Source organism: Sphingobium chungbukense, from assembly GCF_001005725.1.
GTDB lineage: Bacteria > Pseudomonadota > Alphaproteobacteria > Sphingomonadales > Sphingomonadaceae > Sphingobium > Sphingobium chungbukense.
This window is the reverse complement of the sequence record NZ_LBIC01000020.1, coordinates 1-57,671: the sequence shown is the minus strand read 5'-3', so window position 1 is coordinate 57,671 and position 57,671 is coordinate 1. Positions and strand designations below refer to the sequence as shown.

Genomic DNA, 57,671 nt, shown 5'->3' with positions numbered 1-57,671 from the left:
ACCTTGGCGTGCGCTATGTGACGCTGATGGGCGGCAGCCCGCTCACCCTGCGTGCTGGTGTCGATAATGTCGCCAACAAGCGTTACTGGGCGTCGGCCTTCGACAGCTTTCGCCCGGACCTGCTGCAGGGCGCGCCGCGCACCTTCAAGGCATCTGCCTCGATCGACTTTTGATGCTTGAAAGCGCCGGGCGCCAGCAGGCGTGCAGGCAGCTGGACCAAGGGTCGGACCAAAAGCCATGCCGTTGGCTGACAGGCCCTCGCAGCTGGGCGAATGACCGCGTACGTGCCCCTGCCAAGAATTACCCCTTGGCCGGGGCGGCGGGCTGCTCGAAGTCCCTGGCACCCCGGCAATCGCGGTTGAGCCAGGCGACTGCCGGTTCACAATCTGTCTGCATGGCGAGATTTCAAACCCCTTCGCAGGCGTCCGATCGCTTGATGACCGCGATTTGTCCCTTGCCCAGAGGCCGCAGTGCATCCTTGTTCCTGGCCTGCACAGTCCGCTTGAACAAACTCAGGATGGAGGCCGGCAGGGCTTGCCCTCATATTCGAAATGATGACGCGTGTACGTTCGGCCGTTCCACCGCAGCACAGGGAAGCAAAAGCCGGGTCCGCCGACGAGCACGTCCGGATAACCGTTGGCGCCTCGAGCGGGCAGGAACTCGGGCATGCCTAGAGACTCGACCAGGATTTTCCATGTGCCGTTCGACTGTTTGGAGAGCAGCCAGAAATTCTGGCCTGTGTTGCCATAGCATAGGCCGCCTCCTTCGGTAATCACCGCTTCTGGTCGGCCATCGCCATTCAGGTCCCGAAATATGGTGATCGATCCGGGCTCATAGGATAGCTCCGGCGGCTCGCAGTTGCCCGACCTCCATTGTTGGCCATGCTGGGTGAATCCCGCTGACCTGAACACAGATGCCTGCTCTGCAGCCGGAGGGGCGCCAAGTGCTGGCATGCTGATGAGGAAGGCGGTGGCAATCCCGGGAAAGCGAACGCGCATCAATCCGATCCTCATGATGGGAACAGCTAGATTAGCACCTATATGCGCGAACACCTAGCTGAGGCGGACGCACCGGCGCGCAGCAGCCATTGAAGGCCATCTGGACATCCATCATCTGCAAGGCGCCGGGAACCGACGTGCCACCAAGAATCTGCCGGATACGAAGCAGACATCATCCCGGGTTGAATGTGGAGGAACCTCTGATCTTTGACAGATCGCACGAAAGTTGTAGCCAGCCGATCCATCGAGAACGAGGCTGCAGGCGACAGTCACCTACGGCAACGGTGAGGCACGTGCTGCTTTCACTCCATTCATGAGCGCGCGTGACCGTTGCATCAAAGCCGCCGCTGGCGACATGCCCGGGCAGTCCGGTAAAGACGACGATCAGCATTGTTAGAAAGAGGCGCCAGATCTGAATCGATGCCCTCGACGTCGACCTTTTTTTCAAAAGATCGCCACCAGCGCCGCGAAGAGGGCAGAAAGTCCGGTCCAAAAATTCCATGAGTGGGCGGTATCGGACATGGTAGCCTTCCTTCTCCAGAACAGCAGGGTCGCTGAGCCACTGCGACAGCGCGATCCCTTTCTTCGCCTTGAGCTATTGCGCTTCCGCAGCGCGTTGCGCAGCGCTGGCATCCTCATGTTCGAGGCTGCCCGGCCCCACATGCCAATGCTCCAGATGCTTGTAGACGATCACCTTGTCGGCGAGCAGCGCGCCGTGCGTCCTGCAGAACAGTTCAAGCTGATCCTTCGCTCCGATCAGTTCCACGCACATGGTGAGGTGGGGATTGGAGAGGTCTGCGCCGCTTTCGCGCACCGGACCATGATTGCTGAAGCCATAATGGGTGTGATGGGCGACAGCATTAATGATGCCGTCGGCCTTCGCCTGCGTGACCAGCGCGCGATAGAGTGGCTTGGCGCCCCAACGAGATTTGGACAGCGCAGGCGGTGCCTTGTCGGCGGGTTTCAGATAGATGCGGATCATGCCGATCTCGCGCGACGTCAGTTGATGGGTTTGGGTCAGGAGCGTGCCTTCCGAAGATTGAGGGAGGAAGATGGCCGAGAGGTCCGGCGATGGGCGCATCGCGCGTGCTTCCCGGAGCGTCAGGTCCGGGGGCAGCATCGTCCGCGACCGCTTCGGCACGGCGACACGCTGCGAAAGATAGATGCCGTTATGGCCCGAACAGACATAAGCGACGAAGCAGGCGACAGCGATCGGCAAGGCCGCGCCCGCGCCGAACAATTCGATGCCCATGATCGTGCAGGCGAGCGGGGTATTGGCGGCGCCTGCAAACACGGCGACGAAACCCAGCGCCGCAAACAGATCAACAGGAACACCCAAGGGCGCAGCCAGCGCATGACCGAGTGCCGCGCCGATGAAGAAGAGCGGCGTTACCTCGCCGCCCTTGAATCCGGCGCTGAGCGTGACCACGGTGAACAGCATCTTGAGCGCCCAGCTCCAGCTATCTCGCCCAGGCTGGAAGAAGCCCGCGATAGTCGGATTCCCCGGTGTCAGGCTCCATACGCCAAGCCCGAGATAGGCGCGCGTGCCCAGCAGATAAACGAGCGCGATGACGAGAAGCCCGCCGATCGCAGGGCGCACGGGACCATAGGGAATGATCCTCTTGAGCCAGCCGCCCAAGGCATGATTGGCCTCGGCGAACAGCAGGCTGGCAAGGCCGAAAGCGCCCCCCGCCATCGCCGCCTTGAGCAGAAGCAGGGGCTCGAACAGCAGGCTGGGCTCCGTAGGGCCCAAAGCAGCGAACGCATAAGCCGGATGGTGCATGCCCCAGGCATGACAGGTCCAGTCACCCACCAGCGCCGCCACGAGGCACGGCACGAGCGCGGAATATTCGACCCGCCCGAGCGCAAGCACCTCCAGCGCGAACACAGCCCCAGCGAGCGGCGTACCGAATACGGCGCCAAAGCCGGCGGCAACGCCCGCCATGAGGATGACCCGGATGCTCGAAGGATCGAGGCGAAACCATCCCGCCACCGCGCTGGCAAGGCTGCCGCCCAGTTGTACTGCGGTTCCCTCGCGGCCGGCCGAGCCACCGAGCAGATGCGTGACGATCGTGCCGAGGAAGACCAGTGGCGCCATGCGGAGCGGGACCCCGCCGCCAGGCTCGTGGATCTGCTCGACGATCAGATTGTTGCCGCCTTCCACGGAACGGCCGAGCCGATGATAGAGCCAGCCGATCCCTGCGCCGCCGACCGGCAGGAGGAAAAGCAGCCAGGGATGCTCGAAGCGCGCGCGGGTTGCAGCATCGAGGCTCCAGAGGAAAGCGGCGCACAGCGTTCCCACCGCGACCGCCATGGGGATGAGCAGCAGTGTCCAGCGCCCTACTGATGCAGCGTGATCCCACCGCGCCAGCGCATGCCCTTCAAGGTTCAGTGACGTGAAAAGATTGGCAAATGTAGCGCGCACGATTCCTCCTTGTTGCGAAACGCAGCAGGTAGGAATCATCAGCCCGGAGGCGGTTCGGCCGAAGCCAGGCGGAAATCCATCGCCGTCCATGCCAGATGGAGGAGGCGGTGCATCCTGTCAACAGGCGTTGCTTGGCAATGTCACCTTCCGTTAGCTCGGTGAATTGCCTTTTGCGTATTCAATGCCGATGCTCTCTCCTCCTCTGTTGCCGGAAGGGGGCGGTCGGACCCGCCATCCCGACAGGACGGAAGATCGGGCGCATTTGGGGCGTCGGATTTGCCTCCAGTCAAGTCGGCGATGATTACAGATCCAGGCCCTGCGTATCAGCCTTTTCTTCTGCGCGCCTGACCGCATCCGCCTGGTGGTCCATCGTGGCGGTGATCATCTCATTGGTCATCGCGAAACTGGTCATGGCGACGTTGAAGCGTGACGCAAGGGCCGGATTTTGCTGGTTCGGCACCACCTCGTACGAAATCGCATGCAGACACGGCAGAACCTTGTCTGTACGAAGGTTGTGGCTGCGGCATTCCCCATAATTTGTATTGCTGTTCGTCATCCGCTCACCGTTACGGGCACGGACGATCCACCCCGATCGCTGGCTGCCATATCCGGTGTCATCGAAACTGCCGTATTTGCCGGCTACTTCCTTGGTGATGTTGGCGACAGGAAGCTCCTTGCCGCCTGAATATTCGATGGTGCGGTCTACATGCACCACGCGCTCAGCGCCGGCCGGGCCCAGCAGCCAGACATTCACCTTGTCCATGCCGGTATCCGCATTGAGATTGATCTGGGAGATCTGGCCCCCCGCGGGAAGCGAGGCATTATTCTTGTTGGCATTGATCGCATAGCTTGCGTTCTTGCACAGCAGCACACCTCGAACCTGCTCCTCCGTCATACCGTGCCGTAGCCCGGCTACATCATCTGCAGGCTGCCCACCAGTTGCGGATTGAGGTTTGAACTTGTCACAATCCAGATCCACTTTCTGAACGGCCGGCGCTGCAGAACTCCGTTCTGGCTCGGGGGCGATCGACGCCTCTCCCGACGCATTCATGGTCGCGCTCGAATTGTCACCCCCACATGCCTCGAGAAGCATCAATCCGACGGCCAAGAGGACCTTGCTGCGCATATGTTCGCCTTTCGCAATGGCAGTTCAGCGCGCTCCCGGCGTTTTTGAGCAGGACAATTCAGGAATGTCGCCCCCCCAGCCCTCATGCCCTTTGGCGCTTGGCGGCCTTGCCGCCGGGTTCCAATCTGACACGCTCCTTACATGCGCGCAACGGGTTAGGATGTGGGGCAAAAGGATAGGTGGATGCATTCCAGAACCGTCCGCGAATGCCCCCACCAGGCAATGCTCGCAACGGACCAGCTGGCCTTCAAGCTGCAGTGTCGGCGTCGCGAGCGGAACTGCTCACCTCATCTCGGACATGCTGGTGCGCTCTGGCGGCCCGATCCAAAAGGCATCCGTTCTGGCTTGACCAGCTGCCCCTCACTTTCCGCGATTTTCGCAGTCGTGATGGCTTCCGATCGGTTGGAAATCACCCGAACTTCCCGCCTCGAGCGGCTCGGTGATCTGCCTTTCCCCCTCCCCCGATCACGACAATCTGCACGATCCTTCAACCTTGCGATCATCCAGCCTGCCCAAGCTGGCGCGAAGGGCATCGATTTTCTCTCGATCAAGATCGGTGATCCGGGCGCCTGCCAGGGGGGCCGGGTAGCCATGCCCGGGCAATGTCGCCAGGATCGTCATTCCCGGCCATGCCGCAGTTCACAGGCGCGCTCAAACGGCCATGGGCTTCCTAGCCAATCGACGCAAAAGCCGCTACCCGCGATTCCCTGCGCAACGGTACCTTCAGGCTGGTCATGTCGTTAGTTTCTCTGCTTTCTTCCTGGACCGTTTCTTGATGCAAAGGCCGGATTCATTGTGGCGCAGTGGCTGCCGCGCGCTCGCAGAGGCACAGGCAGCCCTCGACCTCTCCAATCCCGAAACCGTTCGCGATTGCCTCGCGCAGCTCGACGCAGCGATGCGCGATGCACCATGGAATATCCGGACGATCTACGCCGAATTTCCCGAAGCGGAGCTCGAGGAAGCAACCAGGACGCAGGCAGCAGCCATCCTTGGAGGTGGGAAGGCCTGGGCCTGTGGCCTCGTCCAGACCCGGCAATGCCTCCTTGCCCTTGCAATCCAGATACGAAGCCTCGACCATATCCTGCACGGCATGGACACGCGATATGCGCGCGTCCCTTCCGATCCCATGCGCGAATGGTTATGCAAATCCGGAAATGCCTTCGTGATCCCTGCCAGGCGCCGGCGGGACCTTGGCAGTACGGCTGGCGACAAGCTCAGCTATGGCCGGCGAGGGACCAGATATTATCGCATCATCCCGACCGCCCTGCAAAAGGTGCCGGTCCGCATCGTGGCGCTGGCTGCCGCTGATCTCTCGAGCGTCAAGGATAACGTCACGTTAGGCGGCGCCATCTTCCCGGGTCTCCAGGTAAAGACCAGGAAAACCCCGAACGGCTTCCGCGTGCAGCGCGTTGAACATCCGGACATCAATGGCTGCATCAAGAGCCAGGCGGAAAGCATGTCGCGCGCCCATGCGATCGTGTGGCCCGAGCTCACCATCGACGACAAGGCGCTTGCAACCTTGACCGATCATCTGGCGGTCCTGTCTCTTGCCCAGGACGCCGTCCCCAATGTCATCATTGCAGGCTCATGGCACCGAAAGGTGAATGGCAGGATCAGGAACAGCGCTCCCATATTGACAGGTCAGGGCGAGGAGAAAGGCCAGCACTCCAAGATCGTCCGGTTCGCAGATGACGCCAATCGCTTTGAAGACATTGAGTGCGGCGACGAGATTATCGTTCTGGTGTGCGACCGCTTCCTCGCCTCGGTGGCGATCTGCAAGGATTATTGCAACCTGGGTGAAGCGCCGCCATGGCTGGACCTGGACGTCGATTTCCTCCTCGTGCCCTCGATGGGCAAGACAACCACCATGGACGGCCATATCAATCGAGCGAAGACCGACCGCATCACGCACGGGCTGCGCGCCTTTGTCGTGCAGCAGGGGCTTGCGGGCAAGGCGGGCGACGCTGAGGGATTCATCCTCCTCGCCCCCCAGGAGTCAACGAAGGATACCTGTGTCGACAAGGAATGGAACCTCTTTGAGGCGTAGGGCATTTTCAGGAAGGTTGCGCAATAGCTGAAACGTTGTAAAACGAATCCATCATTGGAGACCAAGATGGCTACCAGGCTCACCTCGCTCGCGGACATTCTGCCCGCCTTAGAAAGTCTCGAAACCGGCGAGCTCGACGCGAGGGAGGCTCGTGCGCTATTGCGCCGGGTGCTCGAGATCGGCCGCGATGATGCAATTGCCAGCGACATATTCTCAGCGCTCCGCTCCTGGACAGGCCGCATGCTGCGCACCAATATCGCGGGCGATGATCTTCGGGAGTGGTATAATCTGTTCCGCGCCGTCGGGGCCCAGTTTCGCGGTCCTCTGAGTGACTGGGCTATCCGGATCGAGGTGCTCGGTCAGCTGGTGTACGAGCGTATCGGCCTGGCCGAGACGCGCGATGTGTCCGAGGTGCTGAGCCGCAAGCATGCAACAGCGCTGCTCGGCGAACTGGCAACCAGTGCAGATGGTCGCCTCGGCCGGGCAGAGCTGCTCGAACGCCTTGGGCTTGAGCAGGCCAATCTCACGAGGGTGAGCACGCTCCTGCTCGATGCCGGGCTCATCACGCGCGTCGAGGAAGGACGTAACGTCTCCTTCGAGCTTAGCTCTGCGGGCCGGTCGCATGCGCGCGCCGAGCACGCCCCTTCGGTCATCAAGGCGCAAGAGCAGTCCCTGGACACGGGAAGCTGGATCATGACGGAGGCGACCGCCCGGAACCCCGATGCCGGCATCGCATCATGGGTCGAGTTCGACAGCGATCTCGCGGTGAACGAGCCCTGTTTTGATGAAGATCTCGCAGCATGACCGAAAAAAAGTCTTTGAAGGTCAGGACGTCGAAGAAAAGCGAGAAGATCGACCCAGAGAATTTCAACAAGCTGGTCGCGCATGCTCGCCTGTCTCGCCTGCGGCTGATGAGTTCGAGCTTCGACCTCAAACCTGATGCCATGGGCGAGAGCCGCCGCAACTGGGCGTACAGGATTTCGGCCTCGCTCGAGGACTGGAGCCTCGATTGCGATGCGCTCGAGCTACGTGGAATTTTTGCCTTCAAGGTTGCCTGTGTCGAGGGGCGCCGGCATCCTGTGTCGCTTGGCGCCCGCTATTTCGCGACCTATCGCCTGTCGGCGGAATGCGACGAGAAGGCCGCGCTGAGCTATCTCGATCGGGTGGCCCGCTTCTCCTGCTATCCCTATTTTCGCGCGCTTTTCTCGATCCTCACAGAACAGAGCGGCCTACAGCTACCGCCGCTGCCCGTCATGAAGGAGCCTCCAAGGCTTGTGAGATAGGCAGACTGGCACAGATGGGCCAAAGACTTGCCGATCATGAACCGCGAAAGCTAACCAACGGCCTCCCATGCATTACGCCAGGCCTCGATCGGCTCGGGCCCATCCCAAGGACGAGGAACCGCAGGCAGTCCCATCAAAGTGGCCCAACGCGTACATTGCGCAACGGAGCGCGCGACATGCGGGCGGGCGCTTTCACGCTCGCAATCGGCAAGGATCGCCCAGAGCCGATGCGCTACGATCACGCGGTTTGCAGGCGCGAACCGTTCCCAGGGGATCGCCGCGCACGATACCCAGGCGCAGTCGTCGACGGAGTGATCGTCAGCCTGCAGCGAAGCGCGCTCCTCCAGCGGGCAAGCATAGGGCGCGATCAGCGTGAAGCGGGCCTGCCCCTTGACCGAGTAGCTCGAAACGACCGGACCCAATCCGCAGAAGGATATGGCAGGTATCGCCGCCGAGGTGAGCGACGCTTCCTTGAGCACACGCGCTCGCAGTGACGCCTCGACCAGCGCCGGCGCCGCCGCCTCTTCCTCTCCGGGCCAGTCGCCGGTCCGAACCATTCCACCTGGCAGGGCATGGAGACCGCCAAATTCATAGGTCCCGCCATCGGCTGGCGATTTGCGGATCGTTACAAAATTCCCCGCATGCTGCGCCATGAGGACGGCGCCCAATCGCCATCGCGCCAATGGCGAGGTCGCAACAAACCCATCGGCCTGGCCCTGGCAGCGATCGACAAAATGGACAAAGGCGGTGTTCATCGCTGACCATATCGCCTGGCGATGTTCCTGGCGGCGAGGTATCCGGCCACTGGCTGATGCACCCGACTGATCGCCGAACATTCCGACATGCGCCCTGTCACTCCTGACTTGGGAAATTCTGCCCAATGACCAGGATAGCCATAACTGATGCCCTGTCCAAGGCGGCCGCAAGCCAGTAGGAACTGCCGGGTCCCTATGTTGCATTCATCGAGCCTCGCCAGCAGAGCGCCGAGACCGCAAAATCTTTTCGCCATTGAGCGATCATCATTTCGCCAGGCGCAAAGCCGTGCCCGATGACCGTAACGCCGCCGAGGCGCGCGTGGGCAGCAGACACCAGAGCATGTCCCGGGACTTCGCAAAAGCCGTACCCAGCATGGCACCAAATCCCGTTGAGCAGCACGACGGTCATGCTGCGTTCAGCCTTACTCAATAGTATCGCGCGCTCCTATAAACATGGGGGTCACTGGACGCAGTTTCTTCATGGTCTTTTTTGTCCTCGCAGGATTTGGCATAGTCGCGCAGCGGTACGAACTTTCAAGCGCGATGTTGCGATGGAACCAGTAGCGGTACACCTCTGCTCCTGGGATATGCGAAATGCCCACGAACAACGATAGCCCATCCCCATTAACTGGCGCTTGACGAAGAGCTTCCCCCGCTCATCGCGCCGACATTGGCTGCCAGGTACGCATATGCGTCGATTGCCTGGTGGTTTTCTGGCCATCGCCCCCTGCGCACGGGTTGGAAACGGCCATTGAAGAAAGGAAGGTGGAAAGCGTGCGATATACCTATACTCTGGCAGCTTCTGCACTGATCGGAACAAGCGCCATTTTTCTCGCGGCGGGATCTGCGTCGCAAGCCGAGGTCGCTCAGAACGAGGCGGTTCCCCTGGCGCCGAGCGCCCAACGCCCGCAAGCGGCTGCCGGCTTTGCAAATCTGACCGAACGGCTCGCGCCCGCGGTGGTCAACATCTCGACCCGCCAGCGCGTCCGGACGCCGGTCGTCAACCCCTTTGCCGGAACGCCGTTCGAAGACTTGTTCGGTGGCCGCAGCCTTCGGCCACGAACGCGCGAAGCGCAATCGCTCGGCTCGGGCTTCGTCATTTCGGCCGATGGCTATGTCGTGACCAACAATCATGTGATCACGCCCAGCGGGCAAGAAGCCGAAGTGAAGTCGATCACCGTCACGATGCCGGACGGCGCGGAGTATCCCGCCGAGCTGGTAGGCCGCGATGCCGCTTCAGACCTCGCCGTTCTCAAGATCAATACCGGCAAGCCTCTGCCGTTCGTCAGGTTCGGCGATTCCCGCAGCGCGCGTGTGGGCGACAGGGTCATCGCGATCGGCAACCCTTTTGGCCTTGGCGGAACGGTGACGTCGGGCATTATATCGGCGGTCTATCGCCACACAGGCATGGGCACCGCCTACGACCGCTATATCCAGACCGACGCTGCCATCAACCGCGGCAATTCAGGGGGACCGATGTTCGACATGCAGGGTCAGGTCATCGGCATCAACAACGCCATCTACTCGCCCAATGGCGGCAGCGTGGGCATCGGCTTCGCCATTCCCGCTGAAATCGCAGCGCCCATCGTCGAGAAGCTCAAGGCCGGTCAATCGATCGACCGGGGTTATCTTGGCGTGCGCATACAACCAGTCGCGGACGACCTTGCCGAGGCGCTGGGCATCCCGCACCGCAGAGGCGCTTTTGTCCAGTCGGTGGAACCTGGCAACGCCGCCGACAAAGCGGGCGTCCGGCCAGGCGACGTCATCATCGCGGTCGATGGCAAGGAAGTCACTGCGGGACAATCCTTATCCTACCTCATTGCAAATACGGATCCCGGGAAACGCATACCCATCGCGCTGATCCGCGCCGGCAAGCAGATGACCGCGCACGTCACACTGGACCTGCGGCCCAAGGAGTCGCAGCTTGCGGGCCAGAGCTTTAAACCGGGGCGCAGCGACGACAGGTCTGGCGGCCCATCCCAGGATCAGAGCGAAGCTGCGGTGCTAAAGGCCCTGGGCCTTTCGGTCCAGCCGCTGACGGGCCGTATCGCGCGGCAACTTGGAATGAGCGAGAAGACCCAAGGCCTTGTGATCGCCGGCGTGGACTCCTCGTCCGACGCGGCGGCCAAGGGGTTGCGGCGCGGCGACGTCCTGCTGTCGGCAAACAATCGGCCGGTCACATCGGCCGGCGATCTTGAAAGCCGGATCGAGGAGGCGAGGCGGGCCTCACGGGGCGCTCTTCTGCTGCGCGTCCAACGCCGCGGCCAACGCCCAAGCTATGTTCCTGTCCGGCTTCGCTAGGGAGCGGCATGTGCCGCGAACTTTTCGGCACAAGAAGGTCGCCCGCCTGCCGATCGAGGGTGGGCGACCTTGCTGCCGACCCCTCATGAAACCGTTATACCCGAGAGAAGACGCCGCGTCCCCAGGGTGCCCGCTGCCGAACCCTCCTTCGACCGCCCGGTGCTCCAGGTGCATTCAGGTCGAGGCGAGACGGCTAGTGGGAGGGCCCAAACAGCCGGGCAAGTTTGGGATGCCGGGTATCTCTCAGGGGATTGATGACCGTCAAGCCGCGCGTCACGAAGCCATCCAGCATGTCTTCGGACAGCAACAAAGCGCAGCCAGCCTCCGCCGCCGCGGTCAGGATCAACCCATCCCAGAACTGCAACTTGTGATCGACGCCCAGATCGGCGGCGGCGAGCGCAGTTCTGGTTTCCGATACCGAGCTGCCGAATGCGTGGGCGAATTCAAGAAGGGTCGCGCGCGTACGACTAACGCCGGCCAGATAGGCCAGGATATTCGTACCGGGTCGACAAGGCCCTTCAAACAGGTTGACCAGTATATCGTAGCGCGATATTAATCTGTTCAGGAGAGGATACCGCTACAACGAGGAAGGCGTCGATGTACGTCTTGAGCATTATCATCGAATCCGTAGGCTTGGTCGTCGGAAGCGTTGTGCTCGCAGGCTCGTTGTGTTGGCTCGCGTTCACCTTCGCGGTCTGGCTTCACCATACCCGCTGGGCGCCCTTCCTCGTTGTCATACTGCTGCCGATCGTGCCCCTCAGCAGCCTGAACCAAAGTGAATTCGCTCGATTGAGTGCAATCTGCGTCCTTGTCGGAGCTTTGTTCCTGTGGCTGTTCAGCGGTGCTGATCGTGCGCCGCCGCATATCGGAGGCGAATAATGGTCGAGCGGTGCTGGAACTATCCTGTGATACTGGCGAGCGTCGGAACTGGCCAGAGGCCCGGCCGAGCGGCACTAAGGGCGCTTGTTCGTCGAATGCGCCAGGAGGCCTTTCCCGACAACAGCCAACCTGCGCAGCAACGATTGAGGATGCGGCGCGCCCTCAGTCTGATTTTTTTACCGGATTACACTGCGGTCAGGGCACCCGATCAATAAGATTTCATGTGGTTGCCGCCCGTGGCGCAAGAAGTGGCGCAAGCTGTTCGGCCTCTGGAGCGCGCTGCGTTAAATCCGACGCAGGTCGCGCGCTCCAGTTCTTTGTTGCCGCATCGTTTGTTGCGCAAAAACCGGTTCCCACTTTTGCGCACGATGCTCTGATTGTCTCCATTTGGCAAAGTCGGGCCCCTAATAACGGACGTTGCGCTTCTATCCAGCAAGAAGCCCCCTAGCGCCGATCGTACAATTCAGAGATGCGGATCACGCTATACTCCCAACGCTTTTCGGAGCGTGTCATTCAAGCGGGTCTGCCAGCCCGGTCCATCGGCCTTCAACCGGGCCAATACGTCCTGATCCAACCGAACGGTTGTACTCACCTTCGTGGGGGTTTTCTGTACTCCCCGACGACGGATGGTCGCAGCGAGATCCGGGAAGGCTTCAGCGAAGGGCTTGGCCTTAGCGATATCCTCTGCCGTCAATTCAGGGTTGTCCGACACCGCATCCATATCGGCCTGCGTATACTTGGCTTGAGTCATGACAGCAGCTTCCTTTCCTTGCGACTGGCGGGCCGGGCTGAAACGATGGAAACACCCTCGCTGCCAAGCCTGACAAAAATCACCACGATGAAGCCGTTCCACTCGCCGAGCGCGAAGTACCGACCATCCTTGGCGTCGCCGATCAGTGCGGAAGCGAAAAACTCTTCTCCGATGTCAGCAAAATCGATGCCATGCTTGGCGATGTTCGCTTGCCGTTTCGGTTCGTCCCACATGATGATCATATGCTATCTGTAGTAACAGAAAGCCATGCCGTCAAGCAAATTGTTACTACGGCAAGTGCCGGAGCGTCACGCAGGACAAGGGGCGGCATGGGGCCGTTTGCCGACTGTCAGCCCAGCATGTGAGCCGCGCGGTAAGCTGCCGTTCTTGGCACAAAAAATAGCCCGACTGTCACGAGGGCAGTCAAGCTAGGAGAAGTCTCATTGGCCATAGAGGCCTGAGCCTTCGGGTCGCAGGCGCGATCCTATCAACTCTGCGGTTCAGCGTCATATCCCGATCAGGGTATCTTCGCCCATATTCAGCTGCATGTCCTGGCTTCCCCGCGCTCAGCCCTTGCCGTCATAATCGGAGCGTCTCCCCAAACATCGTGACCAGTTCAATCTCTCGCGTCACGCTCAGCTTGGCAAAGATGGACTTGAGTTGGGCCCTGACCGTCTGGACGCTAGTTCTGCGGGCAGCAGCGATCTCGTCGCGGGTCTCGCCTCGGGCGAGCGCCAAAGCAACGTCAATTTCGGCGGTGGAAAGGCCGAATGCCGTGCGCAGGATGGCTGGAGCAGAACTGTGCCAACGGCGGCCAGAACGCACGATGACAAGCAACTGCGAACCGACCACAGCCACAATGTCAACGTCGGCGTGCGCTTCGAATTCTGATGTGACAGCCGGCATTCTCAAAGCCGCTTTCGATAGGGCCGCTGGGGGTGAAACCGGCGGCCCTATTTTTTTGGAAGGAACCGAGGTTCGCTTCAACGGCGAACGGCAATCAGCACGCCCCGCGATCCGCCGAACGCCTGCCAATCTGCATTGTTGGGTGGCCTAGGCGGTTATGGCGCGATTGGTAGACCATCACCGTTGCCGCGCCTGTTCACTGAAATGAAGCCTGCCGACAATCACGGTGCGGCGCAAAGCGATCGGTCGCGGCGACACCGACGCTCCGGGCAGGCGAACCGATGCGACCGGTCGGAATGGCTAGAGACTCAATCCCACCCGACCGATCAGGGTCGCCCCGGTATGGTAGCTTCCGGGCGCATTGATGCTGCTGTCGGTGTAGCGCAGCCCGGCAGACCAACGGCCTTTCAGATAATCGACGCTCGCACCATAGTCCCAATAGGAACCATCAGGCCGTAGCCGGGCTGCCGCAACCGTATCTCGCGCATCGCCTGAAGACCGCCCGATCCAGGTCGCAACCGTGATCGGGATTCCGGGCACCCCCACAGCGGCCGAAACGGAGAGCGCGAGATTGTCGCCTCCGATCGATGACTGCCGCGGGGCATAAACGGCATGGAAATCGACGCTCGCAGGTCCGATCAGATATCCGGCACCAGCGCCCAACTCGCCAAAGCCCTGACCGGCAACGCCGGGGAACAGATGATAACGCGCTTGCGCCCTCAGTCTCCAACCGCCGGTCTGCCGCACATAGGCCGCGCCCAAGTCAGCCACGGCATCTGCGCCGCCGTGCCGTTCGGCGCCCCATAGCGAAACCGCCGTAGCTTCGAGGCTCAGCCCAGCGGCCACGGGTATCAGGATCGAGCCCCGCACTACCGGATCGCCGTCGCTCCAACTGAGTCCCCTGCGGCGTTCATCTGTGGCGACCTCGATCGAAGCCGAGACATCCTCAGCATATTGTGCGTAAGCCGGACCCGCGCTGGCGCCGGCGATCGATGCACAGGCCAGCGCGATCCGCATCCCGCACGCCACGACCGGAAAGTGGGTGAACCTCATGCCAATCTCCTACTCGATGCGATGCTTTGCTGCCCGGTCGTCGCAGCGCGATCCCAAGTGCTGAGTGCCGCTATCATCTTGGACCGGGCATAACAAAGGGTGCTGACCAAAGTGAAAGCCGCTGTCACTTTTAGAAAGCGCAGATTGTCGTCGCCTCGGCATGGGACAGGCTTGGCTGGAGCGCCATGCTCCCTATGAGATTGTTGCCTCCTGGGATCTCGCAGCCGAGCCAGCGCGACGCTGCGGGCTCCACCCGCTGCGCTTTGTCTCAGAACGGGAAAAACCAGTGGATAGCGGCCACTGCCGCAAACCAGGTGACAAGATTGAGCGGCAGTCCGATCTTGGTGAAGTCAAGATAGCTGTACCCCGCCATCTGATAGACAAGAACATTGGTCTGGTAGCCAAAAGGCGTTGCGAAAGCGGCGCTCCCCGCCATCATCACCGCGACGAGAAAGGGCCGCGGGCTCACATGGAGGCTTTCGGCAAGAGCAACGGCGATGGGTGTGACCAGCACCGCGACGGTAGCGTTCGACAGCAGTTCGGTCAGAACCAGCGTCGCGCCATAAAGCAGGATGAGGGCGCCGAGCGGGCCGAAGAGGCCTACCTTGCCGACCAGCGCGTTGGTCGCCGAGGAGGCAAGGCCCGTCTGCTCGAGCGCGATGCCGATAACGACCATGCCGACAATCAGCATCAGGATTTCCGGCCTCAACCCGCCATAGGCCTCCTCTGGGCGGATGACCCTCAGCAGGATGAGCAGCACCGCACCGGCAAAGGCGGAGGCGGCGATGGGCGTGATATTAAGAGCGGCAAGGAGGATGACGCCGACAAAGATCGCGGTCGAGGTCAGCGCCTTTGCCGGGGCCAGCGGCCTCTGCTTCGCGAAGTCGGCTGCATCGCCGATCGCATCGCCCGCGATATCGGGGTGGCTTACATGGTGGGGCAAGGCCGCCTCCATCCGATCGAGCGCGCCAGGCAAGGGCTTTGCCAGGAGCCGTCCGGAAAAGAGGAAGAGGTAAAGCCCTCCGGCCGCGGCGACCACCAGTCCCACCGGCGTGATTTCGAAAATGGAAAAGGGCGCCTGCCCCGAGGAGCGGGCCATGTCGTCGACGAGCAGGTTTGTCGATGTGCCGATCAGCGTGCAGCATCCACCCAGCACTGCGACATAGGAAAGCGGCATGAGGAAGCGCTTGGGATCGAGCCTTAAGGATGTCGCGACATCGCGCACCACCGGCGCTGCGAGCACGACGATCGGCGTGTTGTTGAGGAAACCCGACGCCCCGCCGCACATCAGGATCAGCAGCCATAGCCCAAGCGACCCGATACGCCCGCATAGCGCGACAGCCTTGCGGATCAGAAGATCGAGCAGGCCAGAGAGTTCCATCGCGTGGGCTATGACGAAAAGCGAGGCAAGCGCGATGATTGCCGGACTGCCGAAGGCGCCCTGCACCTCGCTTGGCCGCACGGCGCCTGTAAGGAGCAGCAGCGCAGCCCCCGCCAGCGCCACGACATCCGCGCGCACCTTGTCCCAGATGAGCGCGATGACCACGCCTGCAAGGACCAGAAGAGTGACGAGTTGCTCCAATGTCATGGCGACCCGGTAGCATAAAGGGCAGGCTCGGGCAGGCGAAATGGCATCGGGAAACGAATATTCCTGAAATGAGGGGTCAATTTCAACATCATATCTGCTAGGCTTGGCCGATGGCCGAACAGAACATCCGTTTGCGCATCGTCTCCCATCTCATTGCGGCGGCCGCGGGTTCCGCGCTGACCTTCGCCCTGGTCGCCAGGGCGCCGGGGCCTGAACCGCAGCCGCGAGCGTCAGAACCGCAACAGGCCGCCCCTAAGGTGAACGTCCCGAAAATCCCTGTCATTCCCACGCCCCCTCCGCCGTTGGACAGAGCCGCATTGCTGTCTGTAGCGGCAGCGGCGGCCGATGCGGCGGCGAGCGGTTCAGCCATGCCTGGATCGAGCGCTGCGCTGGTGGGGCGCTCCTTCATCCTGCGCATGCCTTTTGGCTGCCGGGGCGAAATGACCGACGACGCCAAAAGCTGGGCTGGGTGGGTTTTCAATCCGAAGAGCCGGGCATTGAGGCTCAGTGCCCGGACCACTGATCTCGCCGGGGCCGACTGGGTGACGCCACTGGCCGGCGAGATGAAGTTCGATGCGGTAGAGGGTTTCTGGATCCAACGTCCCTGGACCCGCGCGGATCGATGCGCGCGCGGGGAGGAGGCAATGTCCGACGCTATGCCGGCCTCAAGCGACCAGCGCCTCGCGATTGCCCAGTTCTTCTCGCCCCAGAGCCCTCGAAACCTGAGGCGGGGCGATCGCCCCTATGCCTCGACCATCAAGCTGGAAGAAGGGGAGACGCCCTCCCCCCAGGGCTACCAGATCCAGCTTGAAGGCCGCATCACCGGCTTCCCCGACGGACAGCCTGTGCATTGCATCCAGCAGGACAGCGCCATGATGCCGCGCTGCGTGATCGCGGCAGAGTTTGAACGCGTGGCGTTCATCGCGCCGGGGAAGGATGAACCCCTGGTCGAATGGCGCTAGAGCAGTTTTTCAAAAGCAGATGGCATCATCTGCCAGCTTGGGGAAAAGCGCAAAAATGACAGTGAGGGCAGGATGCTGCCTCAGGGTTTCCCACGCTGTCATGCCCTGCTGCCCATCCACGCGCTGTCGCCAGGACAAAGCCGACCCGCGCCGCTATGCAGCCCCTGGAAGCTCGAAACTATCCATGCGGGCCAGCCGCCAGCTTGCGCTGTAAAATGCATCGGCTGCCCCGCCCGCGAGCAGATCGCCTGGCGAGAGGAAGCTATGGAGCTGCGAGAAGAGGCGGATCTCAGTCGGACTGACGCGCCGCGAGAGATGATGAGGGCTGATCTGGCTCGGATGCCCCAGCCCTGCCGCAGCGATCATTTCCGAGAGCGCGTGCAGCGTGTTCCTGTGGAAGTTGAACACCCGCTCCGCCTTGTCCGGCACGACGAGCGCTCGCTCGCGCAGGGGATCCTGGGTCGCCACGCCCACGGGGCAGCGATTTGTATTGCAGGTCAGCGACTGAATGCAGCCAAGCGCGAACATGAAACCGCGCCCGGCATTGACCCAGTCTGCCCCAAGAGCATGCGCCGCTGCTATGTCGAAGGCGCTGACGATCTTGCCCGCCGCACCGAGCCTGATGTGGTCGCGGACGCCCGCGCCGACCAGCGTATTGTGAACGAAGAGAAGCCCCTCCCGCATGGGCATCCCGAGATGATCGGTAAATTCAAGCGGGGCGGCGCCGGTTCCCCCTTCGGCGCCGTCGATAACGATGAAGTCTGGAAAGATCCCTGTCTCACGCATGGCCTTGACCATGCCCATGAATTCCCAGGGCTGGCCGATGCAGAGTTTGAAGCCAACCGGTTTGCCGCCCGAGAGCTTGCGTAGCTGCGCGATGAACTGCATCATCTCGAACGGCGTTGAAAAGGCGCGGTGGCGGGCTGGCGAGACGCAGTCTTCTCCAGCCGGCACGCCACGGGTGAGCGAAATCTCCTCGGTCACCTTGCTTGCGGGCAGGATGCCGCCATGGCCGGGCTTTGCTCCCTGGCTGAGCTTGATCTCAACCATCTTCACCTGCGGATCGGCAGCCTTGGCGGCAAAGGCTGCGGCATCGAAATTTCCATCGGCGGTTCGACAACCGAAATAACCGCTCCCCAGCTCCCAGATGAGGTCGCCGCCATGTTCGCGATGATAGGGGCTGATGCTACCTTCGCCTGTATCATGCGCAAAGCCGCCCATCTTCGCGCCCAGGTTCAGTGCTCTGATGGCATTCGCGCTCAACGAGCCGAAACTCATGGCGGAGATATTGAAGATCGATGCCGAATAAGGCTGCGTGCAATCCTTGCCGCCGATGAGGGTGCGGAAGCTTTCCGGATCAGCCGGCGGCGCGGGGCGGCTCGAATGGCCGATAAACTCATATCCATTCTCATAGACATCAAGCTGGGTGCCAAAGGCACGTTCGCTGCTCTCATTCTTGGAACGGGCATAGACCAGGGAGCGCTGGCTGCGAGAAAAAGGCGTCTCGTCATATTCGCCCTCGATCAGATATTGCCGAATTTCAGGGCGGATATCCTCGAAGAACCACCGCAGCCGGCCGATAATGGGGTAATTGCGGCGGACCGAATGAAGCGGCTGGGCAAGGTCATGGATGCCAGCGCCGGAAACGACTGCGCCGATCACGAACAGCGGAATGGCCCATACGCCCGGCAGATAATAGCCCGCGACGAGGGTCGAGATGATCGCGAGGCCAAGAGCGCTAAACGGGTAAGAAGCAAATTGGGGCTCCATGCAGATAATGAGGGCCTGGCGGACCAGAGGCTTTCATGTGACCGCAATGGCGTTGAGTTCGGCCGCTCAACCGGCGAGGCCCTGTAGCAAAAAGAGCAGCCGGTTCTGAGCGAAGGCAGGTTGGACGGCGTCAGCCCGCAGGCTCCACGAGCCGGGCATGACGAGACCATCAGGAGCCTGGCGATCGGCAAAAAAGGCACCGACCGCCAGTTCATCCCTGTCACGCCTGCTGGATGGCGGACAGGCGCCAGGGGTTATGGGTGTCGCGGACAAAGGTCCACAATTCGATCGCGACGGTATGCTGGCTCGGATCCCCTGCCAACAACGCACCGCTATTGCGGTCACGCATCACGTCGATGCTCTGGTACCGCATCGCGATCGTGGCGTAGTCAGTGCCGCCTTCGCTCCAGGCTTCAGCCACTTCCGCGTCGAGCAACTCGGTGCCGGACACCTCGTTGCGCTGTCCCTTGGTGGCGTTGTGGCTCAGTTCCTCAGCGAGATAGGACATGATTTCCGGTGTCGTGCAGGCGCGCAGCGCGGCATAGTCCTCGCGCGCGAAGGCGCCCTGCACCTGGGTGAGCAGACGTTCAAAGATTTGCTGGTCATCAGGCGTGATGGCGATCTCGCGGGACAGGGCGGCTGCGGGCTGGGCTGATCCCCGGCCTGCGAAGCGTTCCTGTGGCCCCATGAAGGCGGTGTCAGTGCGGCCGGAGGCAGGTCCGCTTGCCGGAACCAGTGCCGGCCGGCGAAGTAGCAGACGCAGCGCGAACCAGGCCAAACCGCCCAGCATGGCAATCTGCAGCAAAGCCATGAGAATGCCACTGCCGGCTAATGCGCCAAAGCCGTTGCCAAGCACCATGCCCAGCAGGCCACCCGCGATGAGGCCGCCTATCAGCCCTTTTGCAAGACCACCGGCCTTGGCTGGGGTCCGCGCAGTCCCGTTCGCATGGGCAGCGCCGGTCGGCGCAGCAGCCGGACTTTGCGTCATGGTCCGCTGGACCGGTGCGGCCTCATTGGGCGCGGTCCTTGTGGGCGCCGGCGCGGCCGCTGTTCGCGACCCTCGACTGCCGAGGCTGCCGCCGCGCCTTGCATCGGCGGGAGCAGCCACCATGATGGCGATGGCCAAGGTCATGGCCATGGCGCCGGCATTTCGAAATCTCGTTCCAATCATCGGGAAAATCCTCAACTGGCGATAAGCCAGGTTGTCGGGTGTGGATCCTCAAGGGACGCGCATTGCTGGTTCAGGCCTGGCGAGCCTGCAACTGCCAGACCGCGCCGAGAAAATTGTACATGTTCCGCCGCGGCATGGGCGCATCCCCTTTCAGGTCCAGTGGAAGAGCAGCGCAGAAATGCCGGGCATTTAAGTGATGGACCAGCATCGAGCACGCTCGATGCGGTCCGACATCACGACTGCCTCGACAGTCGCCAGAGGGGCCCGGCCCGCATGAGTGACGATAGCATCACCTTTCCCGAATGCAATCCAGGAGGCACTCGCGCAGAAGACTTGCCATGCATGGCAAGGCATAGGCCCATCGGGCACATAAAAGGACAAGATGCATGAAATTTGGGCTTCAGTCGCCCAAGGGCGATCAGGCCAGGTGGAAAAGCGTCAGCATTCCGCCGATGGCGATACCGAAGACCATGATCATCACACCAGCGATACGCAGGACATATGTCAGGGGATCGACGCCCTCCCCTGCCGGAAAATCGCAACCGAGCGGGTCGCCCCAGCAAGCGGCGAACAAGCGACTGATGAAAAGCCATGTGAAAGCCGATCACCGCCAGGACATCGACAACAACCACGTAGCCAGGCACCAATCCTCCTTCGAGTGCCCGCCCACGCCGATGATGTTAGCCCAGGCACGCAGCCTTTCCGCCTCATCGGGGACCACGATATGGCCGCTCCGCCGATGACGTGTGGTGTTTAAGCTGCAGGAGAAGTGGTGAACGGACCGCCAGGAGGCGATCCGTTCTGCCTGAAGACTTGGGCCCTATGCCGCTCCTACCAGCGGAACGCGACGCCCACGCGCCCGGCCAGCCCATTTGCATGTTTGCCTGTGATGCCCTCAATCTTGGCGAAAGCCGACAAGCCATTGTGGCCGCTTCCCTCAACACCGGCCTCCAGGCGCGCGCGCCCGCCCTCCGATATGTCCTGGAAGGAGACGGCATTTCCGCCTGATACAAGGGTCATGCCGGGCTGGTCCTTGAGCTCGCCCTCGAAGGCGACCCCCACATACGGGCTGACCGCCCAGCCGCCCGCCATAGCGGCGATGCCCGCTCGCGCTCCAGCACGTCCGTAGGCGCTCCCTACATTGTGGAACGATGCATCAAAGCCGCCAGCGGCGCCCTTGATACCGTCAAGATCGCTGTGGGACCAGGCAATGCTCACGGCCGGCTCGATGAAGGCCCGGCCGATGTCAAGGCGGTACCCAGCCTCGGCCTGGATGCCATAGCTGGTGCCATCGAACTTGCGGGCCGACGCTGCGCCTTGAAGATCATATTTGACAGAGAAGCGGTCCAGCTTGGCCAGCACATGGGCGAAGAAACCGCTGGCCGAGCGATAGCGGAAATAAGCGCCGATATTCGCGCCATCAAGCTTGATCTCGTCTCCAGTCGCCTTCACCCTGCCTTGTTGACCGACATAGCCGCCGGTCAGGCCGACGCTCCAGTCGCCCTGCCCCCAGTCGAACCCCAGCTGCGCCCCGGTCCAGCTGTCGCGTATGTCGAGGTTCGGGGTGAAGCTCATCGGACGGTCCAGCACCGTGAGGGAATAGACCGGCCGCGCCTCGTTCGTTTCGCCGCCGCCGTAAAACTGGCCCCATGCCGAAAGCCCTTCCCGCCCCTTGCTCGCGCGCATCTGCTCGGCCCAGGCGTCGCCGGAGCGGCGCCAGTAGCGGCGGACCTCCGCACCGGTCCGGACAAGTTCGAAGGCCTGGACAGAGGGCACGCTGACGAGATTGAAATTACCGTTCCCGTCGCCAACCAGCTGATATTCCGCAAAGCCCTTGTTGATGCTCCCGCCTTGGAGAATGAAGGCGCCGTCCTCCGCTGACGTGCTGCTGACGATCCGAATGCCCGAGAAATTGAACTGTGCGGCAGCAGCTCCACTAAGATCGTTGATGACGATCGTCGTGACACCCGAGGCAGCTCCCATGGAAAGCTGGTCAGCGGTCTGGGCCGCAATCGCGCCGATCGCTGCGCCACCAAGGTTCGCTTCCAGGATGACGCGCGAACCGCCCGAGCCGGCAAAGGCTGCCCCGCCAAGGTCGAGCAGGTCGCCAGCCTGGCCATTGACGAGACTGACCGTTCCGGCGTTCCGGAACGTGCCGAGGCCCGTCAGCAGCATCGTTGCTGGACCGGCAGCGCCAGGATTGACGTTGAACGTACCGTTATTGGTGAAGGTCGAATTTGCAGTGAAGGCCGAGTTGCCGCCAAAGCCATTCCAGATGCCGGCGTTGGTGAACGCGATGCTGCTGGTCCCAAGCGACACATAGCCGTTGATCGCGCCCTTGTTGAGGAGGGTTGCCGAGCCACCCGTGAGGCTTAGCGCGAGATCGCTATCAGCCCCCACGACGCCCGAAAGCGTGATCGTCTGGCCATCGGTCGCATGTGAAGACAGACCGACCGTGCTCCCATGAAGGATGGCATTGTTGGTCTCGGTCCCCAGGTTGATCGTTGCGTGACCGCCGGTATCGACAAACAGGCCCGCGCCGTTAGCCGACGAGGTTCTCCCCCCGTCCGCAAGGGTGACGGCGACGTCGCCGGACGCGGAACTGAGATGAATGGCGTCTGCGCTCTGGGCAGAGCTGTTGACGCTCGCAACGCTGATCGCCCCGCTGTCGCTGCTTGCGACGATGGCATGTCCGGCTCCATCGAGCGCTTCGAGCGTTCCCGTCTCGATCGCGATCGCGCCGGCGGCGGACGTAGCCGCGATGCCGCTGGCGCCGGCGCCTGAAACAGAGACCGCATGCGCCTTGATGGTTTGCGCGCCGGCGCCGGTGGTGACAGCGATGCCGTCCGAGCCCGCGCCAGTGGTGATCAAGGTCCAACTATCGACGGAAATAGCGCCGTTGCCCGTCGCCACCGCGCCAATGCCGTTGGCCGCCTCGCCACTGGTCGCGACCCTGCCGAGGTTGGTGATCGATCCTGGACCATCGGTCACTGTCATCTGGACCCCGGTCGCGCCATCTCCAGCTGTTGTGACACCCCCCGAATGATCATCCGCGTTCGCCTGGCCCAGCGTGAGCGCAACTGCGCCGCTTTGGGATCCGGTCGCCGACAAACCGATGGCATTCGCACCATTTGTCGTGACCGCATTGACCGACGCGGCGATTGTTCCGCGACTGCCGGCGCCGCCCGTCTGGTTCAGGCTGATGCCGGTCACATTGTCGCCTGAAACAGCAACATTGTTGAGCGCCACGTCGATCGCAGCATCAGAACCGCTGGTGTCGATGCCGACGCCGACGCCCCCCGCGATGGCCGAAACCGTGATCGTTCCTTCGCTTCGCACGCTGATTGCATCGAAGCCGCCAAGAAGGACGCCCGAGGCCATGCCTCCCGTCGAAGTGGCCGTGACATCGCCAATCTGGACAGTCTGGGCACCGGATTGATCGACGCTGGCAATGCCGCGCGCCGTGCCCCCTGCAATTGCCGTGACAGTCCCCTCACCGTCAATGACCAGACCCTGGCCATTAGTCGCGACGAGGCCAAAGGCATCGCTCTCAAGGCTGGTTGCGGTCAGCGTCGAGGGGAGATGGGCCGTTGCAACACCGGCACCGTCCTCGAGGAGGATGCCAAAGGCGGGCCCATCGACCGACGAAACGGACATGGTGTCGAACAAGGAAACGGTCTGGGTCGTGCCGTTCGTCTGGACAATGCCGGCGGTGAGCCCAGAACCACCGGCGACTGTGAGCGGACCTTCAAAGGACGCGACGATCGCGCCCGATGCGCCGGTTTGGCTGAGGCCGACCGTCCGCTCGGCACCAGTGATCGCAACCGGACCACCAAAGGTAGCGGACTGGCTTGCCCCGCCGGTCACGGCAGCGCCTGTCGCATCGCCTTCACCGCTCGTGACGGTGAAGTCCGCAGCCGAGATCAGGTCCAGCGACCCTGCGCCGGCTATCTGCACACCAGATGTGTCCCCGCTTGCGGTAACCGCTACCGGCCCGGCAAGCGCGACGTCCGCGCCAGTGCCGCCGTCAATATCGATCGCGACGGCGCTGCCGGCACTGTTGGTGACCGCCAGCGCATCCCGGCTGACAATCCCGATGTTTCCTGCCGCGCCTGTGGATTGCACGCCAGTCGCGACACCGCCGCTAGACTGGATGATGGCAGGTCCGGCAAGGTCGATCGTCTGCGCGGTTCCATCGGCCAGAGCAATCCCGGTCGCGCCCGCTGCGCCACCGACGACGGTCAGGGCGTCGCCGAGCGCAACCGACAAGGCTCCCGAGCCGCCCGCCAGATCGATGCCGGTCGCTCCCAGCCCATGCACACGCACAGCCTGCTTGAACGAAAGTGATTGCGTGGTGCCATCCCGCGCCACCACGCCAACAGCCTGATCTGCGCCGCCTTCGACCGTGAAATCCCCTGTGCTGGTCAGATCCACAGAGCCCAGCGCACCGGACATCTGTGCGCCTGCTCCACCAGCCCCGGCAACATGAAGCCCCTCGCCCAGAACCACCGTCTGGGAGGTCCCGCCCGAGAGGATAAGGCCTGCCGCAGGACCATCTCCACTGGTGACGCTGAACGCGTCATTTGCGTTAACCTGCATCGCGCCGCTGGCGCTGGTCAGAATGAGGCCGGTCGTAGTCCCCGCGCTTGCCCTGACCGCAAGATCACCGTTCAGATCGATAGTCTGGTCGGATCCGCCGGCGAGAATGACCCCTGTTGCGCCGCTGGTTCCTCCATCGACGGCAACTGGGTTTGCGGAGGCAAGAGTGACTGCCCCCGTCGCGCCTACCAGTTGGGCGCCGGTCGCGCCGACACCGACAACGCTGAGCCCGTTACCGAGCGTAACCGTCTGGCTTGCTCCACCGGCGAGAGTGAGGCCCGTCGCCGCGCCACCTGCATTGGAGACGCTAAAGCCGTTCTGCGCTGCTATCCCCACCGCGCCGCTGGCACCGGTCGACAAGACACCGGTCGCAATGCCGCCGCTGGCGTCCACCGCCACATCGCCCGCAAAGGTGACGGTCTGGTCGATGCCGTCGGCAAGCAGGACACCCATTGCGCCCCCATTTCCGCCATCTACCGCAACGGCACCGTTGGCCGTGAAAGTCGCAGCTCCAGCCGAACCGGTAAGGATCGCGCCGATGGCTCCGGTCCCTGCAACGCCCAGACCTTCGCTCAACGTGGCCGCCTGGCTCGTGCCGTCCGCGAGGATGAGGCCGGTCACCGACCCATCGCGATTGGTGACGGCGAAGGCGCCCTGCGCGTTCAGTTCCACCGCGCCGGCGGCGCCCGTCGAGATCAGGCCGGTTGCAACACCGCCGCTGGCATCCACCGCAAGATCGCCGGCCAGTGCAGTAGTCTGATCGAACCCGTCGGCAAGAACTATGCCGGTCGCGCCTCCGACGCCACCATCGACCGCGACTGGACCGTTGGCCGTGAAGCTCACCGCTCCTGAGGCATTGGTCAACTGCGCACCAGTGGCGCTGGTCCCGGTGACCGAGAGGCCGTCGGCCATCAGCACCGTCTGGCTCGTTCCATCCGTAACGATAATGCCAGCCGCAAGGCCGCCGCCATTCGTGACATTGAAACCTTGCTGGGCGTTAACGCTCACCGCACCGCCCGCGCCTGACGAAGTGACACCCTTCACATCGCCATCATCCGCGTTGACCGAGAAATTGCCCGCGAAGTTCGCGGTTTGGTCGGCTCCGTTTTCCAGTATGACGCCAGTTGCCCCGCCAGTCCCCCCTTCCACGGTGAAACCCGCCGCGCTCGTCAACTCAATCGAGCCGCTTGCGCCGGTGAACTGCGCGCCGGTCGCCCCCATCCCGGCCACGGTCGCGCCATTGGCCAACGAGACCGACTGGCTGGTGCCGTCGGCCAGGCTGAGACCGACAGCGCTGCCGCCGATGTTGGTGACGGTGATGGCATCGCCAAGCGCAACGGCTTGAGCGCCGGTCGCCCCTGCAATCGTGATCCCGGCTGCCGTTCCGTCAGCCGCACTGACGGTGATGGCAGCGCCGTTCCCGTTCTGTACTTTGGCCGCGGTCGTGATTGCGACATCCGCGCCGCCCTGCGTGACAATGCCCGAGGCGTCCGCGCCGGTGCTGGTAACTAAAAGAGATGCGCCGTCAAAATCGACCGAGACGGTGTCGGTTGCGCCGTCGAGAACAATCCCGCGAGCCGAGCCCGCGCCTTGGACCACCAGGTCGCCATTGTAGATATTGCCGCCGATCACGGTATCTTCAAAGCGAACAGCCTGGCTCGATCCGCCGGACAGCTGTACGCCGGTCGCCAGGCCTCCCGATGCGACATCGAGGACATAGCCGGTATTGCGGACGCTGACCGGCCCCGAGACATTCTCGACGAGGAAGCCAGTTGCAGCGCCGCCGCCTGACACCGTCATGCCGCCCGTTGCGCCCGTACGCGCCGAAATGAGCGTGGCGCTTGTGCCTTGCTGGACGTCCATGCCGATCGCGTGACCGCTCCCGACCGCAATGTCCGTGGAGACCGAAAGGAGGCCGCTATTGGCAAGCGTGACCGCGCCCGGGGTGCCGGCGCCTGCGACGTGAAGCCCTGTCGCGTCGCCCGCAGCGGTCGCGATGGCGATGGAGCCGGTGTTGCTGATATCGACCTGGCCGCTGCTTTCTGTGGTCCCGACACCGATAAAATCTGTGTCGAGGCCTGTCAGGGTGACGCTGTTGGCATTGGCCAGGGTGACCGTCCCGTCGGCCGCATGGCTTTCGCCGGCGATGCCGTAGACCAGCCCGCCGACCGGCGCGAGGCTGGATACGCTAACGGTGCCGTTGTTCATGGCGCTGGCCGAGCCGCCTCGGGCAAACAGGGCGGCGCTTTGCGCAGGAGCTGCCGGGAGCGTCAAAGTGACCGTGCCGCCGCTCTGGTTGATGACCGAGGCAAGGCCTGTTCCCCCGGCAAGATCGGTGGTGGCCAGCAGGCCCCTGCTGCCAGCCACGACGTTGCCATGGCTCTCGACAATCGCGGCCCCCGTTCCGGTGGTCTGCGCGGAAAGCCCGGTACCGATAGCGGTGATCGTCGAACCACCGCGCGCGCGGATGACGGCTGCTTGATCGGGCGATCCGATTACGGTGACTGCCGTGTCGTTGGTCGTCGGCGCCACGACGGCCGTTGCCCACAGATCGACCTTGATCCCGGCGGGCGTCGCATAGTCGCCCTGATCATAGGTAATGCCGTTGGCCCAGTTACTGGGCTCGTTGAGGCAGTTGGCGACGTTCGGGTTCTGCGCTGCGTCGGGCAGGCCGCATTCCTGATTGGCGAGCGCCACGCCCGGCGTCGCGAGACTGAAGGCCAGCGCGGATGCGCCGATCATGAGCGTGGTTTTCACTTTCTGTCTCCTGTTATCACGCGAGCGAAATGCCGATTGGAAGGGGTGTGCAAATGGTAGGGAAGCGTCACCGGGTCACATTCTGATCCTGATGCCGGCCTGGACGCTGACGTCACTATAGCCCGCGCCAACGGTTGCGCTGCCACCGACCTGGAAGTCGAAGTTCCTGTTGCGCAGGGTGGTGCGCAGGTCGAAACGGCCGCTGTCCTTCACCGCCGGGGCGCCGAAGGTTTCGAACTTCTCGACCGGTGCATTCGCAAAGGATGCGATGACCGACCGGGACGTGTCGAAATCGTGGATCCAGGTCCCGCGCAGCGTTGTGATGAGTTCGCTGCTGCCCGACAGGCTGATCCGTCCCGCGACATCCGTGCCAAGGAAGCTACGTGTCCGGGTCATCCGCTTGGCATCGAAGGCAAGGCTGAGCGCACCGGGCTCGCCGTCCGAGGTGGCCGATGTCTCATGATAGGCGGGTAGGCTGAGCCGCGTCGCTTCGAGCGCGCCAAAGGGCTGGAACTGCACATCGCCAAGCCCGATGCGATAGCCGACCTGCGCGCGGCTCGACCATGCATGCATGCTGTAGTCGCCATAGGCATTGACGCTGCCGGCCCCCGGCACTGTCATGAAGCGGGTGTGCGACGTGTCCGCAGCGCTGTAGAGCAGGCTTGCGCTGATCGTCCACACGCCCGGGTTGATGCCGCCATAGACGCCGCCGGTATAGACCTGCGCCTTGCCTGACGTGTCCACGCCGGCTACCGCGAACCGCTCGCGATCGTAGCCGAACGTAGCGCCAACCACAGTGCGTGCATTGGGCCGGTAGTCCCAGCCGCCCTGGATGTCGAAGCCGTTCGAACGCATGTCGAATGCGCCATCTGTGCCGTCCAGCCGTTGACGACCGGCCTTCATCGCCAGCCATAGTTTGCCGGTCGGCTCGGGGCGGTAGGCTGCCGCGTAGGATCCCACCCGCGTGCCGATCTGGCTCTCGACGATGTCATGGCTGTTCGAAACCGCCGAGAGCGTCGCCGACTGCGCTGCGGTCGTGCCTTCGCCCGTCAGACTCTGGTAGATCGTCCCCAGGGCCGACACAGTGGGAATGGCAATGATCGCGGCAGCGGTCGGAGCGAACGCAGCGGTCGGCGTCATCTGGATGCGATTGAGTACCCTGCCGATCCTGGCCTGGCGCGCGTTGAGCCCCTCAGGCGAGAATTCGATGACATAATCGAGCGACTGCTCTTGAGCGGACGGATAGCCGAGGCTGAAGGTCGCGACCGCCGAGTTGGGCGCGATCAGGCTGATGCTGTCCTGGCCGGTTATGCCGGCGGCTGCGTCCATGACCACAAGACCATGGTGCCCGGTCTGGGCGTAACCCAGGTTGAGCAGATTGGTGGTGAGGGAGCCGGCGAGCGACGCACCGCCCGAGACGATGACCTTGTCGGCCGTGCCGGTCTTGAAGTCGAGATCGACATTGTAGACGCTCGTCGACGTCATCGACAGACCGCCGCTGACGTTGAGATTAGCGACGACGCCCGCGCCGCCCGGATTGATGATACCCGAGTTGGTGAAGGTGCCAGTGCCCATGTTCACGATCGGACCGGCAAGGAAGATGCCGCCCTCGGTGTTGGTGAAGCTGTTGTTGCCCGCGCCCAGGTCGATCGAACCGACGATCAGTCCGCTGTTGGTGATGCTGTTGTTGCCGCCTTGGGCATAGATCACCATGCCGTCCTGACCATCCTGGGTCGCAAGCGTGCCAGCATTCGTGACGCTATTGTCCGTGCCGCCCAAGAGCGACAGGGCATGGCCGCCGATCCCACCAACAACCTCGACTGCACCGATATCGACGATGATCGGCGCAGCGCCGTTCCCGCCACTGCTTTCGGCGACAAGTGCCGTGGCGCCCGCACCGCTGGCGGTGACGTCGGCATTGACCGTCAGGTGAAGTCCGCCGCCGGCGCCTGCACCAGCAAGCGACCCGCCAGAGGCACCGCCACCACCAATGGATTGGACAACCACACCATTTGCCTGGTCACCTGTGGCATGGATCGCCGCGCCGATCGTCACATCGACAGCGCCGCCATCGCCGACGCCAGCAGGCGAGGCCAGGGACGCGAACGTGCTGAAGGTCGAGAAGGTGCGCGCGGCGGGAGCCGAACTTGCCTGCACGACATCCGGTTGCTGAACCGCGCCGGTCGCATCAACGGCAACCGCGGAACCGCCGCCGCCGCCGATCGATTGTACGATGAGAGCGGTCGATCCTGCGCCACTGGTCTGGATGACACCGTTGGTCGCAACCTTGACCGCGCCGCCGTCGCCGGTCGCGCCGCCCGTGGTCCCAACCTCCAGCGGTGTATCGACGGATGAGCCGATGCTGGTGAGCATGCCGCCGCCGCCGCCGATCGACTGGACCGCGACGCCGACCGCGCCGGCACCGCTCGTCTGGACACCGGCATCAAGGGTGAAGTCGATTGCACCGCCGGAGCCGTTCGCACCGCCGCCAAGTCGGAGTCCGTTCACGGTCGCCGCTTGGCCACTATTGTCGATGCCGGCATAGCCGCCGCCACCGCCGATCGACTGGATCAACACCGCGTTCGCGCCGGCGCCGCTCGTGACGATGTTCGCCTTCTGGGTGAGCGAGATATTGCCGCCATCGCCACCCGCACCGCCGGTCGCGCCGGCAGAGAGCGTGATACCGCCCTCACCGATGTCCGCGCCGTCAATCGACGTGAAGCCAGCGACGCCGCCACCCCCGCCGATCGACTGCACGACAAGGCCAGATGCAAGGTTGCCTGCGGTTTCAATGCCGCCAGTCGACGTCGTGAACTCAATGTCACCGCCATTGCTAGCGGTCGTCTGCGATCCGCCCACATTGAGGTTGAGGCCGTAAAGCGAGCCCTCCGTAAGGCCGAGTGACATGCTGCCGTTGCCGCCGCCGCCGCCAACCGACTGGGCGAGGAGACCGATGGCGTTGTCGCCCTGCGTGACGATCGCCGCTGTATTGGCGATGGTGATGGCTTGGCCCGATCCGGAAGACGTCGAGCTACCGCCGACCGTGGTCGACCAGATGCCGTCGCCGCCGCCGAGATGGACGTCACCTGTGACGCCCTCCATGCCGCCGCCGCCGCCGATCGACTGTGCGGAGAAGCCCACGGCTCCCGCGCCCAGCGTCAGTATCTCGTTGGCATTGGTGACATCGACGACATTACCGTCGCCGGCGACACCGCCCGTGCTGCCGAGCTGGAGCGCAAGGCCGCCTGCACCAACCTCGAGGGGATCGGGGACCGAGATGGCGGCATTGCCGCCGCCCGCACCGATCGCCTGCGCAAGCACGCCATAGGAAAGCGCGCCTGCGCTCTGAATCGTGCCGCCCGAGAGATTGACGACGACCTTGCCTTGCTTGCCGCTGATGCCATCGCCGTGGGCGCCCAGGCCAAGATTGACGAAATCGAACGCACCGACCTGAGCCGAAATGGCGAACGCTGACTGGCCCCCGCCCCCGGCAATCGACTGGGCGAGCACCGCGACGGAGTCATCCTGCAGCGTGACGATGCTGCCGGTCGACGTGACCGTGACGTCGCCGCCATCACCGCCGCCACCGCCCTGGCCGCCGACCTGATTGCCGAGCGTTCCACCCGACACGCTGAGCGCGCCGGAGAAGCCCCCGGCCCCGCCGCCACCGCCGATCGATTGGGCAAGGATGCCCACCGACGCCGCGCCTTCGACGATAATGTCGCCGCTGTTGGTGACCGTGATGGCACCGCCGTCACCGCCAGCTCCGCCAGTGCCGCCAATGGCCGATGTCAGGCCGTCAAGGCCGCTGCTGAGCGTGCCGGAGACAGCCATGCCCGCGACACCGCCACCGCCGCCAATCGACTGCGCGAAGACGCCGTAGGAAAGGTCGCCCTTGGTATTGACGACACCGCTGTTGGAGATCGCGATCGTGCCGCCGTCGCCGCCCGCGCCTCCGGACCCGCCGAGGCTGGTCGAGGTGCCGCTGCCCGAGGTCGCCGAACCCGCGATCGAGAAGCCGCCAAGACCACCGCCGCCGCCGACCGATTGGGCAAAGACGCCCATCGAATTGGCATCGAGGGTCTGGATGATGCCGCTATTGGCCAGCGTGATATCGCCGCCGATGCCGCCGCCGGCACCCGCGCCACCCACGCTCTGTGCGATCGCCCCGCCCTGACCGACCGACAGGCCGCCTGCGAAGCCACCTGCGCCGCCACCGCCGCCGATCGATTGCGCGAACACCGCAACCGAACCCGCGCCCTTCGCCAGCACATTGCCGCCATTGTCGATATCGATCCGGCCGCCGTTGCCACCGCCGGCGCCGGATCCCGCGCCCAGGTTCGAACTGACCGAACCTGCAGCCGCCAGGCTGCCATCGACGGCAAAGCCGCCTTTGCCGCCGCCGCCGCCCACGGACTGTGCGAACACGCCGTAGGAAAGGAGGCCGTCGGCCACGATCGTCGCATCCGCCGCGTTGGTAACCCTGATCGCGCCACCGTCGCCGCCCGCGCCGCCGCTACCGCCAAGACTGTTGGACAGGCTGGACATCCCGCCGCTTGCGGCGAGTGAGAAGCCACCGGCGCCGCCGCCACCGCCCACGGATTGCGCGAAGATGCCCGCGGAATTGTCGCCCGCCGCATGGATCTGGCCCGTGTTGCTGACGACGATGTCACCACCGACACTCGCATCGCCGCCGGCACCGCCAATAGTTGAACTGAAGGCGCTGTCGCCCGATCCCGTCAGGCCACCGGCAAAGCCACCGGCCCCGCCGCCGCCGCCGACCGACTGGGCGAAGAGAGCGATGGCCCCCGCGCCGCCGGTCTGGATCAGGCCATCATTGGACAGGGTTATCGCGCCGCCCCGGCCACCGCCGGCGCCGCTACCCGCTCCGATGGAGGAGGCAGCATCGCCATCGAGCGCAAGCGTGCCACTCGCCGCAAAGCCGCCATTGCCGCCGCCACCTCCAATGGACTGGGCCTGCACGCCATAGGCGAACGCGCCTTCGGTCAGGATTTCACCGGTCGATGCGTTGGTGAGCGTGATGTCGCCACCTTCGCCACCCGCGCCGCCGGAGCCGCCGACGGTGTCCGAGGCCGCATTGAGACGTGATGCGGTGCCGCCGACGGCAAAGCCGCCGACGCCGCCGCCGCCGCCAACCGACTGCGCGAGGATAGCCACCGCGGAATCGCCCGCCGTCGCCACCAACCCACTGTTGACGAGATCGATGCGGCCGCCTGCGCCGCCGTCACCGCCCGCGCCACCGACAGCCGTGTTCGCCGCAGCGCCCTGGGCTGAGAGGCCACCGCCCGCCGCGAACGCGCCTGCGCCGCCGCCCCCGCCGACCGATTGCGCGAAAACACCAATCGACGCGTCGCCCAGCGTGACCACCTGCCCGGCATTGCCGAAGCTGATCGTTCCACCTGCGCCGGCCGCACCACCGGAACCGCCGCCGATGACGTTCTCGACATTGTCGCTGACAGCGAGCGCGCCGCCCGCGGCAAAGCCGCCAGTGCCGCCACCACCGCCAACCGATTGCGCGAAGACGCCGTAGGAAATCGCGCCGTGAGTCTCGATCCTGGCGTCGGCCAGGTTGCCGATGACAATGTCGCCACCCGCGCCTGCCGAGCCGCCGTCGCCGCCGACATTCTGCGAAACCGCGCCTGCCTGCGATGCAGAGCCACCTGCCGCGAAGCCGGCGACACCGCCGCCGCCCCCGATCGACTGCGCGAACAGGCCCGTCGCGTTGGCGCCGAGCGTGGTGATCTCGCCGCCATTTTCGAGGTCGATGAGACCGCCGGCCCCGCCGACACCGCCTTGCCCGCCAATGGCATTCGATGCGGAGGCACCTTGCGCCGACAGCCCACCGCCGACCGCGAAGCCGCCTGCGCCACCGCCACCGCCCACCGATTGCGCGAACACGCCAAGCGATCCGTCGCCCGTGGTGCCGATCTCGCCGAGATTGGTGAGCGTAACATCGCCGCCGATGCCGCCGCCCGCACCAGAGCCACCACCAACGCTGGAGGTTGCATCATCGCTGACGGAAAGAGCACCACCGGCCGCAAAGCCGCCCTGGCCACCGCCGCCGCCAACCGACTGGGCGAACACCGCATAGGAAAGTGCGCCGCGCGTAACGACCTTGCCGGTGACATCATTGCTGATCGCCACCACGCCGCCGTCACCGCCGTCACCACCTGCGCCGCCCACGACTGTCGAGGCAGACGCCGCATCGCCGCCTGCTGCGCCAACCGCAAATCCGCCCTTGCCGCCACCGCCGCCAACCGACTGGGCGAAAATGGCGGTCGCATTGGCGCCCGCGGTCAGGATTTCACCCGAAGATGCGATGGTCACATCCCCGCCAGTGCCACCCGCGCCGCCGCCGCTGCCGATGGTGTTGGACGCAGCGCCGCCCTGCAGCGTCAACCCGCCGCCGGCCGCAAAACCACCCGCGCCACCGCCGCCGCCGATCGACTGCGCGAACACCGCGACCGAGCCGGCGCCAGCCGTGCCGATTGTGCCGGCATTGGTCACCGCAACCTGGCCACCAATACCGCCGCCCGCGCCAGAGCCAGCGCCAATGCTGGAGTCCGCGTCGCCCTCGAGACCGATGGCCCCGCCGGCCGAAAAACCGCCGGAGCCGCCACCAGCGCCCACGGATTGCGCGAACACACCGTAAGAGAAGTCGCCCAGGGTCGTGACGATGCCGCCGGCCTCATTGCCGATGGTTACATCCCCGCCATCGCCACCATCACCGCCGCTGCCTCCAATGACGTTGGACGCGCTCTTGCCTTGCGCGCCTGCGCCGCCAACGGAGAAGCCGCCCTGGCCGCCACCCCCGCCGATCGATTGCGCGAAGATCGCGGTCGCATTGGCGCCTTCGGTCTGGACTATGCCGGAGCTGAGGATATCGACCGTGCCGCCGGTGCCACCAGCGCCGCCGGCTCCGCCGATGTTGCTCGACATCGCGCCGCCCTGCGCGGACAGGCCGCCGCCTGCGGCAAAGCCGCCGGCACCACCGCCACCGCCAATCGACTGCGCGAAGATGGCGACTGAACCATTGCCGGCCGTTCCAATCCGGCCCGCGTTGACCAGCGACACGACGCCGCCGCCGCCGCCCGCGGCACCTTCGCCCGCGCCGATCGTCGAATGGGTGTCGCCCTCGAGACTGATCGCTCCGCCGGCTGCGAAACCGCCGGAGCCACCGCCTGCGCCCACCGACTGGGCGAACACGGCATAGGAGAAATCGCCAAGCGTAGTGATCGTCGCATCCACGCCATTGTTGGCGAGCGTCACATCACCGCCAGCACCACCGGCGCCACCGGTGCCACCAACGACATTGGAGGCGGAGTCCGCCTGCGCTCCGGCGGCGCCAACGGAGAAGCCGCCCTTGCCACCGCCACCACCAACGGACTGTGCATAGATAGCCGCCGCGTTGGCGCCCTCAGTCTGCACGAGACCGCTATTGATGAGATCGACCGTGCCGCCGGCACCGCCGCCGCCGCCAGCACCGCCGATGACCTCGGAGGCCGCGCCGCCCTGCGCCGACAGGCCGCCACCGGCTGCGAAGCCGCCGGCGCCACCACCGCCACCGACGGATTGCGCGAACACGGCCACCGAGCCGTTGCCCGCCGTGCCGATCGTGCCCGCATTGTTGAGCGACACGATGCCACCGAGACCGCCGCCCGCGCCGGATCCGGCACCGATGGTCGAGTTGGCATCGCTTTCCAGACCGACCGCACCCCCGGCGGCGAACCCGCCGGACCCGCCACCCGCGCCAACCGATTGCGCAAAGACAGCGTAGGAGAAATCGCCCAGCGTGACAATCTGGCCGCCTTGCGAGGAGGCGATCGTGACATCGCCGCCGTCGCCGCCGGCGCCACCTGTGCCGCCGACCACATTGGATGCGCTTTCAGCCTGCGCGCCCGCGGCGCCGACCGAGAATCCGCCCTGACCGCCGCCGCCGCCGACGGACTGTGCGAAGATGGCCGTAGCATTCGCGCCTTCGGTCTGGATGGCGCCTGCGTTGGTGATTGCAACCGTACCGCCTGCGCCGCCGTCGCCGCCCGCACCGCCGACATTACTGGAGGCCGCCCCTCCCTGAGCCGACAGGCCGCCACCGGCGGCAAAACCACCTGCGCCACCACCGCCACCGATGGACTGTGCGAACACGGCCAGCGAACCGTCGCCAGCCGTGCCGATCGAGCCGGCATTGCTCACACTGACGATCCCGCCGGCACCACCGCCCGCGCCCTCTCCTGCGCCGATGGTCGAGCTCGCATTGCCTTCCAGGCTGAGAGCGCCGCCGGCGGTGAATCCACCGGCACCGCCGCCACCGCCGACCGACTGTGCAAAGACCGCATAGGAAAGCGCGCCCAGTGTCGCGACCGAGCCGTCCGCGCCATTTTCAACGTTGACGTCGCCGCCAAGGCCACCATCGCCCCCGCTGCCGCCGACTATGCTCGAAGCGCTGTCGGCCTGCGAAGCGCTGGCCCCGACGGAGAATCCGCCCTTGCCGCCGCCGCCGCCCACGGATTGCGCGAAGATCGCTGCCGCATTGGCCCCTTCGGTCTGGACATGACCATTTGTGGTGATGCTGACGAGACCGCCGTCGCCTCCCGCGCCGCCACTGCCGCCTACGGCATCGGATGCCGCACCGCCTTGCGCGGAAAGGCCCGCGCCCACGGCGAAGCCGCCCGCTCCGCCCCCGCCGCCTACCGACTGAGCGAACATCGCGACCGAGCCTGCGCCCTTCGTCGCAATTAGGCCGTCATTGGTGAGCGTGACGAGGCCACCCTGCCCGCCCGCTCCGCCGGCTCCCCCGCCGACGGTCGATTCCGCCTTGCCTTCGAGGCCGATCGAACCACCTGCAGCGAACCCACCGGCACCGCCACCACCGCCGATGGACTGCGCATAGACGCCGTAGGAAAGCGCGCCTTGGGTCGTGATGGTGCCCGAGCCGTTGGCGAGCGTGACGTCGCCGCCTGCGCCGCCACCGCCGCCATTGCCGCCGATATTGCTCGAAGCACTGTCGGCTTGCGACGCCGCCGCGCCGACCGAGAAGCCGCCCGCCCCGCCGCCGCCACCAACCGATTGAGCAAACACAGCCGTCGCGTTCTGGCCGAGCGTGCCCACCGAACCGGTGGATTCGATCGTGACCCTGCCGCCATCGCCCGCCCCGGAACCAGCACCGCCGACATTGTCGGATGCGCCGCCGCCTTGCGCGCTGAGACCGCCGCCAGCCGCAAAACCGCCCTGGCCGCCGCCGCCGCCCACCGATTGCGCGAAGATGGCGATGGCATTGTCACCGGCGGTCAGCACGCTGCCGCCATTGACGATGCCGATCGCGCCGCCGTCGCCGCCGGCCCCGCCCGAACCCGCACCCACCTTCGAGGTGACATCGCCCTCTATTCCGAGCGCGCCGCCTGCGGCAAAGCCGCCGGATCCACCACCGCCGCCGATGGATTGCGCGTAGACGCCGTTGGAGAAGGCTCCGAGTGTTTCGATAATGCCGGTTTCGGCATTGACGATGGTTACGTCGCCACCGTCGCCTGCCACACCACCGTCGCCGCCGACCAGGTTCGATGCAGCATCCGCATTCGCCGCGGCCGCTCCAGCAGAGAAGCCCCCGACGCCGCCACCGCCGCCGACCGACTGCGCCAGCACTGCCGTTGCGTTGGTGCCCAGCGTCTGGATCGTACCGCTGTTGGAGATCGACACGAGGCCGCCACTGCCGCCACCTGCGCCTTGACCGCCCACGGAATTATTGACCGCTCCGCCCTGCGCGCTCAGCCCGCCCGAGACCGCAAAGCCACCCGAGCCGCCACCGCCGCCGATGGATTGCGCCAACACTGCCAGCGCATTGTCACCCATCGTGCCGACATTGCCTGCATTGGTGATGGTGACGGCACCGGCAGATCCGCCCGCGCCGCCCGATCCTGCCCCGACGCTTGATTCCGCGTCACCATCGAGCGCGAGGCCGGCACCGGCCGAGAAGCCGCCCGCGCCGCCGCCGCCGCCAATGGACTGCGCCTGGATCGCGATCGACATCGCACCTTTGGTCACGATCGTCGCACCAGCGGTGTTCGTCAGTGTGACGTCACCCGCCGATCCCGCCGCGCCGCCCTCCCCGCCGACATTGTCGCTCGCGGCACCGCCCATGGAGAGCGCGCCGCCCACGGCAAAGGCGCCCTTGCCGCCGCCGCCGCCGATCGACTGCAGCAGCACCGCTGTCGCGCTCGCGCCTTCGGTGAGGATCGAGCCATCGTTGAACAACCTGACATTGCCAGCGGAACCGCCGGTCCCCGCGCCGCCGCCGATCGTGTTCGACAGCGCGCTATCCGAGCCCCCCGCAAGGCCAGCGCCGGCTGCAAAGCCGCCGGCCCCGCCACCACCGCCGATGGATTGCGCGAAGACCGCCGTTGCGCCGACACCGCTCGTCTGGATGAGGCTGTAATTATTGACCGCGACGTCGCTGCCATCGCCTGCCGCTCCGCCCTCACCGCCGCCGATCCTGGAGGCCGCGCCTTCACTGACCGACAGCGCTCCGCCGGTCGCGAAACCACCGGCGCCGCCACCGCCGCCGATCGACTGCGCAAAGACCGCATAGCCGAACCGACCGGTTGTGATGATTGAACCGTCTGAGCCGTTGCCGACTTCGACAGCACCGGCATTGCCGCCCGCGCCGCCCGAACCGCCCACGGCGTCGTTCGCGGCGGTCGCCTGCGATGCGCCAAGGCCAAGCGAGAAGCCGCCCGAGCCGCCGCCGCCGCCGATCGACTGCGCCATGATCGCAACGGAGCGATCGCCATTCACCAGAATGTCACCGGTGTTGACGACCTTCACCGCGTCCGCGTCGCCACCGGCTCCGCCCGCCCCACCCAGGCTGTTGTTCACGGCTTCGGAGGTCGAGGAGATGGTGAAGGAGCCGGCAAAGCCGCCCTGGCCGCCGCCGCCGCCGATCGATTGCGCGACGATGCCATTGGAAGCGGACGCAAAGGTATAGATGTCGCCCGAGTTCTGGACGGTGACCTTTCCGGCATTCTGGCCGCCGCCGCCCTGGCCGCCGGTAGCGGTGGAAGCCGCACCTTCGCCCAATGCGAGCGTCGCGGACGCGGCGAAGCCGCCAGCGCCGCCGCCGCCGCCGATCGATTGGGCCAGGATACCGGCCGAGAGGCTGCCATGGGTCTGGACCAGCGCGCTGTTGTTGACGAGGACGTCTGCGCCCACACCGCCATCGCCGCCCGAACCGCCTGTGACATCGGAGGCGCCCTCGCCATCGGAGGCAAAGGACGCGCCGATGGAGAAGCCCCCGACGCCACCACCGCCGCCGATCGACTGGGCGACGATCGCTGCGGAATTATTCCCGAGCGTCCCGACGGCGCCACTCAGCGTGAGCGACACGTCGCCTGCGTCCGATCCAATGCCACCGTTGCCGCCAACGGAACTGTTAGCCGAGCCGCCGCCCGCCGCCGCGGCGAGGCTGCCGGAGAAGCCGCCGGCGCCGCCGCCGCCACCAATGGACTGCGCCAGGACGGCGTTGGATCCGTCACCGCGCGTCAGGATCTGACCGTTCGAATTGACCGTGACGGATCCTGCGGAGTTACCAGCCCCGCCGGCGCCGCCGACGCTGTCTGATGCACCCGAGCCCTGGGTCGCGATGGCACCAGTGACCGAGAAACCACCCGCGCCACCGCCCCCGCCGATCGACTGGGCGACAATGCCGCGGCTGTGATCACCGAACAGGTTGATGTTGCCGACCGATGTTACCGTGACGTCCGAGCCGGTCCCTGCCGATCCGCCCGCGCCGCCCGTCGAGCTGGATACTGCGTCCGCGCCGGCGAGCGCGGCGCCTGCAGAGACAGAGAAGCCGCCCTGACCGCCGCCGCCGCCAATCGACTGCGCTGTAATAGCGGCCGAATTGGTGCCGTGCGTATAGATGTCGCCGAAGTTGGCGACATCGACCGTATCGGCATCACCCGCCGCACCGCCCTCGCCACCGCCGACCTCGGAGGATGCCGCGCCACTGACGCTCAGGGCGCCGCCGACGCCAAAGCCGCCCGAGCCGCCACCGCCGCCGATCGACTGCGCTAGGACCGCGCCCGACTGATCGCCGAAGGTTTCGATGCCGCCAGTATGCGTGACCTTGACCGCACCGGCATGTCCGGCGGAACCGCCACCGCCACCGGTTGTCTCAGCCGAGGAGCCTCCATCCGACGACAGACCTGCACCCACGGCAAACCCGCCGGCTCCGCCGCCGCCGCCCACCGACTGGGCGATGATCGCACTCGAGCCGAGGCCGTTGGTAATTATGTTGCCGGTGACATCGACGGTCACCGCGTCCGCATTCCCCGAGGCCCCGCCAAGGCCGCCGCCGGTCGCCGAGCCGGCATCGCCTGCAATCGATGCGCCGGCACCGACGGCAAAGCCACCGGCTCCGCCACCGCCACCGACCGATTGCGCAAACACGCCGCGCGCATGCGCGCCGTCGGTCTGGATGTCGCCATCGACCGTTACATCGACCTTGCCAGCATTGCCCGACGAGCCGCCCGCGCCGCCCGTGGCCTCCGAAGCCGCGCCACCTTCTGACGAGAGTGCCGCCGAGACGGAAAAACCGCCCACGCCGCCGCCGCCGCCGATGGATTGCGCCAGCACGCCATTCGCCGCATCGCCCTTGGTGATGACGAGCCCCGTCTGGGCCACGCTGACGTCCGAGGCGGAACCGGCGGCGCCACCTGCGCCGCCACCGACACTGGAATTTGCGTCATCCTTGAGGGATGCGCCAGCGCCAACCGCAAAACCACCGACGCCACCGCCACCGCCAACCGACTGAGCGAAAATGCCGTTTGCCTGTACGCCTTCGGTCGCGATGCCGCCGCTATGGCTGATGGTGACGGCTGACGCGTTGCCACCTGCGCCGCCGCCGCCGCCAACGTTCGAGCTGGCCGCGCCGCCGTCGGAAGCGAGGCCCGCTCCGACGCTGAACCCGCCAATGCCGCCGCCGCCGCCGACGGATTGGGCAAAGATGCCGGACGCGTTGAAGCCTTCGGTGGTGAAGATACCCTCACTGGTGACGGAAACCGATCCGGCGTCCCCGCCTGTGCCGCCCCCGCCGCCGCCGACGTCCGATTCCGCCTTGCCGCTGATCGATGCACCGGCCCCGACCGAGAAACCGCCCGAGCCGCCCCCGCCACCGATCGACTGGGCGAGAATGGCATTGGAAAGCGCACCGACCGTGCCGATGTCTCCCGTCTGCGTGACCGTCACATTCCCGGACGTACCGCCCACGCTGCCGTCACCGCCGACGCTGCTGCTCGAGGAATCACCCTCGGACGAGAAAGCCGCGCCTACTGCGAAACCGCCCGAGCCCCCGCCGCCGCCCACGGACTGCGCAAAGATACCATTCGCGCTGACGCCTGCGGTCGAAATGCTGCCGACCTGCGTGACGGAAACGTCGCCGGCCGTGTTGCCGAGGCCACCGCCGCCACCGCCAACCTTGGAGCTGGCGTCCTTGTCGAGCGAGAAGCCGAGACCCACGACAAATCCGCCCTGGCCGCCGCCACCGCCGATCGATTGGGCGAGGATGCCATTCGCACCATCACCTTCGGTGCCGATCGCGCCTTCGCGGTCGACCGTGACGTCGCCGCCGCTGCCGCCCGACCCGCCACTGCCGCCGGTCGTCTCGTTCGCCGCCGATCCGCTGGAGCTGAAGTCGAGGCCGACGGCAAAGCCGCCCGACCCGCCGCCTCCGCCGACCGATTGCGCGAAGATGCCGTTCGCGGAGGTGCCCTTGGTGACGATGATGCCGTTGCCGGCCACCTCGACATTGCCCGCATCGCCGCCGGTGCCGCCCTCGCCGCCGCCGACGGTGGAGCTGGTGTCGCCATCGAGGCTGAAGCTTCCGCCGACACTGAATCCGCCCGAGCCGCCGCCGCTGCCCACGGATTGTGCGAAGATGCCGTGCGAAAGGCGTCCATCGGTGCCGATGTCGCCATCGACATTCACCGATACGTCACCGGCAGATCCACCGCCCGCGCCAGATCCTCCGACGCTGGTCGAAGCACTTCCGCCGTCCAGGCTGAATCCCGCTCCGACGCTGAAGCCGCCGGACCCGCCGCCGCCGCCGACGGACTGGGCGAACACGCCAGCCGAATTGTCGCCTTGCGTAATGATCGTGCCCGTCTGGGAAAGGGTGACCGCGCCAGCATTGCCAGCCGTGCCACCGCCACCGCCGCCAACCGAGGACGACGCGTTGCCTTCCAGCGACGCCCCAAGCCCGACCGCGAATCCGCCGCGGCCACCGCCACCGCCAATCGCCTGGGCGAGGATACCGGTAGCGTTGGCGCCGCCGGTGAGGATATCACCGCTGCGCTCGACGTTCACATCGCCGGAATTGCCAGCGCCACCGCCGGTTCCGCCGACGCTGTCACTCGCAGCCTCGTTCTTCATCGACAAGCCCAGGCCGACCGAGAAGCCGCCAGAGCCACCGCCACCGCCCACCGATTGCGCGAAGACGCCATTGGCGTCGTCACCATCGGTCTGGATGACGCCCGAACCGCGGACGATCACGTCGCCTGCGTCGGATCCGGTGCCGCCCCCACCGCCGCCGACATAGGATTCGGCCTTACCTTCGAGTGAGATCGCCCCGCCCACGCTGAAACCACCCGTGCCGCCGCCGCCGCCGATAGACTGCGCGAGGATCCCAGTGGCCGCCTGGCCCATGGTGCGGATATCGCTGTCCGCGTCGACCAACACGTCCCCGGAGATGGAGCCGCCACCGCCAGCACCGCCGACGGTTGTCGAGGTCGTTTCGCCCTTGGTCGATAAGCCTAGCCCGGCCGAGAAGCCGCCATTGCCGCCACCGCCGCCCACCGATTGCGCGAAGATACCGTTTGCCGATGCGCCCTCGGTCCAGATCGTGCCGCTGGAGGCGACGCTAACGTCGCCAGCCGTGCCGCCGAGCGAGCCTTCTCCGCCGCCGACATTGGACTTCGCCTCGCCCTCGAGGGCGATGACGGCTCCGACGGCAAATCCGCCGGAGCCACCGCCCCCGCCCACCGATTGAGCAAAGACACCGTTCGATCCGGCGCCCTTGGTCGTAATCCCTTCGCGTGCGATGACATCGACATTGCCGGCATTGCCGCCGGACCCGCCGGCGCCGCCAACACTGTCGCTGGTCGAATCGGCTTCGGCGCTGAAGCTCGCACCCACGGTGAAGCCGCCTACGCCGCCGCCGCCGCCGACCGACTGCGCCAGAACGCCGTTCGAATTGGCGCCTTCGGTATAGACGAGGCCGGTCGTGTCGACGCTGACATCATCCGCATCGCCCGCCGCGCCGCCTTCACCACCGCCGACGCTCGATTCCGCGTCCTTCTTGACCGCGACGCCCGCGCCGACGGCAAATCCGCCCGAACCGCCGCCTCCACCGACAGACTGGGCGAAGATACCGTTCGATGTCGCGCCGAGCGTGGCGATCTGACCGACATTGACGACGGACACGGTCGAGGCATTGCCTGCCGCTCCGCCGCCGCCGCCGACCTGGTTGGATGTGGCATCATCTTCGGCCGAGAAGGCGCCGCCCACCGCGAAACCACCCGAACCGCCGCCGCCGCCAACCGACTGCGCAAAGATGGCGTTCGAGCCCGTCCCGCGCGTGACGACGGAATATCCTTCGATCGAGGCATCGGCGCCGGCTTCGGCCGTGACTGTAACGGCGTCGGCATCATTGCCCGTGCCGCCATTGCCGCCGATGCCCTGGGTGTCCGCGCTGCCTTCGGCGGAAAGCCCGACCGAAACCGAGAAGCCGCCCGAGCCGCCGCCGCCGCCCACCGACTGGGCGAAGATACCGTTGGAGAGATTGCCGCTGGTCTGGACCGTGCCGGTGCTCGTCACATCGACGGTGCCCGCAACACCACCCGACCCGCCGGATCCCCCTTCGTTACGGCCGATCGATTGGCCCTTTACGGTCGCAGTCGCGGTGAGGCTGAAGCCGCCATTGCCGCCGCCACCGCCGATCGATTGCGCCTGGATGCCCGCCGCATTGTCGCCCAGGGTCGACACATTGCCGACAGAGCTGAGGTCGACGTCGCCCGCGCGATTGCCGGTCCCGCCATTACCGCCGATGCCTACGCCGACAGCATTGCCCTGCGAAAGCGACAATGCGCCCGCAAAGCCGCCATTGCCGCCGCCGCCGCCGACGGATTGCGCGAACAGGCCGACCGACCCCGCGCCCGCTGTATAGATGTCGCCGGCACTCGTCAGGCGCACGTCGCCTGCGGTTGCGCCAATACCGCCCTGGCCGCCCACCGCGATCGATGCGCCGAGACCATTGGCGTTGAAGGCTATCGAACCCGACAGGGCAAAGCCACCATTACCGCCGCCGCCGCCCAGCGACTGCGCGAGAATGCCATAGGCAAGATCACCGCCCGTGCTGATGTCGCCGTTGGAATCGACGGAGACGTCATCGCCTTTGCCGCCGTTGCCACCCGCGCCGCCAAGCGCAATTGCAGGCGCCGCATATTGCGCGCCCGAGACGGCAACTGAAAACCCACCGTTACCGCCGCCGCCGCCGACCGACTGTGCCAGGATGCCATTCGACATCGTGCCTTCGGTGACGATCATACCATCGTTCGCGAGCGTAACCGTGCCGGCGTCGCTACCGCTGCCGGCGCCGCCGCCGAATGAGAGCGCCGCTGCTCCATACTGCGCGCCTGCGGCACTGGCTGCGAACCCGCCATTACCGCCGCCGCCGCCCACGGACTGCGCGAACAGGCCATTCGACTGCGCGCCTGCCGTGCCAATGTCGCCGGTCGATATGAGGCTTACATCTCCCGCAGCGCCACCGCCGCCGCCTTCCCCGCCGAAGGAGAGGCCGACGGCACCGTACTGGCCGCCGGCCGCACTTGCCGACCAGCCGCCATTACCGCCACCGCCGCCGATCGACTGGACCTGCGCGCCCGCGCTGAAATCACCGAGCGTGACGATGGTGCCAGTGTTAGAGAGGCTTGCGTTACCCGCAATGGCGCCATTACCGGCGCTGCCGCCGAAACTGATCGATGCTGCGCCATATTGCGCGCCCGAGGCACTGACGGCGAAGCCACCATTGCCGCCACCGCCACCAACGGACTGGGCGAACAGACCCTGCGCGTTGGCGCCGTCGGTCATGACGTCGCCGATGGAGGTCAGCATCACATTGCCGGCCGTCCCGCCGCTGCCGCCTTCGCCGCCGAAGGCCAGCGACACCGCACCAAACTGGGCGCCCGATGCGCTGATCGCAAAGCCCCCATTGCCGCCACCGCCGCCGATCGATTGCGCCCGCGCGCCCGCAGCGAAATCACCCTCGGTGATCAATGTGCCTTCGGAACTGAGGGTCACGTTGGATGCCGTGCCGCCGGCGCCGCCTGTGCCGCCCATGGATGCGGTCAGCGCCCCGAACTGCCCGCCGGCAACCGAGATGGCGAAACCGCCGTTGCCACCGCCCCCGCCTAGCGATTGCGCGAAGATCGCGTCTGCGTTGGCGCCGTTCGTGGTGATATTGCCGATGCTGCTGAGGTTGACTGCCCCGCCCGCACCGCCGTTGCCGCCCGAGCCGCCGAAAGCCAGCGACGCACCACCGGCCATGCCGCCCGCGACGGATATGGCGCCGCCACCATTACCGCCACCACCGCCAAGCGATTGAGCGAAGAGACCTTGCGAGCTGTCTCCGTCCGTCCAGATGTCGCCCTGGCTGTTCAACGTGACCGCGCTGGCCGAACCGCCATTACCGCCACCGCCGCCGAAGGTCAGTGACGCTCCCGCCGTTCCTCCGCCACTGGCCGAGAGCGCCATGCCGCCGTTGCCGCCGCCGCCGCCAACGGATTGAGCTAGAATACCCGCGGCCGCGATGCCGTTGGTCGCAATGTTTCCGACGGACTCGACGCGAACGATACCGCCCTGGCCGCCGTTGGCGCCCTGACCGCCCATCGACAGCCCTGCAGCTCCGACGCCGCCGCCGGAAACGCTGGCGGCAAATCCGCCATTGCCCCCGCCACCACCGACGGATTGGGCAAGAATGCCGTTAGAAAGATCACCGTTGGTGATGACGTCGCCGTCATTGTCGACCGTTACACCTGCGCCGTGACCACCATTGGCGCCAGTTCCGCCGAAGGATGCCGACAGTGCGCCGGTTCCGCCGATGGCGCCGGACACGGCGAAACCGCCATTACCGCCGCCACCGCCGACCGACTGCGCGAAGATGCCATTCGAGCTGAGGCCGTCGGTGCTGAGGGTTCCCGTGGACGAAACCGAAACCGCCCCGGCCGAGCCACCGTTGCCGGCCGCGCCGCCGAACGTCAGGCTGACCGCGCCCGCAGCGCCGCCCGCCAGGCCGACGGCGAAGCCGCCATTGCCCCCGCCGCCGCCTACGCTTTCCGCGAAGATTGCGTCGGCCTGAATGCCCTTGGTCGAAATATTGCCGACCGATGTGACATCGACCGTGGATCCATTCGAACCCGCTCCGCCTGCGCCGCCGAAGGTGCCGGTGATCGCGCCGACGCCGATCGTCGCGCTTGCTGCGAAGCCGCCATTGCCGCCCCCGCCTCCGATCGATTGCGCGAGAATGCCGCGCGACTGATCGTCGTTCGTTGTGATGTCGGCCGCGCTGTTGACGGTTACTGAACCACCGCGGCCGCCGGCCCCGCCCGCGCCGCCAAAGCTCATTGCCATCGAGCCACCGAGCGAGGCGCCGGCTGCCACAGAGAAGCCGCCGTTGCCGCCGCCCCCGCCGACCGAGCTCGCAAAAATGCCGTCGGAAAGGACGCCTTGCGTTGAGATGGATCCCTGGAATCCTACGAGGACCTTGTCACCGTCTCCACCACTACCGCCCGATCCGCCGAAGGCCATCGCCGCCGACCCGCCGATGCCGGCCGCCGCCGAAATCGCGAAGCCGCCATTGCCGCCGCCGCCACCGATCGATTGCGCGAACAGGCCCGCTGAACGGTCGCCGAAGGTTTCGATATAGGCTGCGCCAGCATCGGATTGCGCGACGGTGCAATTGGCGTTGGTGTTGACACAGACGGCACCACCGTCACCGCCGCCGCCGCCCGATCCGCCGAACGCGGCACTGACGAAGGCGCCCGCCGAGACGGCGGACCCGCCATTACCGCCACCGCCACCGATCGACTGGGCAAAGATCCCGGTCGCATCGTCTCCGGACGTCGAAACAAGGCCGGTCTGGCCTAGCGCAACCTGGCCGCCGTCGCCCCCGTCGCCCCCGTCACCCCCGATCGAGAGGACTCCGCCGGTCGATCCACCGTTACCACCGCCGCCGCCGATCGACTGCGCTATGATGCCCAGCGCCTTGTCGCCTTGCGTCGAGATTGACCCGCTATTGGAGACGCCGACGTTCCCGCCGTCACCGCCGCCGCCGCCTTCGCCACCGATCGAGACGAGGCCGACGGACGAGCCGCCGTCACCGCCGCCGCCGCCAACCGATTGCGCGACAATACCGGTCGAGCCGAGGCCGCGCGTGAAGATGGCACCCGAGTTGGTAACCGACACGTTGCCGCCAGGACTTGTACCAGCCCCGCCGCCGCCGATACCGACCAGACCTGCTGAATTACCGCCTGCGCCGCCCCCACCGCCAACGGACTGAGCGAAGATCCCGCGCGCATTGGCGCCCCGCGTTCGCAGCGTACCGGCATTGTTGACCGTCACGGTGCCGCCGCGACCGCCGCTGGCGCCCGAACCGCCGAGACCAACAAGGCCAACGGAGCCAGACCCTGAACCGCCGCCGCCGCCCACCGATTGTGCGAAGATCGCGTCCGCCCAATCACCATCCGTGGTGGCCGATCCGCCTGCGGTCTGCGTTACGGTGACTGTCCCGCCATCTCCGCCGCCCGCGCCCGAGCCGCCGAGTGAAACGAGGCCGCCGGACCCCGATGCGGAGCCGCCGCCACCGCCGACGGACTGAGCGAAGATACCCTTTCCGTCTTCGCCGGTCGTCGTGATGGTCGCTCCGGTGGAGACGGTCACGTTTCCGCCGTCACCGCCGCCTTCGCCGCCGCCACCAAGGCTGGCGAGACCCGCCGTCACCCCGGCGCTACCGCCGCCGCCGCCGATCGACTGCGCCATGATTCCGTATGAGCCGAGCCCTGCTGTCGAGATCGTAGCGCCTTCGCTGACGGTCACGCTGACACTGCCGCCGTCGCTGCCCTCGCTGCCCTCGCTGCCGAGCGCGATCGCGCCGGCGGTCACGCCGCCGTTGCCGCCGCCGCCGCCGATCGACTGAGCGAACAGACCATGGGCGTAATCGCCCGTGGTGCTCGTCGAGGAGCTTGAGCCCGCAGTGATCGTCGCAGTGCCGCCAGCACCGCCAGCGCCGCCGTTGCTGCCGTCTGCGAAGAGACCCCCGCCTGCGCCGCCATCGCCGCCTGAACCGCCGACGGACTGGGCGTAAACGCCATGAGCGCCGACACCGGCAGTCTGCACCGTCCCGTTCTGGTTTACCCGCGCATCGCCGCCGATGCCGCCGTAACTTCCGCCGCCGGCCGATGCCACGATGCCGAAGCTTCCGCCGCCGTTGCCGGCCGAGCCGCCAAGACTCTGCGCATAAACGCCGATCGATCCTGCGCCGCTGGTCGCTACCTCACCGCTATTTGTGACCGTCGCGTCGCCCCCGATGCCGGGCGAGCCGCCGCCGCTACCGCCACTCGACAGGAATCCACTCCCGCCATCGCCGCCCCTGCCGCTCGAACTGGTGACGAGAATGCCATAGCTGCTTCCCCCGGTGGTCGTGACCTTGTTCGAATTGGAGAAGGTGACATCGCCGCCAACGCCAGCATCCCCGCCGCGCCCTCCATTGGCGAACAGATACCCGTTGCCACCCCGACCGCCATCCCCGCCGATGCTCTGGACGATCACACCGGCGGTGTTGAAACTGTTGGAGATAATCTGGCCATAGGAGGCGCCGAGCGTATCGTTGAAGGTGCCGCCATTCGCCCCGGCGCCGCCGTTCCCCGCTTTGATGAAGAGGGCTCCAGCGTGGCCGTTGCCGCCGTTGCCGCCGCGCGACACGTTGCGGTAGAGATGTTCACCCGTGCCAGCTGCAGGAAAGCTCACCTGGGCGGCGGAGGTGGCGTTAGTCGCTGGAGCGACAGATGTGACCACCTCTGTGTCACTGACATTGTTGTCCGCATCGGTGAGCGATACCGACGTCGGCTTGCCCTCGCCATTTAGCGTAACCGCAGTCACCGTATAAATGGTTGAACCATCGCCCGTCGTGACAGTGAAGGTCTGGCCGACCTGCGTCGCCAGCAGGATCATGTTGTTTTGGTCCGTGGTCACCATCATCGGCGGCTGGACCTCGGTCACCGTCTCGAAGGCACCGGTGCTCGGATTGAGGATCTGGCCACCGACCGGAGGGACCACGATCGGCGGTGGCGTGGGTGTGGGTGTGGGTGTGGGTGTGGGTGTGGGCGTTGGATCGGCAGCATGGGCGGCTGCGACAATCGGTCCGCCAGGCGCGCTGATCATCGAAAGCGCAACAATCGACACGCTTGTCCGCCAAATTCTGGCGGCTGCGATCGAACGTGCACGGCCGCCCAGCTGGCGGTCCCTCATATTGGAAATACGCAAACTTGCCCCCTGCATGCACGCTTTGTGCCGTTGCCCGCCGCCCGTGAGGCAGGCCCGCGCCCTCGAACATTATCCTTGAAGAACCGCCCCCTGGCGGTGCGTCGCCCGCGCCATTGGCCAAACACGGTCCGGCCAGACCCTGTCGCTGGCAGAACCAGTCTTGCGCCGGCTCGGTATGAAGCGGACCGTGTCGTCCGCAGGCATCTGAGACATCAAACCTTCCTTCAGCAGCCCCGCTATCTCGCGTTGAGACCGGAGGTTTTGCGTCCCGCCGTCACCGCCGGTTTGCCATTTTTTCAGGAAGGGGGCCGGCGGTCTCCACCATCACCCTTCACTCGACCGTGAATAATGGTTAATGAATGCTTGTCAGGCAAGCATTTTCTAACTTACGAATGCATGTGTATTCTTGTTATTGCACTTCTATTCCATGGAACGATCCTCTTCGTCCCCTTCGCCAGAGTTCGAAGCGGCCTTTCGCACGGCGGACTAAATGTGCAGCCGCCATGTGATGGAAGCAACGCGCGCCACGCTCACATTGCGTGCCCGCCGGAACCTCGACGCCCATTGGACGCAGGCCTGGGGCCGGCGTCCAGTTTGCCTGAGCAAAGCATATTCGTTCTCGGTCGCGATACTTCCGACGCAACGGCGGCTTTTGACTAGGCCGCCTTTACCATCTGGTCCTCGACCTCGCGCCGGCTGACGGCGAGAATATCCCAGTTCGCCTGCGACGCGATCTGCGCGAAGATGGATGGCAGGGCCCCTGCCTCACGCAGCCTCAGGAAGTCGTCCGGAGCAAGGGCGTCCAGCCGGGCTCGGTCGATTGTCCGATATTCAAGCAGAAGGTTGGCCGTTGCTTCTCCAGGAGGTGTGTAATGAACCTGCTTGACCTCGAACAGTTCAAGCTCGAGGAGCAGGCCCACAAGTATCCGGGTGCGCGCTTGGGCGGCCTCGTAATTCTCACAAAACTCCAGGGCCTGGCGCGTCAGCACAGTAGGCTCGTCGCCCTCGAACAACGCGGCAGCACCTTCATCCCCGACCTTTGCCACACGGCTCGAGCCATGATCCAGACAGAGGATCAGGGCGTCGCTGCCCTCGTCACGCGCAAACACGAAGGGATAGCGCCGGAGATAGGCGGGCACGTAGGCATCCGGACGATAGCCGCCCTCCGCGACAAAGAGGTTTCGTTCGGCGTCGAGGCCAGTCACGACATAGGGTTGATGATCCTCACCGAAGAACACGATGGGATAGTCGAGAGCGGCGCGCTCAAACTCGTCGACGGCGATCTGGACCATCGGCGCCTTCCGAGCGAAGGAGAAGTCACCCGGTCCCACATGCACTGCTACGTCGCGGTGTGTGGCGCTATGGACGGCCCGGGGGTCGTGATAGAGTGGCAAGCTGCCCCTGACCTTCGCACCGGTAGTGGACGCGTTCCCCTTCTTCGCCTTCTGCTTGGTTTCCGACATAATTCCCCGTCTGGATTGTAGCGTTGGGCGTCATGATTATTTCACCCATCGCCTTCTTGTAACGCCAATGCCTGCATCCGCAAGCATTTGTCGAATGCGCCGAAGATGAGATCAATATTCGTTATGATTTGGCGCAACGTTCGGTGCGGACCTTGCCTCGAGCATGAGCAGTCGCGCCCGACCACGGGCTGCCAAGTGGAGCATCGGGAGGGAGCGATCGAGGCCTGTCGTCGATCACGCGCCGGGAGGAGCGCGGCGGGGAAAGCGGATCCAGTTGCGAGCCTGTCTTTCGCAGCATCTTGCGCCAAGCAAATATGCTTCGTGACCCATGCGGGAAAACGGAGCCGGTTCGGGCCAAATCGAGATTCAGGCCAGCGGTCACGTAACCCGGTTTGGAAAATTCCGGAAAAACCGGCGATTTATTGACAACCATCCGTCAGTTACGTAATTTATTGGCAACCGTCGCACCTTAGCGATTCGGCCCGGGGGCTCCATGATCGATACGATATCCAACCTCAGAGCCATGGTCGACAATGGCGAAGCCTTAAGTTCCCAGCTCAAGAAGGTCGCCTTTCGACCTCGTGCGCGTAAGCGGCTCGAGCTCACCTTCGGTCCGGGCCGTGCGGCTGACCTCATCGGCCGCACGCCCGAAGCCCTGGCAAAGGCCGAGGCCAAGGGCCGCCTGCCCCAACCCAAGATCGGTTCGAACGGGCGCCGCTACTATACCCTGGAGGATCTGACCCTCATCCGGCAGGGCTTGGGCATTATTCCAGGCAAGCAGTCCCATGAGCCTGCGGTCGTCCTTGCTGTGCAGAATTTCAAGGGTGGTGTCGGCAAAAGCACCATCACCAAGCATCTGGCGGATTATCTTTCCCTGCAGGGGCTGAGGGTCCTGGTAGTCGACTGCGATCCGCAGGCCTCGACCAGCTCGCTCTTCGACGTTGATCAGGAAGAGCTATGGGAAAGCGAAGAGACGCTCGCCCATTTTCTCGCACCAACCGCGCCCCTGAACGATTTTCGACTGACCATCCGGGACACGGCCTGGCCCACGACGAAGATAGTTCCCTCGAGCCTGGGACTCGGCGAGATTGAATGGCATATGGTGGCCGGCGCGGAGGGCCGCCAGGAGATCATGCGCCGCTTTGGCCTCTTGAGGTCCGGCATCAGCCAGGTTCGCCGGGAATTTGACGTCATTCTTCTCGATCCGCCGCCAGCGATGGGTTTTCTGGGGATGAATGTGATGGCGGCCGCGACGGGCCTTGTCATACCAGTGCCGGCACGCCAGCTCGATTTCCTCTCGACGATACACTTCATGACCAACATCGCCGACACGCTGGAGTCGCTCCAGGGTTATGACATGGGCGTCAATTATGATTTCATCCGGGTGGTGGCGTCGAACTATTCGCGCTCGGCGGACGGGGAAACCGGAATGCTGAGGATCCTGCAGCAGATGTGCGGCACGAACATGCTTACGAACCCCATACTTGCATCGGAAGAGATCAAGAACTCGGTGCAGGAGTTTCGTTCTGTGTACGAGTCCGACAAACCCATTTCTTCTCACAAGACTTTCACGCGCTGCCGGGACAACCTGGATCTGGTGTTTTCCGAAGTCCTGCACGTGATCCGGCAGCAATGGCCCTCGACGAGCATGACGGGTTTCGATGACCGTCGCCTGCTGGACGGGGAAGCGGCATGAGCAAGCGTGCGATTTTCGACGAGGTCATAGCGAACACCGCTGCCGGCCAAGGCGACGGGGTGGGCGAACAGGAGGTCGCCTCACGTCCACGCAAGCCGATGAACTTTGCTGCGCGGCGGCTGGATAATTTCGAGGAAGCAGCAAAGCTCCTCAAGAAGCCGGCTATCTCGCTCAAGCCCGACGAGGTCTCGATCTGGCCGGGCAACGCCCGGGATTACGCGGCCCTCACAGAAGAGCGGGTCAGAACGCTCATTGACTCCCTTATCGCGGAGAACGGGAACCGGATCCCGGTGATCGTGCGCCCGACACCCCTTGGCGACAAGCGCTATGAGTTGGTGACCGGCACCCGGCGCCATTGGGCGGTCGCCTGGCTGAACGCCAATGATCATCCTGAAATCAGCCTTTACGCCTCGATCGAGGATTTGACGGACGAGGCAGCCTTCCGGGTCGCCGACATCGAGAATCGCGAGCGTGAGGACATCTCCGATTATGAGCGCGCGATCAATTACAGGGAAGCATTGCATGCCCATTATGGCGGGGTGCAGCGCCGGATGTCGGAGCGGCTGAAGCTCAGCCCTGGCACATTGTCGCGCTATATCGCGCTTTCCGAAATGCCCGCGACGATCGTTGCGGCCTTCGGGTCGCCTCGTGACCTGACGCTTCACTTTGCCAAGCCCCTCCTGCCTCTGATGGACGACAGGGAAAAGCTCGCGCGCATGGAACAAGCCGCAAGCACCATTTCGGAGGAACAAAGCCTCAAGCAGAGCTTTGAGGAGGCGGTCATTCCGGCAGGCGAGGTGGTTGCCCGTCTGCTGGAAGCAGCCAACGCCGTACAGGCCCGGCCTCGACGGCAAAAGCAGACGCTATGCACTTCTGCAGGGAAGGAATTTGGCATTGTCGAACGGGACAGGGCTACGGAACTTGTCGTCAAGATCGTGCCCACGGAAAGTTCGATTGAAGAGCTGATCGAAGGGCTCCGCGCCACGATAGAGCGTTCGCGGATCTGGAACAGGACACGGGCATGACTGCGCCGATTGCATCTTTTCCAAAAACCTTGTTTCAGAGATTTATCTCTTTAAAACAGCAACTTAAGCCGATGTTGCCTTCGGCAACATCTCGCCTTGCCGGAGGGCTTGGACGCTAGAGATGGCTGAATCGGCACCCTCTCTTGGTCGGCAAGTGCAACTCAGTTTCGAGATGTTTACGCCCCTGCCCGACTTCGGGGATATGTCGCTGCGTGATTATCAGGAGACAATGCAGCGTCCGTTTTTTTCGCTGGCCAAGAAGCGCGTCAAACCTATTCATTATCTCAGTCCCAATGGCCAGGTCAGCGTCCATGTGTCAGCCAACCCTCATTATGGGATGGCGACGATATGGGATGCTGACATCATGATATTCTTTGCGTCCTATCTTAACGAGCAGAGACAACGTTCCAACCAGCTCTCCCCCACCATCAGGGTTCACCCTGCGGACATTATGAAGCTCATTCGCAGAGACACCTCCGGACGGGCCTATGAACGTCTTCGAGATGCGCTTGACCGCCTGCAGGCCACGACAATCAAGACCAATATCTGCGCCAAGGGTAAGTCGCGGGAAGTTACGTTCTCATGGATCGACAGCTGGACCCAGTTGATTGATGAGCGACGTAACAAGGTACTTTGTATCGAAGTCACACTTGCAAAATGGTTCTTCGACGGGGTGCTTGACCAGAAATCCGTACTTTCGGTACATCCAGCCTATTTTGACCTCAAGGGGGGCATTGAACGCTGGCTTTATCGCGCGGCGCGAAAGCATGCAGGCGGCAACGGGCCGGACGGTTTCACTATCGGATTTGACACGTTGCTGCAAAAGAGCGGCAGCGAGCAGAGCGCCGCCAAGTTTAAGGCATCGCTCATGGCGATCGCGCGGGCAGACGCTTTGCCCGAGCTCCATATTGAAGTCCGTGATGAAAAATCGGCCAACCCAAAGCTCTGGATGGTGATGCGCAAGGACTGGGATGGCACGGGGAAGCCCCCCTCGCCTGCGCCTAACTCGTCAGCACAGACCCGGCCCAAGCGAGGACCGGTCTCATTCGTTCCGCCGCCGTCGGTTGATAAGGCCGATCTTGTGTCACCGGAGGAGATGGCTGCTCTTGTCGCAAGCACGGCGCAAGGGTTTCGCGTAGCAGATGCCCCCGGAAGAGCGCCTGCACGGACCCCACCGCGTCGGCAGGGTAACACGGCGAAGGATGTTATAGATCCGGAGACCTATGCGGCGATACGTCGTGATTTCCCCGGCTGGGATCTTGATGTCCTCATGGCGCGGTTCGACAGCTACATCGCCAAGAACCTCTCCGAACTTCCAGCCAACTATTCAAAGCGCTTCTATTTCTTCATGAAGAGCCATCATCAACGCAACAAGCACAATCTGCCGCGCGCCTGAGGCGGCATCCTAGCAAGCGTGAGCTACGACATGCCGGCGTTTCATGCGTTCGCTAAAGCCCTGATCCTGGCCAAGCCAGATCACCTGGAAACGCGCTGGCGCCCCTCTCCCCCAATATTGCGCCCCTCCCCTCCCCTTCCCGCTCACATCTGGTAGTCGCGAGCGACGAAGCCATTGCCACGAGTCCATCACTGAGACAGGCCCTATGCGGCGCGGCATTCGCACGCCCATCAAGCGGCCCGCCATCCGGATCCGGGAATCAACACACCGACAAGACATCTGATCGTGCTATCGCGGATATGAAAATCCGATGCCATCTTCTGCTCCGTGCATCCCGCTAAAGCTTGTTTTCCAGCCATTTTGTGCCCTCGGACAAAGGGTGACGGCCCGATGCCCGATAGCACGTTCCGGCCAGCAGAGCGCAGATGCATCTCAGGCAGAGCCCGATCCAGCCATCACGCCCCCGCAGCCCAGCAGAAACGAAGCCGTTCCAAGCGCTCCGAGCAGCGACTCCATCAGCCATCGCCGCTTTGAGAGAGAAAAACCCATGTGCCCCTATTCGGGCCGGGATCTAAGAAGAAAATAGTAGCGTTACGGTTGAATAGCTCTGACTTCCTTCCTTCTCCACAAGATCGATCTAGCATTGGCTCGAATGCCAAAAACGGCATATTCCCGTGTATTATCTGTCACTTAGGCAATATGTTGCCGAAGGCAACTTCGTGCTTACACCACCCATCCGTGCCCCTATTACCGCATCGAGGATGGTGCCTTCCGGCAAGTGCCTTAGTTACCGACCCATGATCCGCCGGTAGAACTGGCGCGATTCCCATCGCGGCTTTGTCTACCCTCCCTCTGTCGACAGCGATCCTGCCAAAGGCCGGCGCCAGTTCCTCATAATGTCGGAGTTGCAACGCAGCAGATAAGAAGCGGGATGCGGCTATGAATGGAACGGGGAAAGGGCAAGCAGACTGAGTCAGGGCGGCCCAAAGCCCAGGTTCAGCCGGCATGTCTCTCCAGATTATTACAGCGGATGAGGAATAAGGTTCAGGGCGTGACCAGCCGACCAAAACCAGCGCTGCTGGAGAATGCCAGGCGCCGGAGCGGGGAGGGGCTATACGGCCGCAGCTGAGTGTAAAGATCGCGCAGAGCCCACCTCCTAGCCCGCGCTATGCGGCGCCCCAGCATCTTTCCGCGCGGATCCGCTGCACCTGCGGAATTCCGAACTGGCGCCTGTCCATCCAGGTCCGGGGCGCCAGACACCCAAGGCCTAGGGGGATATTCCGTCATTTCAGCGGAATCTCGTGATCTTCCCGTTCGAGTCCTTGCAATGTCATAGTGCGACATGAGCGACGCCGGGCCCGGACAGTCACCTATCCTCGATAGCACGATGACGAAGTCTCGACCATATCTCCGCCGCATGCAGAACCGGCCGTGATAGCACGATAAAGGCGACCTCAACGCCCGATTCAGGACGAATTTCATGATGTCTCTCTCCAGCATTCGCTACGGTTTATGGAGATTTTCAAGCCTTTCATCGTGCTATCGCACCCCGCAAGTAGAAGCCGGAGAGGGGGTGCTCGTGCTATCAAGGATTCATCTTCGTGCTATCAGAGATCTCGTCCACGTGCGATCAGGGATGATCTATCGTGCTATCGCATCCCAGAGTTCAAGGCCGAATCGTGGAAGAAGCGCGAGTCGGAAGGTTCAAAACGACCTCTAACATCCTAACCTATTCCTAAATCTCTAACTTCCTGCGCCGAGGCGCCTGGATTTTGAATTTAGTTTAGGAAAAGAATGATCGATGCTTTGCGGTGCCTTGAACATATCAAGAACGGACTGGGCATACGAGCCTCAAGACGCCTTTCCGTTGCTCGCTCCTCATCTTGCTGACCAATCTAGACGTTCCCAGGCTCCCGGGCCTATCCGGAAAATCACCAAACTTTCTTTTGCACCAGATCTGCTACTACGAGATCGGCAGCTCGTAAGCCGTCAACAGGCGGCAGCGTTAATCGAATGTGGACTGCTGACCGGAATTGATGCGTACACCATCGTCCTGGAACTCGCCTGGACGGGCCACCCAAAGACCATGGGATGAGCATGCGAACCGCTGGGCCTCGGCAAAATGGTTCGAGATGCGCTGATCGCCGTGCCAAGCCGGACCGGGAACATGCGTCACTCTGGCCTTGCGGCAAGGCACAAGGAGATAGTCCTCAGGAGAACCCATCATAACCGACAATCTCGCTCGCGGAACCCCGATATGTCGCTAAGGCTTGGAAGCTACAGGGTAAACAGGCCATGCTCTCGATCGGAGGACGTCTCGTCAGGAGACTTATGCGGGGCATCTGGAAAGGATACAGTCAGGCGGGTTGCACAGAAAAACGGTTCGAAGGATCCCCCATTGTTGGCGAGACGCCGCGTTACGAGTTGACGCAGCAGTTTCGCGGCACCCGCCTTGGTGGCTGGCAAGGCGCGAGCAAGCTGCGCCGGGGTAAGGGATCCCAGAGCGTACAACATCATCCAGCTAGGATAGAGCCGGGAATTCGACCGTTGATCAGGAAATTCCTTGGCGAACAGTGCGCTGGCGCGCGGCATCAAGGCGATATCGCACAGAGTGTTATGAAGAGCGTCGAGGAGGCCCGCCTTTGCATCTTCACGTCGCACGGCAGGACCTCGATCCGCCCTGAAAAGGCGGCGCTGGACGACGCCGGGGAAGGGGAGGGGGATCTCACCCAGATGAAATAGGGGCGCTTGGGCGGTAGCGACGAGGTTGATCGCCCAGCATGGACTGTGCGCCGTGGCGGACAGGGAATCCTCGCCAATATCGCGCGAATAGCGGAAGCTGTCGATCAGTGCGAGCAGCCGTTCGAGCGGCTCGCCCGGAAGGCTGGCATGGACAAGGGTTTCAAGAACCCCGTCGAGTTCAGACAGGCTCGACGCGATGATCCGCTGGGCCTCGGCCCGCTCGCCCGGCAAAGCGCGGATCGCCAATGTCCGGATCGTGCGGATTGCCTGGGCAAGCGGGGTCGCGCACGAGGGTAACGCATGCTCGATCAGGGTCAGAAAGGCATCGCGCTCTGCGGTGCATTCCGCGCCAATCAAGACTTTTCCGCGATT

Annotated in this window: 32 protein-coding genes and 2 riboswitches (1 of these 34 running past the window's edge); of the genes, 13 read left to right on the top strand and 19 right to left on the bottom strand. The window is 64.4% G+C overall.

The features are described 5' to 3' along the window. Positions 1-173: the final stretch of a TonB-dependent receptor gene (locus YP76_RS24915; RefSeq protein ID WP_052757573.1), read on the top strand. Its footprint begins 1,978 nt before the window's first position; only the last 173 of its 2,151 coding nucleotides appear in the window; its start codon lies off the left edge, out of view; the stop codon is at positions 171-173. 339 nt (positions 174-512) lie between these two features. Here YP76_RS24915 and YP76_RS28945 read toward each other — a convergent pair whose 3' ends face one another. The 5 genes from YP76_RS28945 to YP76_RS28025 all read right to left on the bottom strand — a co-directional run bounded on the left by YP76_RS28945 (position 513) and on the right by YP76_RS28025 (position 5,636). Next, positions 513-776: a hypothetical protein gene (locus YP76_RS28945; protein WP_232307723.1), complete on the bottom strand. Its 264-nt coding sequence runs from the start codon at positions 774-776 to the stop codon at positions 513-515. 394 nt (positions 777-1,170) lie between these two features. Continuing rightward, positions 1,171-1,500, bottom strand: coding sequence for a hypothetical protein (locus tag YP76_RS28940; RefSeq protein WP_232307722.1), 330 nt, complete (start codon positions 1,498-1,500; stop codon positions 1,171-1,173). Positions 1,501-1,593: 93 nt separating this feature from the next. Next, positions 1,594-3,423: a DUF190 domain-containing protein gene (locus tag YP76_RS24905; RefSeq protein WP_046766114.1), complete on the bottom strand. Its 1,830-nt coding sequence runs from the start codon at positions 3,421-3,423 to the stop codon at positions 1,594-1,596. A gap of 22 nt (positions 3,424-3,445) precedes the next feature. Next, positions 3,446-3,516, bottom strand: a riboswitch (Fluoride riboswitch). Between the two features lie 208 nt (positions 3,517-3,724). Then, positions 3,725-4,549, bottom strand: a complete 825-nt coding sequence (locus YP76_RS24900; RefSeq protein ID WP_145907792.1) for a hypothetical protein — start codon at positions 4,547-4,549, stop codon at positions 3,725-3,727. Positions 4,550-5,339: 790 nt separating this feature from the next. Then, positions 5,340-5,636 (bottom strand): hypothetical protein, encoded by a 297-nt coding sequence (locus YP76_RS28025; protein ID WP_157035882.1) that lies wholly within the window; start codon positions 5,634-5,636, stop codon positions 5,340-5,342. Positions 5,637-5,837: 201 nt separating this feature from the next. Here YP76_RS28025 and YP76_RS28020 point away from each other — a divergent pair, with 201 nt between their 5' ends. The 3 genes from YP76_RS28020 to YP76_RS24885 all read left to right on the top strand — a co-directional run bounded on the left by YP76_RS28020 (position 5,838) and on the right by YP76_RS24885 (position 7,879). Next, on the top strand, positions 5,838-6,596 hold the full coding sequence (locus YP76_RS28020) for a carbon-nitrogen hydrolase family protein (RefSeq protein ID WP_232307721.1): 759 nt from the start codon (positions 5,838-5,840) through the stop codon (positions 6,594-6,596). A 66-nt stretch (positions 6,597-6,662) separates the two neighbouring features. Beyond that, positions 6,663-7,400, top strand: a complete 738-nt coding sequence (locus tag YP76_RS24890) for a helix-turn-helix domain-containing protein (protein ID WP_046766085.1) — start codon at positions 6,663-6,665, stop codon at positions 7,398-7,400. Continuing rightward, positions 7,397-7,879: a hypothetical protein gene (locus tag YP76_RS24885; protein WP_021243646.1), complete on the top strand. Its 483-nt coding sequence runs from the start codon at positions 7,397-7,399 to the stop codon at positions 7,877-7,879. The genes YP76_RS24890 and YP76_RS24885 overlap by 4 nt, the downstream gene beginning before the upstream one ends. Before the next feature lie 50 nt (positions 7,880-7,929). On the opposite strand, the gene YP76_RS24880 is transcribed toward YP76_RS24885, so the two are convergent. Beyond that, positions 7,930-8,436 carry a hypothetical protein gene (locus YP76_RS24880; protein ID WP_157035880.1) on the bottom strand — a complete coding sequence of 169 codons (507 nt, stop codon included), beginning with the start codon at positions 8,434-8,436 and terminating at the stop codon, positions 7,930-7,932. 15 nt (positions 8,437-8,451) lie between these two features. Between YP76_RS24880 and YP76_RS28015 the strand changes: the two genes are divergently transcribed. Next, entirely contained in the window at positions 8,452-8,640 is a 189-nt protein-coding gene (locus YP76_RS28015) for a hypothetical protein (protein ID WP_157035879.1), read from the top strand. Between the two features lie 187 nt (positions 8,641-8,827). On the opposite strand, the gene YP76_RS28010 is transcribed toward YP76_RS28015, so the two are convergent. Continuing rightward, positions 8,828-9,043 carry a hypothetical protein gene (locus YP76_RS28010; RefSeq protein ID WP_157035878.1) on the bottom strand — a complete coding sequence of 72 codons (216 nt, stop codon included), beginning with the start codon at positions 9,041-9,043 and terminating at the stop codon, positions 8,828-8,830. A 365-nt stretch (positions 9,044-9,408) separates the two neighbouring features. Between YP76_RS28010 and YP76_RS24875 the strand changes: the two genes are divergently transcribed. From YP76_RS24875 to YP76_RS24865, 3 genes are all read left to right on the top strand, one after another. Continuing rightward, a complete protein-coding gene (locus YP76_RS24875) occupies positions 9,409-10,935 on the top strand; it encodes a Do family serine endopeptidase (protein ID WP_084733351.1) in 1,527 nt (508 codons plus the stop codon). Between the two features lie 229 nt (positions 10,936-11,164). After that, on the top strand, positions 11,165-11,491 hold the full coding sequence (locus YP76_RS24870) for a hypothetical protein (RefSeq protein WP_046766083.1): 327 nt from the start codon (positions 11,165-11,167) through the stop codon (positions 11,489-11,491). Between the two features lie 41 nt (positions 11,492-11,532). Next, positions 11,533-11,814 (top strand): hypothetical protein, encoded by a 282-nt coding sequence (locus tag YP76_RS24865; RefSeq protein WP_046766082.1) that lies wholly within the window; start codon positions 11,533-11,535, stop codon positions 11,812-11,814. A gap of 481 nt (positions 11,815-12,295) precedes the next feature. Here YP76_RS24865 and YP76_RS24860 read toward each other — a convergent pair whose 3' ends face one another. The 5 genes from YP76_RS24860 to YP76_RS24840 all read right to left on the bottom strand — a co-directional run bounded on the left by YP76_RS24860 (position 12,296) and on the right by YP76_RS24840 (position 16,112). Beyond that, on the bottom strand, positions 12,296-12,565 hold the full coding sequence (locus YP76_RS24860) for a BrnA antitoxin family protein (protein ID WP_046766081.1): 270 nt from the start codon (positions 12,563-12,565) through the stop codon (positions 12,296-12,298). Next, positions 12,562-12,807: a BrnT family toxin gene (locus YP76_RS24855; RefSeq protein WP_046766080.1), complete on the bottom strand. Its 246-nt coding sequence runs from the start codon at positions 12,805-12,807 to the stop codon at positions 12,562-12,564. Before YP76_RS24855 ends, YP76_RS24860 begins: the two co-directional genes overlap by 4 nt. Positions 12,808-13,144: 337 nt before the next feature. Next, positions 13,145-13,471, bottom strand: a complete 327-nt coding sequence (locus YP76_RS24850; protein ID WP_052757572.1) for a helix-turn-helix transcriptional regulator — start codon at positions 13,469-13,471, stop codon at positions 13,145-13,147. A gap of 300 nt (positions 13,472-13,771) precedes the next feature. Next, the gene (locus tag YP76_RS24845; protein ID WP_232307720.1) at positions 13,772-14,524 is read right to left on the bottom strand and encodes a TorF family putative porin; all 753 of its coding nucleotides are present in this window, start codon (positions 14,522-14,524) and stop codon (positions 13,772-13,774) included. Between the two features lie 268 nt (positions 14,525-14,792). Continuing rightward, positions 14,793-16,112: an SLC13 family permease gene (locus tag YP76_RS24840; RefSeq protein WP_046766079.1), complete on the bottom strand. Its 1,320-nt coding sequence runs from the start codon at positions 16,110-16,112 to the stop codon at positions 14,793-14,795. A gap of 110 nt (positions 16,113-16,222) precedes the next feature. Here YP76_RS24840 and YP76_RS24835 point away from each other — a divergent pair, with 110 nt between their 5' ends. Next, positions 16,223-17,074, top strand: coding sequence for a hypothetical protein (locus YP76_RS24835; RefSeq protein ID WP_046766078.1), 852 nt, complete (start codon positions 16,223-16,225; stop codon positions 17,072-17,074). A gap of 153 nt (positions 17,075-17,227) precedes the next feature. Here the strand turns inward: YP76_RS24835 and YP76_RS24830 are convergent, their stop codons facing one another. The 6 genes from YP76_RS24830 to YP76_RS24805 form a co-directional block, all read right to left on the bottom strand. Beyond that, a complete protein-coding gene (locus YP76_RS24830; RefSeq protein ID WP_046766077.1) occupies positions 17,228-18,844 on the bottom strand; it encodes an FMN-binding glutamate synthase family protein in 1,617 nt (538 codons plus the stop codon). 220 nt (positions 18,845-19,064) lie between these two features. Continuing rightward, positions 19,065-19,976, bottom strand: a complete 912-nt coding sequence (locus tag YP76_RS24825; RefSeq protein ID WP_232307719.1) for a Tim44 domain-containing protein — start codon at positions 19,974-19,976, stop codon at positions 19,065-19,067. 457 nt (positions 19,977-20,433) lie between these two features. Further along, positions 20,434-20,589 carry a hypothetical protein gene (locus tag YP76_RS24820; protein ID WP_232307718.1) on the bottom strand — a complete coding sequence of 52 codons (156 nt, stop codon included), beginning with the start codon at positions 20,587-20,589 and terminating at the stop codon, positions 20,434-20,436. Between the two features lie 257 nt (positions 20,590-20,846). Then, entirely contained in the window at positions 20,847-27,371 is a 6,525-nt protein-coding gene (locus tag YP76_RS24815; protein ID WP_157035877.1) for a hypothetical protein, read from the bottom strand. A 75-nt stretch (positions 27,372-27,446) separates the two neighbouring features. Further along, positions 27,447-48,875: an autotransporter outer membrane beta-barrel domain-containing protein gene (locus tag YP76_RS24810; protein ID WP_157035876.1), complete on the bottom strand. Its 21,429-nt coding sequence runs from the start codon at positions 48,873-48,875 to the stop codon at positions 27,447-27,449. Positions 48,876-49,200: 325 nt separating this feature from the next. Continuing rightward, positions 49,201-49,277, bottom strand: a riboswitch (cyclic di-GMP riboswitch). A gap of 356 nt (positions 49,278-49,633) precedes the next feature. Beyond that, positions 49,634-50,440 (bottom strand): SapC family protein, encoded by an 807-nt coding sequence (locus YP76_RS24805; RefSeq protein WP_084733346.1) that lies wholly within the window; start codon positions 50,438-50,440, stop codon positions 49,634-49,636. 493 nt (positions 50,441-50,933) lie between these two features. On the opposite strand from YP76_RS24805, the gene YP76_RS24800 reads away from it, so the two are divergent. Genes YP76_RS24800 through YP76_RS24790 form a run of 4 tightly spaced genes read left to right on the top strand, consistent with a single transcriptional unit; the run spans position 50,934 to position 54,557 of the window. Further along, positions 50,934-52,136, top strand: a complete 1,203-nt coding sequence (locus YP76_RS24800) for an AAA family ATPase (protein WP_046766072.1) — start codon at positions 50,934-50,936, stop codon at positions 52,134-52,136. Then, on the top strand, positions 52,133-53,161 hold the full coding sequence (locus YP76_RS24795; RefSeq protein WP_046766071.1) for a ParB/RepB/Spo0J family partition protein: 1,029 nt from the start codon (positions 52,133-52,135) through the stop codon (positions 53,159-53,161). The genes YP76_RS24800 and YP76_RS24795 overlap by 4 nt, the downstream gene beginning before the upstream one ends. Beyond that, complete coding sequence (locus YP76_RS29125; protein ID WP_269748667.1) at positions 53,158-53,280, top strand: hypothetical protein; 123 nt, start codon at positions 53,158-53,160, stop codon at positions 53,278-53,280. Before YP76_RS24795 ends, YP76_RS29125 begins: the two co-directional genes overlap by 4 nt. Before the next feature lie 2 nt (positions 53,281-53,282). Beyond that, on the top strand, positions 53,283-54,557 hold the full coding sequence (locus tag YP76_RS24790; protein ID WP_046766070.1) for a replication initiator protein A: 1,275 nt from the start codon (positions 53,283-53,285) through the stop codon (positions 54,555-54,557). 2,277 nt (positions 54,558-56,834) lie between these two features. Here YP76_RS24790 and YP76_RS24785 read toward each other — a convergent pair. After that, a partial coding sequence (locus YP76_RS24785) for a hypothetical protein (RefSeq protein ID WP_046766069.1) occupies positions 56,835-57,671 on the bottom strand: 837 nt, incomplete at its 5' end.

Excerpts from the sequence above, each read along its gene's own strand:
- YP76_RS28940 (WP_232307722.1), bottom strand. The coding sequence starts at position 1,500 with ATGGAATTTTTGGACCGGACTTTCTGCCCTCTTCGCGGCGCTGGTGGC.
- YP76_RS24900 (WP_145907792.1), bottom strand. The coding sequence starts at position 4,549 with ATGCGCAGCAAGGTCCTCTTGGCCGTCGGATTGATGCTTCTCGAGGCA.
- YP76_RS24890 (WP_046766085.1), top strand. The coding sequence starts at position 6,663 with ATGGCTACCAGGCTCACCTCGCTCGCGGACATTCTGCCCGCCTTAGAA.
- YP76_RS24885 (WP_021243646.1), top strand. The coding sequence starts at position 7,397 with ATGACCGAAAAAAAGTCTTTGAAGGTCAGGACGTCGAAGAAAAGCGAG.
- YP76_RS24880 (WP_157035880.1), bottom strand. The coding sequence starts at position 8,436 with ATGGTTCGGACCGGCGACTGGCCCGGAGAGGAAGAGGCGGCGGCGCCG.
- YP76_RS28015 (WP_157035879.1), top strand. The coding sequence starts at position 8,452 with ATGGAGACCGCCAAATTCATAGGTCCCGCCATCGGCTGGCGATTTGCG.
- YP76_RS28010 (WP_157035878.1), bottom strand. The coding sequence starts at position 9,043 with ATGACCGTCGTGCTGCTCAACGGGATTTGGTGCCATGCTGGGTACGGC.
- YP76_RS24870 (WP_046766083.1), top strand. The coding sequence starts at position 11,165 with ATGCCGGGTATCTCTCAGGGGATTGATGACCGTCAAGCCGCGCGTCAC.
- YP76_RS24865 (WP_046766082.1), top strand. The coding sequence starts at position 11,533 with ATGTACGTCTTGAGCATTATCATCGAATCCGTAGGCTTGGTCGTCGGA.
- YP76_RS24860 (WP_046766081.1), bottom strand. The coding sequence starts at position 12,565 with ATGACTCAAGCCAAGTATACGCAGGCCGATATGGATGCGGTGTCGGAC.
- YP76_RS24855 (WP_046766080.1), bottom strand. The coding sequence starts at position 12,807 with ATGATCATCATGTGGGACGAACCGAAACGGCAAGCGAACATCGCCAAG.
- YP76_RS24850 (WP_052757572.1), bottom strand. The coding sequence starts at position 13,471 with ATGCCGGCTGTCACATCAGAATTCGAAGCGCACGCCGACGTTGACATT.
- YP76_RS24845 (WP_232307720.1), bottom strand. The coding sequence starts at position 14,524 with ATGAGGTTCACCCACTTTCCGGTCGTGGCGTGCGGGATGCGGATCGCG.
- YP76_RS24840 (WP_046766079.1), bottom strand. The coding sequence starts at position 16,112 with ATGACATTGGAGCAACTCGTCACTCTTCTGGTCCTTGCAGGCGTGGTC.
- YP76_RS24835 (WP_046766078.1), top strand. The coding sequence starts at position 16,223 with ATGGCCGAACAGAACATCCGTTTGCGCATCGTCTCCCATCTCATTGCG.
- YP76_RS24830 (WP_046766077.1), bottom strand. The coding sequence starts at position 18,844 with ATGGAGCCCCAATTTGCTTCTTACCCGTTTAGCGCTCTTGGCCTCGCG.
- YP76_RS24825 (WP_232307719.1), bottom strand. The coding sequence starts at position 19,976 with ATGACCTTGGCCATCGCCATCATGGTGGCTGCTCCCGCCGATGCAAGG.
- YP76_RS24810 (WP_157035876.1), bottom strand. The coding sequence starts at position 48,875 with ATGATCAGCGCGCCTGGCGGACCGATTGTCGCAGCCGCCCATGCTGCC.
- YP76_RS24805 (WP_084733346.1), bottom strand. The coding sequence starts at position 50,440 with ATGTCGGAAACCAAGCAGAAGGCGAAGAAGGGGAACGCGTCCACTACC.
- YP76_RS24800 (WP_046766072.1), top strand. The coding sequence starts at position 50,934 with ATGATCGATACGATATCCAACCTCAGAGCCATGGTCGACAATGGCGAA.
- YP76_RS24795 (WP_046766071.1), top strand. The coding sequence starts at position 52,133 with ATGAGCAAGCGTGCGATTTTCGACGAGGTCATAGCGAACACCGCTGCC.
- YP76_RS29125 (WP_269748667.1), top strand. The coding sequence starts at position 53,158 with ATGACTGCGCCGATTGCATCTTTTCCAAAAACCTTGTTTCAGAGATTT.
- YP76_RS24790 (WP_046766070.1), top strand. The coding sequence starts at position 53,283 with ATGGCTGAATCGGCACCCTCTCTTGGTCGGCAAGTGCAACTCAGTTTC.